This window comes from Collinsella sp. HCP28S3_B9, assembly GCF_052066095.1.
Taxonomy (GTDB): Bacteria; Actinomycetota; Coriobacteriia; order Coriobacteriales; family Coriobacteriaceae; genus Collinsella.
Genome location: NZ_JBQHST010000017.1, coordinates 1 through 46,044, shown reverse-complemented (window position 1 = coordinate 46,044; position 46,044 = coordinate 1). Strand labels below are relative to the sequence as shown.

Annotated in this window: 38 protein-coding genes; 20 read left to right on the top strand and 18 right to left on the bottom strand. The window is 60.2% G+C overall.

Annotation, left to right across the window (positions count from 1 at the left end; translation table 11 throughout):
- Window positions 1–214 precede the first annotated feature (214 nt).
- Complete coding sequence (locus tag ACTNBB_RS05615; protein ID WP_441057178.1) at window positions 215–1,777, bottom strand: cation:proton antiporter domain-containing protein; 1,563 nt, start codon at window positions 1,775–1,777, stop codon at window positions 215–217.
- A 184-nt stretch (window positions 1,778–1,961) separates the two neighbouring features.
- Here ACTNBB_RS05615 and ACTNBB_RS05610 point away from each other — a divergent pair, with 184 nt between their 5' ends.
- From ACTNBB_RS05610 to ACTNBB_RS05595, 4 genes are all read left to right on the top strand, one after another.
- Window positions 1,962–5,708, top strand: a complete 3,747-nt coding sequence (locus ACTNBB_RS05610) for a phosphoribosylformylglycinamidine synthase (RefSeq protein ID WP_441057176.1) — start codon at window positions 1,962–1,964, stop codon at window positions 5,706–5,708.
- A gap of 100 nt (window positions 5,709–5,808) precedes the next feature.
- Window positions 5,809–6,744, top strand: a complete 936-nt coding sequence (locus ACTNBB_RS05605; protein WP_441057174.1) for a DMT family transporter — start codon at window positions 5,809–5,811, stop codon at window positions 6,742–6,744.
- A gap of 135 nt (window positions 6,745–6,879) precedes the next feature.
- Window positions 6,880–7,014, top strand: a complete 135-nt coding sequence (locus ACTNBB_RS05600; RefSeq protein ID WP_441057172.1) for a hypothetical protein — start codon at window positions 6,880–6,882, stop codon at window positions 7,012–7,014.
- Window positions 7,015–7,047: 33 nt separating this feature from the next.
- On the top strand, window positions 7,048–7,725 hold the full coding sequence (locus tag ACTNBB_RS05595) for a hypothetical protein (protein ID WP_441057180.1): 678 nt from the start codon (window positions 7,048–7,050) through the stop codon (window positions 7,723–7,725).
- Here the strand turns inward: ACTNBB_RS05595 and ACTNBB_RS05590 are convergent.
- Window positions 7,722–8,873 carry a diguanylate cyclase domain-containing protein gene (locus ACTNBB_RS05590; RefSeq protein WP_441071042.1) on the bottom strand — a complete coding sequence of 384 codons (1,152 nt, stop codon included), beginning with the start codon at window positions 8,871–8,873 and terminating at the stop codon, window positions 7,722–7,724. The two genes, ACTNBB_RS05595 and ACTNBB_RS05590, sit on opposite strands and share 4 nt — an antisense overlap.
- A 150-nt stretch (window positions 8,874–9,023) precedes the next feature.
- Window positions 9,024–10,046, bottom strand: coding sequence for a 2-keto-3-deoxygluconate permease (locus tag ACTNBB_RS05585; RefSeq protein WP_427794188.1), 1,023 nt, complete (start codon window positions 10,044–10,046; stop codon window positions 9,024–9,026).
- Between the two features lie 514 nt (window positions 10,047–10,560).
- Between ACTNBB_RS05585 and ACTNBB_RS05580 the strand changes: the two genes are divergently transcribed.
- Complete coding sequence (locus tag ACTNBB_RS05580) at window positions 10,561–11,373, top strand: HD domain-containing protein (protein ID WP_441057168.1); 813 nt, start codon at window positions 10,561–10,563, stop codon at window positions 11,371–11,373.
- Here ACTNBB_RS05580 and ACTNBB_RS05575 read toward each other — a convergent pair.
- From ACTNBB_RS05575 to ACTNBB_RS05565, 3 genes are read right to left on the bottom strand one after another with little or no spacing between them, the layout of a single operon-like run.
- Window positions 11,370–12,575: an FAD-binding protein gene (locus ACTNBB_RS05575; protein ID WP_441057166.1), complete on the bottom strand. Its 1,206-nt coding sequence runs from the start codon at window positions 12,573–12,575 to the stop codon at window positions 11,370–11,372. The genes ACTNBB_RS05580 and ACTNBB_RS05575 overlap by 4 nt on opposite strands.
- Window positions 12,576–13,391 (bottom strand): electron transfer flavoprotein subunit beta/FixA family protein, encoded by an 816-nt coding sequence (locus tag ACTNBB_RS05570; RefSeq protein ID WP_154517150.1) that lies wholly within the window; start codon window positions 13,389–13,391, stop codon window positions 12,576–12,578.
- A gap of 2 nt (window positions 13,392–13,393) precedes the next feature.
- Window positions 13,394–14,995 carry an FAD-binding oxidoreductase gene (locus ACTNBB_RS05565; protein WP_441057164.1) on the bottom strand — a complete coding sequence of 534 codons (1,602 nt, stop codon included), beginning with the start codon at window positions 14,993–14,995 and terminating at the stop codon, window positions 13,394–13,396.
- Between the two features lie 344 nt (window positions 14,996–15,339).
- Here ACTNBB_RS05565 and ACTNBB_RS05560 point away from each other — a divergent pair, with 344 nt between their 5' ends.
- The 9 genes from ACTNBB_RS05560 (at window position 15,340) to ACTNBB_RS05520 (ending at window position 25,009) form a co-directional block, all read left to right on the top strand.
- Window positions 15,340–15,636, top strand: a complete 297-nt coding sequence (locus ACTNBB_RS05560; protein ID WP_154517147.1) for a hypothetical protein — start codon at window positions 15,340–15,342, stop codon at window positions 15,634–15,636.
- On the top strand, window positions 15,633–16,142 hold the full coding sequence (locus ACTNBB_RS05555) for a hypothetical protein (protein ID WP_441057162.1): 510 nt from the start codon (window positions 15,633–15,635) through the stop codon (window positions 16,140–16,142). Before ACTNBB_RS05560 ends, ACTNBB_RS05555 begins: the two co-directional genes overlap by 4 nt.
- Window positions 16,143–16,229: 87 nt before the next feature.
- Window positions 16,230–16,832, top strand: coding sequence for a hypothetical protein (locus ACTNBB_RS05550; protein ID WP_441057160.1), 603 nt, complete (start codon window positions 16,230–16,232; stop codon window positions 16,830–16,832).
- Complete coding sequence (locus tag ACTNBB_RS05545) at window positions 16,813–17,073, top strand: hypothetical protein (protein ID WP_195838580.1); 261 nt, start codon at window positions 16,813–16,815, stop codon at window positions 17,071–17,073. The genes ACTNBB_RS05550 and ACTNBB_RS05545 overlap by 20 nt, the downstream gene beginning before the upstream one ends.
- Before the next feature lie 39 nt (window positions 17,074–17,112).
- A complete protein-coding gene (locus ACTNBB_RS05540; RefSeq protein ID WP_441057158.1) occupies window positions 17,113–18,504 on the top strand; it encodes a hypothetical protein in 1,392 nt (463 codons plus the stop codon).
- An 87-nt stretch (window positions 18,505–18,591) separates the two neighbouring features.
- Entirely contained in the window at window positions 18,592–19,308 is a 717-nt protein-coding gene (locus ACTNBB_RS05535) for a DUF554 domain-containing protein (protein ID WP_427747902.1), read from the top strand.
- Window positions 19,309–19,396: 88 nt separating this feature from the next.
- Window positions 19,397–21,157: a TerB N-terminal domain-containing protein gene (locus ACTNBB_RS05530; RefSeq protein WP_441057156.1), complete on the top strand. Its 1,761-nt coding sequence runs from the start codon at window positions 19,397–19,399 to the stop codon at window positions 21,155–21,157.
- Window positions 21,150–22,448 (top strand): ATP-binding protein, encoded by a 1,299-nt coding sequence (locus tag ACTNBB_RS05525; RefSeq protein WP_441042131.1) that lies wholly within the window; start codon window positions 21,150–21,152, stop codon window positions 22,446–22,448. The genes ACTNBB_RS05530 and ACTNBB_RS05525 overlap by 8 nt, the downstream gene beginning before the upstream one ends.
- 116 nt (window positions 22,449–22,564) lie before the next feature.
- Complete coding sequence (locus ACTNBB_RS05520) at window positions 22,565–25,009, top strand: DEAD/DEAH box helicase (RefSeq protein WP_441057154.1); 2,445 nt, start codon at window positions 22,565–22,567, stop codon at window positions 25,007–25,009.
- A gap of 204 nt (window positions 25,010–25,213) precedes the next feature.
- Here the strand turns inward: ACTNBB_RS05520 and ACTNBB_RS05515 are convergent, their stop codons facing one another.
- The 4 genes from ACTNBB_RS05515 to ACTNBB_RS05500 all read right to left on the bottom strand — a co-directional run bounded on the left by ACTNBB_RS05515 (window position 25,214) and on the right by ACTNBB_RS05500 (window position 29,712).
- Entirely contained in the window at window positions 25,214–26,089 is an 876-nt protein-coding gene (locus ACTNBB_RS05515; RefSeq protein ID WP_441057152.1) for a spermidine synthase, read from the bottom strand.
- Window positions 26,090–27,997: an elongator complex protein 3 gene (locus ACTNBB_RS05510; RefSeq protein ID WP_441057150.1), complete on the bottom strand. Its 1,908-nt coding sequence runs from the start codon at window positions 27,995–27,997 to the stop codon at window positions 26,090–26,092.
- 102 nt (window positions 27,998–28,099) lie between these two features.
- Window positions 28,100–28,996, bottom strand: a complete 897-nt coding sequence (locus tag ACTNBB_RS05505; protein ID WP_441057148.1) for a DUF4097 family beta strand repeat-containing protein — start codon at window positions 28,994–28,996, stop codon at window positions 28,100–28,102.
- Window positions 28,996–29,712 carry a helix-turn-helix domain-containing protein gene (locus ACTNBB_RS05500; protein WP_441057146.1) on the bottom strand — a complete coding sequence of 239 codons (717 nt, stop codon included), beginning with the start codon at window positions 29,710–29,712 and terminating at the stop codon, window positions 28,996–28,998. Before ACTNBB_RS05500 ends, ACTNBB_RS05505 begins: the two co-directional genes overlap by 1 nt.
- 267 nt (window positions 29,713–29,979) lie before the next feature.
- Here ACTNBB_RS05500 and ACTNBB_RS05495 point away from each other — a divergent pair, with 267 nt between their 5' ends.
- From ACTNBB_RS05495 to ACTNBB_RS05485, 3 genes are all read left to right on the top strand, one after another.
- Complete coding sequence (locus tag ACTNBB_RS05495) at window positions 29,980–30,852, top strand: class I SAM-dependent methyltransferase (RefSeq protein ID WP_441057144.1); 873 nt, start codon at window positions 29,980–29,982, stop codon at window positions 30,850–30,852.
- A gap of 119 nt (window positions 30,853–30,971) precedes the next feature.
- Window positions 30,972–31,853: a tRNA (guanine(46)-N(7))-methyltransferase TrmB gene (gene trmB / locus ACTNBB_RS05490; RefSeq protein WP_441057142.1), complete on the top strand. Its 882-nt coding sequence runs from the start codon at window positions 30,972–30,974 to the stop codon at window positions 31,851–31,853.
- 267 nt (window positions 31,854–32,120) lie between these two features.
- Window positions 32,121–34,802 (top strand): DEAD/DEAH box helicase, encoded by a 2,682-nt coding sequence (locus ACTNBB_RS05485; protein WP_441057140.1) that lies wholly within the window; start codon window positions 32,121–32,123, stop codon window positions 34,800–34,802.
- Window positions 34,803–34,881: 79 nt separating this feature from the next.
- On the opposite strand, the gene ACTNBB_RS05480 is transcribed toward ACTNBB_RS05485, so the two are convergent.
- The 6 genes from ACTNBB_RS05480 to ACTNBB_RS05455 form a co-directional block, all read right to left on the bottom strand.
- Window positions 34,882–36,639: a DUF2130 domain-containing protein gene (locus tag ACTNBB_RS05480; RefSeq protein WP_441057138.1), complete on the bottom strand. Its 1,758-nt coding sequence runs from the start codon at window positions 36,637–36,639 to the stop codon at window positions 34,882–34,884.
- 150 nt (window positions 36,640–36,789) lie between these two features.
- The gene (locus tag ACTNBB_RS05475) at window positions 36,790–37,335 is read right to left on the bottom strand and encodes a metallophosphoesterase (RefSeq protein WP_441038956.1); all 546 of its coding nucleotides are present in this window, start codon (window positions 37,333–37,335) and stop codon (window positions 36,790–36,792) included.
- Window positions 37,336–37,401: 66 nt separating this feature from the next.
- Window positions 37,402–37,581, bottom strand: coding sequence for a hypothetical protein (locus ACTNBB_RS05470; protein ID WP_441057136.1), 180 nt, complete (start codon window positions 37,579–37,581; stop codon window positions 37,402–37,404).
- Window positions 37,582–37,598: 17 nt separating this feature from the next.
- Window positions 37,599–37,925 (bottom strand): HIRAN domain-containing protein, encoded by a 327-nt coding sequence (locus tag ACTNBB_RS05465; RefSeq protein ID WP_117655201.1) that lies wholly within the window; start codon window positions 37,923–37,925, stop codon window positions 37,599–37,601.
- Between the two features lie 123 nt (window positions 37,926–38,048).
- Entirely contained in the window at window positions 38,049–39,428 is a 1,380-nt protein-coding gene (locus ACTNBB_RS05460; RefSeq protein WP_441044878.1) for an aldehyde dehydrogenase, read from the bottom strand.
- 8 nt (window positions 39,429–39,436) lie between these two features.
- Window positions 39,437–40,006, bottom strand: a complete 570-nt coding sequence (locus ACTNBB_RS05455; protein ID WP_441057134.1) for an iron-containing alcohol dehydrogenase — start codon at window positions 40,004–40,006, stop codon at window positions 39,437–39,439.
- 352 nt (window positions 40,007–40,358) lie between these two features.
- On the opposite strand from ACTNBB_RS05455, the gene ACTNBB_RS05450 reads away from it, so the two are divergent.
- Complete coding sequence (locus ACTNBB_RS05450; RefSeq protein WP_154517090.1) at window positions 40,359–40,919, top strand: ferritin family protein; 561 nt, start codon at window positions 40,359–40,361, stop codon at window positions 40,917–40,919.
- A gap of 249 nt (window positions 40,920–41,168) precedes the next feature.
- Here ACTNBB_RS05450 and ACTNBB_RS05445 read toward each other — a convergent pair whose 3' ends face one another.
- On the bottom strand, window positions 41,169–42,041 hold the full coding sequence (locus tag ACTNBB_RS05445) for a hypothetical protein (protein ID WP_441057132.1): 873 nt from the start codon (window positions 42,039–42,041) through the stop codon (window positions 41,169–41,171).
- A gap of 547 nt (window positions 42,042–42,588) precedes the next feature.
- Window positions 42,589–44,019, bottom strand: coding sequence for a MocR-like pyridoxine biosynthesis transcription factor PdxR (pdxR, locus tag ACTNBB_RS05440; RefSeq protein ID WP_441057130.1), 1,431 nt, complete (start codon window positions 44,017–44,019; stop codon window positions 42,589–42,591).
- A 145-nt stretch (window positions 44,020–44,164) separates the two neighbouring features.
- Between pdxR and pdxS the strand changes: the two genes are divergently transcribed.
- Both pdxS and pdxT read left to right on the top strand, forming a co-directional pair.
- Window positions 44,165–45,055, top strand: a complete 891-nt coding sequence (gene pdxS, locus ACTNBB_RS05435; protein WP_441057128.1) for a pyridoxal 5'-phosphate synthase lyase subunit PdxS — start codon at window positions 44,165–44,167, stop codon at window positions 45,053–45,055.
- A gap of 20 nt (window positions 45,056–45,075) precedes the next feature.
- Window positions 45,076–45,663, top strand: coding sequence for a pyridoxal 5'-phosphate synthase glutaminase subunit PdxT (gene pdxT, locus ACTNBB_RS05430; RefSeq protein WP_441057126.1), 588 nt, complete (start codon window positions 45,076–45,078; stop codon window positions 45,661–45,663).
- The last annotated feature ends 381 nt before the right edge of the window (window positions 45,664–46,044 follow it).

The window sequence follows — 46,044 nt, the reverse complement described above, 5'->3', positions numbered from 1 at the left end:
CCGATACAATACGGAGAGGCGCAGCGATGCGCTCGGCGGCCGCACGCCGGCCGAGTTCCGCGCCGCGCTGGGAAGGGCCGCGTAACGGTCCAAGAAATCGTCCGCAGTCCCCGTCCATTCTGGGATGTGACTTCCCGATGGGGGCCGATGCGGAAACTGCGTCCCGTTTCGGGTCTTTAAAGCGGGACGCGGCTTCCCCTAGGGAAGCATCTCGTTATTTGCCGTCGTCGTCCTGGGCTTCATCGCGCGCGTAGAGCTCCAGCATGCGGCGGCGGTATTCGCGCACGGCGAGCTTGGCGCGCTCCAGGCGGCGGCGCTCACGCGGAGTCAGCTTGGACGGGTCGATCTCGTCGCCATAGGTCTTCTCAGCCAGCAAATGAGCGGCGTCCACGATGCGGGCATCGATGTGGCCGCTTGCCGCCTCGGTCGAGAGGCGGTCAGCAATGGAATCAAGGGTAGGTATGCCGTCGAGCGAACGCCCATGGCCATGCGAGGTCAAAAGCTCATGCTCGCGCGCGAGCAGGCTCGCTAGGTCGTGGTGAGCGCGCAGGATATCGAGTGCGTCGGCAGGGTGCTCGGCGACCTCTGCCACGGCAGTGGCCGGCGCGGCATCGACCACGCGATAGAAGAGCTGCGCGAGCAGCGGCATCAAGAACACCGTGATGGCACCGGCGGCTACCATAACCGAGGCGACGTCTTGCGACAGAGCGCCTGCGTTGACGGCCACACTCGTCACGGCAACGATGATCGGCAGGGCCGTAGTGCAGTACAGAGCCACGGTAATGCGGCCATACGCCGAAACGTCACGTGTCGCGGGACAAATGCTCATAGAGACAAGGATCGGCACGGCGCGAATGATCAGCAACGCCGCGATAAAGCCCACGAGCAGACCCGGGCGCGACGCCACGGCCGTCAGGTCAATCTTTGCGCCCGACACGGTAAAGAACACCGGAATCAAAAAGCCATAGGCCAGGCCATCGAGCTTGGTCTCGAGCGTATGGTTGCCCTCGGGGATGATATAGCGCAGGACAAAGCCAGCGGCAAAAGAGCCCAACACGATGTCTAGGTCAAAGATGGCGGAAAATGCCACGAGTGTGACCAGGATGAGCACCGTCAGGCGCACGAATGTCTGCGACGTCGTGTCGGCCCGTTCCTCGACAAACGCAAAGAAGCGGCTGCCGACGCGCTTGGAGCGGCTCGGAACCACGGCCAACAGCACACAGACCAGTGCAAACAAGCCAAGGATCACGAGCGTCTGGATACCAGTACGAGCGGAGAGCAGCACCGACATGGCAAGCACGGGACCGAGCTCTCCCCACGTGCCATAGGCAAGGATGGAGTCGCCCACGCGCGTGCCGGTCAGCGAACGCTCACGCATGATGGGCACGAGCGTGCCGAGCGCCGTCGAAGTGAGCGCCAGCGTCACGGCGATACCGTCGAAATGGCTGACCGAGAACCACGGGGTAAAGCGCACGGCAAGCCAGGCGATGCCAAACGTGACGACCCACGTCGCCATACCGTAGCGTCCCTCGAAGCCCGTGATGTTCTTGGGGTCGATCTCAAAGCCGGCAAGCAGGAACAAAAAGGCCAGACCGAGCTCGGACACAAGCGATACCTCGGCATCTACATGGATGACGCCGAGCATGTGAGGTCCCAGCACCGCGCCGAACACGAGCAAAAAGACCGTCTCGGGAACGGGCTTTCCGGGAATCGCCGATGCGATAAAGGGGCTTGCGAAGGCCACAAGCGCGATGATGGCGAGCGAAACGAATGCCATGTGATGCCTTTCTCTTGTTTGCGCTTCACTGTAGCACCCTCGCCGTCCTCAATACGCCATGAGCTGTCGTATCATAGTGACGTTTACAAACATGTGGCTCAAGGCGACCGCGAGGCTTGTCCCGCAAACCGACCGCTGCCGCATACCGCACCGTACGCCCAACCGATCAGGAAGGCAGGAACCAATGGTCTCTCGTATTTACGTGGAGAAGAAACCCGGGTTCGACGTCGAGGCTCAGCAGCTCAAGGGCGAGCTGACCGAAATTCTCGGCATCAAGGGCATCGAGGCCCTGAGGATCATCAACCGCTACGACGTCGAGGGCATCGACGAGGAGCTTTTCCGCTCCTGCGTTCCGACCGTCTTTAGCGAGCCCCAGGTCGATGTGACCTACGACGAACTCCCCGCAAGCGATGGCGCCGTCTTTGCCGTCGAATTCCTGCCTGGCCAGTTTGACCAGCGCGCCGACTCCGCCAGCGAGTGCGTGCAGCTCATCAGCCAGGGCGAGCGCCCCGCCGTGCGCTCCGCCAAGGTCTATATGATCTCGGGCGCTCTGGACGAAGCCGCCATCGAGGCCATCAAGCACTACGTGGTGAATCCCGTCGAGGCCCGCATCGCCTCGCTCGACCTACCCGAGACGCTGTACATGGAGACCCCCGAGCCCCAGCCCGTCGAGGTGCTCGACGGCTTCCGCGAACTCGACGAGGCCGGCCTTGCCGCCTTTATCTCCGAGCGCGGCCTTGCCATGGACGAGGCGGACATCGCCTTCTGCCAGCAGTACTTCCGCGATGAGGACCGCGACCCCACCATCACCGAGATCCGCGTGATCGACACCTATTGGTCCGACCACTGCCGCCACACCACCTTCGGTACCGTCCTGGACGATGTGACAATCGATGACGCCGTGGTACAGCAGGCCTTCGACCGCTATATGGAGATGCGCCACGAGCTCGGTCGCGACGCCAAGCCCGTCTGCCTCATGGACATGGGCACCATCGGTGCCAAGTACCTTAAGAAGACCGGCGTCATGACCGATGTCGACGAGTCCGAGGAGATCAACGCCTGCACCGTCAAGGTGAAGGTCGATGTCGACGGCGAGGACCAGGACTGGCTGTTCCTGTTTAAGAACGAGACCCACAACCACCCGACCGAGATCGAGCCCTTCGGCGGTGCCGCCACCTGCGTGGGCGGCGCCATCCGCGACCCGCTCTCTGGCCGCAGCTATGTGTACCAGGCCATGCGCGTCACCGGCGCCGGCGACCCCACCGTCCCGGTCTCCGAGACGCTCGAGGGCAAGCTGCCGCAGCGCAAGCTCGTGACCACCGCTGCCGCCGGCTACTCCAGCTACGGCAACCAGATCGGCCTTGCCACCGGTCAGGTCAACGAACTCTATCACCCCGGCTACGTGGCCAAGCGCATGGAGGTCGGCGCCGTCGTGGGCGCCACCCCGGCAAACCACGTGCGTCGCGAGTGCCCCGCCCCCACCGACAAGATCATCCTGCTGGGCGGCCGCACCGGCCGTGACGGCATCGGCGGTGCCACCGGCTCCTCCAAGACTCAGAATACCGATTCCATCGAAACCTCGGGTGCCGAGGTCCAGAAGGGCAACGCCCCGGTCGAGCGCAAGCTGCAGCGTCTGTTCCGCCGCGGCGACGCCTGCCGCCTGATCAAGCGCTGCAACGACTTTGGCGCCGGCGGCGTCTCGGTCGCCGTGGGCGAGCTTGCCGACGGCCTGTATGTCGACCTGGACACCGTGACCAAGAAGTACGACGGCCCGGACGGAACCGAGCTCGCTATCTCCGAGTCCCAGGAGCGCATGGCCTGCGCCGTCGCCGACGGTGACGTCGAGGAGTTCATGGGTTATGCCGCCGAGGAGAACCTGGAGGCGACCGTCATCGCCGAGGTTACCGCCGAGCCGCGCATGCGTATGGCCTGGAACGGCGTCGCCATCGTCGATCTGTCCCGCGAGTTCCTCAACTCCAACGGCGCACCCAAGCACCAGGTCGCCCACGTGTGTGCCCGCAGCGTGTGGCAACCCAGCTGGGCCGGCACCACGCTTGCCGAGCGCATGACCTCGCTTGTCACCGATCTCAACGTCGCCTCCAACAAGGGCCTTTCCGAGCGCTTCGACTCCACCATCGGTGCCGCTACCGTGCTCATGCCCTTTGGAGGCAAGACGCAGCTCACCCCGAGCTCTGCCATGGTCGCCAAGTTCCCCGTGGACGGCGAGACCACCACGGCGAGCGCTATGGCATGGGGCTTCAACCCCTACCTGATGGAGGCCGACCAGTTTGCAGGCGCCTACCTGTCCGTGGTCGAGTCCATCGCCAAGCTCGTTGCCGCCGGCTTTGAGCACAAGCGCGCCTACCTCTCCTTCCAGGAGTACTTTGAGCGCCTGCGCACCGAGCCCGAACGTTGGGGCAAGCCCATGGCAGCCGTCCTGGGCGCCCTTATGGCCCAGGTCGACCTGGGTGCCGGCGCCATCGGCGGCAAGGATTCCATGAGCGGCTCGTTTGAGGACGAGGCCGGCGAGCTCAACGTTCCGCCGACCCTGATCAGCTTCGCTGTCGCCGTGGGCCGTGCCGCCCGCGCCGTCTCCCCCGAGTTTAAGGGCCTCACGCACCGCGTCGTTCGCATCGCCCCCGCCACCTATGGCGAGGACTACCGCCCCGATGCCCAGCAGCTGCTCGCCGCGTTTGACGCCGTCGAGGCGCTCACCGCTACCGGCGACGCCCTGGCCGTCTCCACGCCCGGCTACGGCTGCGGCGCCGAGAGCCTCTTTAAGATGTGCGTCGGCAACCAGATCGGTATCGAGCTTGCCGAAGATGTGGACGTGGAGAGCCTCTTCACCCCGCTCTACGGCAGCTTTATCGTCGAGCTCGCCGAGGACGCCGAGCTGCCCGAGGTCGCCGACGGCGTTGTCGTCGAGCCCCTGGGTACCACCGTCGAGGGCTATGTCATCGACACCGGCTCCGAAGTCATCGAGCTCGCCGAGCTCCAGGAGGCCTGGGAGAGCGGTATCGAAGGCGTCTTCGCCTACCGCAGCGCCGGCGAGACCCCCGAGGTCGAGGCCATCGACTTCCGCGCCAAGGATATCCACGTGTACGGCGGCGCCAAGATCGCCCGCCCGCGCGTGATCATCCCTGTGTTCCCCGGCAACAACTGCGAGTACGATAGCGCCCGCGCCTTCCGCGCCGCCGGCGCCGAGGCCGACACCTTCGTGATCAACAACCTCACGCCCGAGGCCGTCGCCGAGAGCACCCACGAGCTCGCCCGCCGCATCCGTGCAAGCCAGATCGTCATGATTCCCGGCGGCTTCTCGGGCGGCGACGAGCCCGACGGCTCCGCCAAGTTCATCACGGCGTTCTTCCGCGCTCCCGAGGTCACCGAGGCAGTCCGCGACCTGCTCAAGGCCCGCGACGGCCTGATGCTGGGCATCTGCAACGGCTTCCAGGCCCTGATCAAGCTCGGCCTGGTGCCCTACGGCGATATCGTCGACGCCACGCCCGATGCGCCCACGCTGACGTTCAACACCATCGGTCGCCATCAGAGCCGTCTGGTGCGCACCCGCATCTCGTCCAACCTGTCCCCGTGGCTGTCGCAGTGCAGTCTGGACGACCCCTACACCGTCGCCATCAGCCACGGCGAGGGCCGCTTTGTCGCCAACGATGAAGTGCTCGCCCAGCTGATCGCCAACGGCCAGGTCGCCACGCAGTACGTGGGCGAGGATGGCAAGCCCAGCATGGATCTCTCCGTCAACCCCAACGGCTCCGCGCTCGCCATCGAGGGCATCACGAGCCCCGACGGCCGCGTCCTGGGCAAGATGGGCCATGCCGAGCGTCGCGGCGACAACCTGTACCGCAACGTGCCCGAGCATGTCCCCGGCGATAAGTTCATGCCGATCTTTGAGAGCGGCGTAGCCTACTTCGCTTAAATACGTTCCCATCGGGTACAATCCCCTCGGGTAACAACACCCGCCACCGGCACACCCGGTGGCGGGTTCTTTTTTACTTCGCGCATACAGGAAGGACATCATGGAAAGCCGCAAGCCGTATTTCGCCACCCTGCCCGGACTCATCCTGGGCTGCCTCGTCTGCTGCGCACTCTGGGGGTCGGCTTTCCCCTGTATCAAGATCGGCTATGAGCTCTTTGGCATCCCCGCGCACGATAGCGCCTCGCAGCTGCTCTTTGCGGGCTTGCGCTTCACGCTTGCCGGGACCCTGGTTATCGTTGGGATGAGCGCGGCCCAGCGCTGCCCACTCGTTCCACAGGCTCGCGACATTAAGCCCATCTGCATCCTGTCGCTCTTCCAGACTATCGGGCAGTACTTCTTTTTCTACCTGGGACTCTCGCGCGCCAGCGCCATGTCGAGTTCCATCATCGAGGCCAGCGCCAACTTCCTCGCCATCCTCTTTGCCGCTCTGGCGTTTCGCACCGAAAAGCTCGATGCGACCAAGGTGCTCGGCTGCGTACTGGGCTTTGCCGGCGTCGCATTCGTCAACCTTTCGGGTGCGGACGGCACCTTTGGCTTTACACTCGACGGCGAGGGATTTATCTTGGCTTCCACTATTGCGGGCGCCCTGTCGACCTGCCTCATTGGCATCTTCTCGCGCGAGCATGACGGCGTCTTGCTCGCCGGCTGGCAGTTTTTGGTCGGCGGTTTGGTCCTTACCGCCATCGGGTTTTTGATGGGCGGCGCGCTATTCCCCACCGAAATCGCCCCCGCCATCGCGCTCATCATTTATATGGCGCTCATTTCCGCCGTCGCGTACTCGCTGTGGTCCCGCCTACTCGCCGTCAACCCCGTTAGCCGCGTTTCGGTCTTTGGCTTTATGAACCCGGTCTTTGGCGTGCTGTTGAGCGCGTTGTTGCTCGGAGAGGGCGCTGGCACGAGCCCCGTTACCGTAATTGTGGCCCTGCTCTTGGTCTGCAGTGGCATCATCATTGTCAACAAACCTAAAAAGGCCTAACAAACCACCCCGTTTGGAAAAGGGCAGCTCTCACTTTAGCTTAATGGAGTACACTGTATCTCGTTGATTTCGTACCGAGTCGCGGCGACAGACGCCGTCTTGCCGTAACGCGCCGGCGACATCGAGGGGATACAGATGCATAAGAAACTGGTTATGGGAAACCAGGCCTTTGCGTATGCCGCGCTTGCGGCGGGCGTTCGCGTGGTCGCCGGTTACCCGGGCACGCCGTCGACGGAACTTGTCGAGACAGTTGCCAAACTCAAGGCCTAAGGTAGTGCCGAGGGTGTCCACGTCGAGTGGTCGATCAACGAAAAAGCCGCGCTCGAGGTGCTGGCAGGTGCATCGTATGCAGGAGCGCGCTGCCTTTTTACCTGCAAACAAGTCGGACTAAACGTTGCCTCCGACCCGCTCATGAGCCTCAACTACGTGGGCATCAAGGGCGGTCTGGTGCTGTTTGTTGCCGATGATCCCGGCCCCATCTCCTCTCAAACCGAGCAGGATACGCGCCGCGTTGCCGCATTTGCGAAGATCCCCGTGCTCGATCCGCAAAATCTGGAGCAGGGTTACGCGATGATGCAAGAGGCATTTGAAATCTCGGAGCGCTACCATACGCCCGTTATCGTGCGCCCCACCACCCGCGTATGTCACGCCTCAACCTATTTGGAGGTACCCGAGCATACCGTCGCACATCCCGCTGGCACCTTTGAGAAGGATCCCAAATGGGTTATCTTCCCACGCCGTTCGTTTACCGCCCATGGCGAGGTTAACGAGCGCCTGCCGCAGATTGCAGACGCCTACTCCAGCGGCAAGACTGCAGACGCGTTTAACCCCATCGAAAACCATGGCGATGCCACGCCGCGCCTGGTGAGCTGCCGCGCTCCGAGAAAAAGACGAGGCGCATCTTCGACAGCCGATACTAGTCCCCGAAAGCGCAGAAGGGGCGCACGACCATCGCAACGGTCGTGCGCCCCTTTTTTCTAGCGTATCTGGACGCCGACTTTCTTCTTCTCGCGCTTTACGCGGTAGAGCTCCGCGTCGGCAGCACGGAGCAAGTCTTGCCAGGTATCGACGCCATCACCAACCCGTGCGTAGCCGATGGACATCCGCAACAGATACGGAACCTCGGCGCGCGCGAGCTCGTCGTTGATTGCCGCGCACAGATGCAAGATATCCTGCTCCGCTATCGCCTTTTGAAGCACCACGAACTCATCGCCGCCATAACGCGCGATAAAGCTACCAGACGCCGAGCAGACTTCTTTGAGCGCAGCGGATATGACCTGAAGAGCATGGTCGCCCTCCACATGTCCATAGCGGTCGTTAATCTGCTTAAAGCCGTCGGCGTCCATCACAAGCAGATACACGTCTTTGGCCTGATCCACATTTGAGAAGAGCGACAGTATATAGGTCTCAAAACGGTTGCGATTGTTGAGGCCAGTCAACGGGTCGGTCGAGATGAGCTGCTCCTGGAAGACAATGTAGAGCAGCAATATGCTAATCATTATGCCGACACAAAGGCCGGGCACCGAGTATACGACCTGAAAGGTACCGCCCACCAGGGCCGGAATGGCGAAAAATGCCAAGGTTCGATAGATGGTCTTCGTCTGCAGGCTCTCGACCCTGCGAGATTGCACAAACGCATGTAGGGACGTATGTAGAACGTAACAGTAGCTGACAATGGGCTGGATCATATAAGCAGAGCCGCGACTATACACGCCCTGCGAATCGATATAGAACAGGGCGTGCGTCCAGTAACTGGTAAACGCCAGCACGACCACCAGAACCGTAGGCGACGCTACAAGCACCACCCTATAGCGCGAGGCCAAAAGGCGAGAACCCTGCACCGTCTCGGAATAGATAAACCAAATGAGACACACGATGGCAAAGAGCGAAAACGAAACCGCGTTGGAAATCCAGTTGACAGCAATGCCCAACGTGCCGTCCACACCATCCAATAGCACCCAGATCATATCGAATAATATGTACGCGGCAGAGGTGTAGCCAAGCATGCTAAACAATAGCTGCTGGGTGCTCGAGAACAAGGAGCGACGACTCCGCACGGCAAGCCCGATAAGAACAATCATGCTTAGCAGGAATATCTCAATCTTGAGCGCCTTAACCACCAGGCCCATCTCCCCATCATCAAACCGACAGCGCTTCTCCGAGCCGCACGCATCACCATAACTCCCCCAATACAGAGGGGAATGAGGGAATAATACCAGAGCGCCCGGGCGCTCTCACGGCGCGAGTTGCACGCCAGCATCATTGATGGGCGCCGATGGCTACTCGCCATCGATGTCGGCCGCGACGGCTTCCTCGATCGCCTCGACACCGGCGGGCGACAGGTCTTCCTTGCCCTGGCAGAACTTCTTATCGACCCAACCGGTCAGAATCGGAGCCATGATTGCCGTGATGATGACGGCGGTGGCGATCTGAGCGTATGCGGTGGGCGCAAGATCGGCATAGCGCGGCGCGACCTCGGCAAGAGCAACCGGCGTGGTCATAGCCGTGCCGGCGATGGTGGAACAAGCCACGGCGGCTTTGCCGTTACCGCCGCACAGGCGCTCGAACGCAAAGGTGATGGGACCGACGACAAACAACGTGACAAGGCCCAGCAAGATGCCGGAAATGCCGCCGGTGATAAAGCTCGACAGGCTCATAGACGCACCGAGCTGAAATCCGATGACGGCGATCGCAGGATTGGTGCCGGGAACCAGCAGGTTCTTGATGAACGGGAAGAGGTTGCCCAAAACCATGCCAATCACGAGCGGCAGGATGGAACCGATGATGGTGCCAACGGGAATGTTGGCAAGACCAGAGACACCAAGAATGATCATGGTAACCGCAGGGCCCGCCGTGAAGAACAGGATGCCCACGGCGCCCTGCTCGGACTCGTCGCCAAACTCGCCCATGATGCCCGTGTAGAGCGCCATGTTGCAAAACGTAATGCCGCCGATGATGGAAACCGAGCTCAGGCCCAAAAAGTTGTCATTAAAGAAATACGCAACGCTCAAGCCCAGCACGGCTGCCACCACAAGCTTAGGAATCAGTACGACAATGCCGGTCTTGATGGCACCCGGCGTGGACTTAAAGCTGATGCCGGCACCCACGAACAACAGGATCGCGGCGACGATGGTATTGGAACCGCCGCGGCAGGCGGCGGTAAAGAAGCCGCCGATCTCGAAGACCTGCGGGCAGAAGGTATTGAGCAAAAGGCCGACGATCATCGGGTAGATCATGATGTCACCCGGAATGCGCGGTACTTTGAATTTCTTTTGCTCGTTGGCGATCGCTTCCTGTGCCATGAAACCCCCATTTCCGCCGACGCAGAACAAAAGCCCACGTCATGCTTTGCTACAGTAAAGTTTGACCATGGTACCAGAAGAAGCAGACCGGCTCGGTGAGAAATCCGATTCGTGGGGCCCGGACGGTAAACGCACCCCACTCCTATACGAGGCTCAAAACGATATAGAGCCCGATACCCGAGACGTAGCACCACAACATCGACTTTGTCTTGATTGCCACCGCAACGACGCCGACAGCCGCTGCGAAAAGAGCAGGCAAATAAAGAGCGATGTGCAGACGAAACCCGCAATAGCGGTGGGAACATCGACAACGGCGCACCTATCGCAACATTGGTAAGCATCACCGGCCAGACGGTTTTAACGATTTTGAGCACCATAGCGTTCCTCGTCCCGACAAGCTTTCCGAGCCGCATTCGACGACATGGCAGAATCATCGCCCGGCGGCAACCGAGTTCACCTACAATTGCCACCGGATCGAAAGACACAGAAAGACACAGCTTTTTAGGAAGTCGTTATGACAGCTATCGATCGAACGGGGGCAATCGCGGCCTTCAGGACCTACACCGATGCCTACGATGCCGCCAATCCGCGTATCGCGCTCAAAATCGAGCATACGTACCACGTTGCCGAGGCATGCGATGCCGTGGCACGCAAGCAGGACTGGTCACCGCAGGACATTGACCTGGCGTGGCTTTGTGGGCTGTTGCACGATATGGGCCGCTTTGAGCAGCTGCGACGCTGGGACACGTTTAAGGATGCCGAGAGCATGAGCCATGCGAAGTTGGGCCTCGAGGTCCTCTTTGGCAAAAACCCTGCAGACGCGCCCGCGGCAACAAGTATCCGCGACTTTATCGACAGCCCGGCAGAAGACGAGCTCATCCGCGCGAGCATCGCCTATCACAGTGACTTTCGCCTGCCGGCACAACTCGACGAGCGTACACGGTGCTTCTGCGATATCGTGCGCGATGGCGACAAAATCGACATTATGCGCACCATCGCCGACAGCACCGTCGACACCATCCTCAAGGTGGATGAGGACGCATTTCTCGCCAGCCACTTCTCGGCGCCGACGTTGACCGCCTTTGACGAGCACCGCTGCGTCGCACGTGATGAACGCGACGAGCCCGCGGACTACCTGGTAGGACTCATCTGCTTTATGTTTGAGCTCGTCTATCCGGCGAGCCGCGCGCTGGCGCGCGAGCAGGGCGATATCTACCGCCTGCTCGACGCGCCCTTTGGTATTACGCAGCCCTTTACCGACCCCGCCACACAGGCAACCTGGAGCCGTCTTAGGGAAGAGATGCGCGACTGGCTGGCGCGCGCCTAGCGCTCAAGCTGGGCTAGCAGCTCCTCGACGACCTCGACGGCATCACCGACAACCTTGTACTGGGCAGCACCAAAGATGGGGGCATCCGGGTCCTCGTTGATGGCGATGATGCATTCCGCCCCACCGATGCCGGCAAGATGCTGGATGGCGCCCGAAACACCGATACTCACAAGCATCTTGGGCGAAACCGATACGCCCGTCTGGCCAATCTGATGGCGATACTCCAACCAGCCGGCCTCCACGACGGGTCGCGTGCAGCCAAGCTCGGCTCCCAGAGCCTCGGCGAGCCTTCGCATCAGCGGCAGGTTTTTCTTGGAACCAATGCCGCGACCTACCACGACCAGGCGCTCGGCATCGGCGATTGAAGCCTGCTGTCCCCACTCCTCGGCGGGAATCGAGATCTCGACACGAGCCTTAGCATCATCCGCAAGTGCTATCTGGGTGATCGTGCCGGAGCGGCCGTAGTCAAAGTCGGGCGCCTTAAAGATGCCGGGGCGCACCGTTGCCATCTGGGGACGATGATTGGGGCAGACGATGGTGGCCATCAGGTTGCCGCCAAACGCCGGACGCGTCTGTTGCAGCAGCCCCGTCTCCGTATCCATCGAAAGCACGGTGCAGTCAGCCGTAAGGCCCGTCTGCAAACGCACGGCAACGCCGGGTGCCAGTTCGCGGCCAAAGGCGGTCGCTCCGTACAGAATGGCCTCGGGCTTGCGCTCTGCCACCAAATCGCAGATGAGGCGAGCGTAGACCTCCACATCGTTCTGGCGCAGACGCTCGTCGCGACAGATCAGGACCTCGTCTGCACCGGCGCAAACCAGATGCTCCAGGTCACAGAGAGAACCCTCGGGGCCCATGCCGACCAGCGCCACCAGGCGACAGCCGCGTGTATCCGCAAGCTCGCGGCCCTTGCCCATGAGCTCGAAGGCAACGGGAGCCACCGTATCGTGCTCGTCGGTCTGCGCGAATACCCAAATGTCTCGATATGAATCGAGGTCAACCGCGCCGGCGGCCTCGTCGCGCTCGATCGAAATAGCATTGACGGGGCAAGCGTCGACGCACCCGCCGCATAGGATGCAGCCGTCGGTTACGCGGGCGCAACGGTTGGGCCGCTCGCCTTCCACTACGATGCCGCCCGAGGCACAGGCGCGAACGCAGCGACCACAGCCGATACAGGCTTCGCTATCGATAATCAGTCCGCTCATCTATGCCATCCCCTCGATAATCTTGGCAAGTTTCGCCGCCTGCTCGGACGCCGTTCCGTCAACGGCCTCGCACGTTTGGTCACGGTCGGGCACAAACGATCGCACGACCTGTGTCGGCGAGCCGGCAAGACCGCAGCGCGCGGGGTCGGCGTTCACGTCGGCAGCGTTGACCACGCGCACGTCCGCCTCCTCGGCCGCACGAATGCCGGCGATACTCGGCATACGCAGTTGGCCAATCTCCTTGGCAGTCGTCATCGCGCACGGCATCTCAAGATAGACCGTCTCCTCGCCGGCATCGCAGCCGTGAACAAGCGCCAGTGAACCACAGGTCGTAAAGCCCGCACTCTGCACGCAGCTCACGTCGGTCACGCAGGGAATCTCGAAGGCACCGGCAAGCTCGGGACCAATCTGGGCCGTATCGCCGTCCACCGCCATCTTGCCGCAGATGAGCAGGTCGAAGTCCTCGTCGAGCGCCTCGATACCGCACTTGAGGGCATAGGTGGTTGCCAGGGTATCGGCACCTGCAAAGGCGCGATCGGTTAGCAGCAGTGCGTCATCGGCGCCTCGGGCGATGCAGTCGCGCAATAGCGATTCAGTCGCGGGGATGCCCATCGACACCACCGTTACGCGCACGTCCATGCCAAAGCCGATAAAGTCGTCCTTCAGCGCCAGCGCGCATTCCAAAGCGCTCGCGTCAAAGGGATTAATGACCGCCTGCTTGCCATCGCGCACGATGGTATTGGTCTTGGGGTCCATCTTGACCTCGGTGCTGCCCGGCACCGCCTTGACGCACACCACCATATGGAAATCGCTCATCTTCACGCGCCCCCTTTCTGGACGAGCTCATCCAAGAGCTTCTCCGAAAACAGGTTACCGCGGCCCAGCTGCCCGGCAGGATCGAGCTGGAGCTTGAGCCGCGCCGACTCGACCATGGCCTCGTGACCGTACATCGTCTCCAAGAAGCCCGCCTTGATCTTGCCGACGCCGTGTTCGGCGGAGACAGCGCCGCCCATGGCCGTGACCTCGGAAGCCCACTGGGCAAAGAGCTCTTCGCCGCGGCGGTAATCCTGCGCATCGCGCGGCAGAATGTTCACATGCAGATGGTTGTTACCGATGTGCCCCCAGGCGGCAGATTCAAGCCCACTTTCGGCCAGCGTGCGGCGATAAAGGGCGATGACATCGGCCAAGTGCGCGTTGGGCACCGACATATCCGACCCCAGCTTGGTAATGGTGGGGTCCGTGCGGCGACGCTCGTCGATGAGCATGTTGACGCTCTCGGGCACCGCATGGCGGAAGAATCGCTGACACTCGCGATCGACCTCGGTGCGCGCGACCCATGTCGCATCGTCGCTGCCGCCCGCAAGCTCCAGTACCCACCCCAAGTGATACAGCTCCTCAGTCGCCTGGGCTTCGTCGTCGCAGTCGAGCTCCACGTAGACACAGACCTTGGCGTCTTTGTCGAGCGCCGGCAGCGAGGCGAACGCAGTCGACTGCTCGCGCTGACGACGCAGGATATCCAGGGCGCCCGCATCGAAATATTCGATGGCAGCCGCGTGGGACAGGACGGGACGTACAGAATCGGTGAAGGACACGGCCTTGTCTTCGCTGTCAAAGAAGCAGCTCACGCCCCAAACGACCGTAGGCGCCGCCTGCAGGGCAATCTCGAGCTCGGTGATGACGCCGAGTGTTCCACACGCACCGATAAACAGATCGATGGCATCCATATCGTCAGCAACGAAATAGCCCGAAGCATTTTTGGTCTTGGGCATGGTGTAGTCGGGAAGGTCGAGCTCGAGCGTGCGGCCCTGCACCGTGACGAGCGAAAGGCGACGACCCTGTGCAAAAACCTCGCCACGGTGAAGCTCGAGCAGGTCGCCATCGGTCAGCACGACATGAAGGCCCGTGACGTGAGGGCGCATGGGGCCGTAAGCGTAGCTACGGGCGCCGGAAGCGTTGCATGCCGCCATGCCGCCCAGGCAGGCAGATGCCTCGGTGGGATCGGTAGGAAAGAATTGCTCGGGAGCTTCCTGGAACTCCTCGTAGGCCTCAAGCGATGCCTGGTCCCAGCCGGCAGTCGGCAGCACTTTCTTGCCCAGTTGCTTGCGCAGCTCAGACAGCACGACGCCGGACGCCACGCGCAAAAGAAAGCGGCCCTGCTCGTCGCGGCGAATGCCTAGGTAGCGATTCATGCGGGAAGTATTGAGAATGTGACCGCCATGAGGCACGGCGCCGGCGGCAAGACCGGTCCGGGCGCCCTGAACCGTCACCGGGACACGCTCGGCATGGAGCTTTTCCATAATGGCGCGGACCTCGTCCTCCGTTGTCGGAAACGAGATGCTCGAGGCCTCGCCCGATGTGCGAGACTCATCGCGACCATACTCTTCGAACTCGTCGGTGAAGGGTTTGATGGTTGCAGACACGCGAACTCCCCCTTTAGCTAACTACAGTGTTTGCAGGGAAATGTTACCGCATCGTTTCACCGACATGTTCGAGACCGTCTCCATAATTGACGTTTTTAACGTTCGCGCAATTCGGCGAACGGTGGAATTTTCGAGACAAGCGACGCTTTTGCCACATGTTGCCGCGCAGCCACAACATGTGCATTTATCAGTCAAAAATAGTTGAGATTTTTTTCACATGCTTTTACCTGCGGAGATATCGGCTCGTCAAGCAATTGGTTAGTTATTGGGCAAGTTGCGGCTGATACGGTCGGCATCGACAGCCAAACCAATAGGAGTTTTGGCCCCAGAGCAGGGAGGTTTCCATGGCATATTACTGGCCCCAATACGGTTTCGCCATCGAAGTCGATGACGACCCCTATCTCTTGCCTTTCGACGAAGATGCATTTCCAGGTACGGAGGTCTACCACGTCACCACCGATGTGATCTGCGACCCCGAGTCGTTCTCGGCGCTCGCCCACCACATCGCGCGTATCCACAACATCGAGCTCCCTCACGACTTCGACGAGCTCATCTACTCGCGCCGCCTGATGCTTCACATGCTCTTTGGAGCGGACCCGTCCACGTTCGCACGTGTCTACACCACCAAGGACGCCGCATGAGTGCGAAGAAGCCGCCCCGCCTTGCAGGACTGGGGCGTCGCAAGAAACTCGTCGTTGTCTGCCTGGCTGTCGTCTGCGCCCTCATCGCCGTAGGGCTATACGCCTGGCAGTCGCAGCCCGTGCCCGAAGCGGGCGCCTCAGTCACGACGGCAGAAGGTAAATCGCGCCAAGAAATCCAGGATGAGCTCGACGCCATCGTCCGCGACAACATGATGACGATCTCGGTCGCGCCGGTCGCACAGTTGCAGGAAGGCGGCAAGTTGCGCGTCAACGTGCAAAACGTCCAAGACAACAAGTTTCCCCAGCGCTTCCGCGTGATTCAAAACGACGAGACCATCTATGAGTCCGGTGTGGTCGAAGCCGGCAAGACGGTTGAGACCTGCCCCGCCGGCGATATCCAAGAAGGCGAGGCATATATCGAGATTCAGGCACTCGATGCCAAGACCTACGACACCCACGGCAATCCGACGCGCGTCAAAGTGCGGGTGGCACAGGCAGAAGAATAGTGGCCGACGCGCTCGCAGGGGCAGCACCCTGTCCCCATTCGTCCAACCATCACGGAAACAGTCCGTGACGAGCAGAAAGGATCGATTATGAACACACCCATGAACCTGAACGGAGCCAGGGCACTCGCCGTGGGCGCAGGGCTTACGCTCGCACTTGCGATGGGCGCCGCGCCAACGGCGGCCATGGCAGAGGTGCGCGTTGGAACCACCGATGTGACGGTGAAGGCCGACATTAGCAATGTTTCGTTTAAGGCGCCAACGGTCATCCCCTTTGCCGCCAAAGCCGACGGAACGCTTGTAGGACCCTCCGACGAGACGATTACCATCGACAACCTCTCGGCATATGGCATCCACGTCACCAACATGAAGGTCACGGCCCAGAACGACTGGACAATCGTTGCAGACGCAAAGACGGGCTCGGCCCAGAACTCCATCGATTTTAAGGTTGGCCCCGATAACGCAGAAAAGGATGCCAGCTCGGCGACTCAGACTACGGGCCTCGATCTTTCCAAAGACGCAAGCTTCGACATGAAGTACAAGGACATTGCCGACGGAACGGACAAAATTAGGCTCAATGTGAGTGGCCACGTCGCCCGCGTCACGCGTGACATCTACCACGCCACCGGTACGGGAGATCAAGTGGCAAGCATCACCTGGACGGTCGAGCCCGGTGCGCACGCCACGTCCTAAGGCGATTGCACTGGCCGCCATCGTCGGCATCTTGGCGTCCGCACCCGCAATGGCCTTTGCTCAACAAGAGCAAGCGCAGGCGGCCACAGAAGTGACCGTCGATCTTTCGGGCCTTAATCGCGGCAGCCGTCACGAGCCGCTCGTCCAGACGAGCGACACCCGGCAACTCATTGCGGTAGGCGTCGCCACGGTGGGAGCAGGACTGACGTGCCTTGGCCTGCACATCAAACGCAACCAATAGCCAAGCACGACCGGAGTACGCGGAATAGATAGGAGAACCATGGCACCCAAAAACCTTTTGCCCGTTGCCGCGCTCTGCAGCGCACTGGCGAGCGGCACGCCTCTCGCCGCTTGGGCGACGCCCGCCACGGCAAGCTCCTTACCGCAAGCTCTGAACCCCGCGGCGAATTCGTCGGGTATCGTCGCCTGCCAACGTTTTTCGCTCGCACATGCCACGGTCCGAACCTCGGGATGCCTTCACCGCAATGCGGTCGACTCGATAGTCGTGGATATCAAGCGACCGGACAAGGAGAACGGCCCCCAGACAGGTTGCGCCATCTGCACATGGAAATCGGCTGCAGTCGACGCCGATGGCGACCCATGCGACTTAGAGCTGCGCATCGATATTGCCTCGGTCGATGACTCGGCGAACGGGGCAAAGGTCGTCTTCGACAGCGCGGCCCATGAAGAAGAAGGGGGTGTATGCCTGGGCTGCGTTCCCTCGAATGCCGATGGCGCGCAGCCCATCATCTCCTTTACGGCGTCGCTGCGGCTGACCAAGGCGGACACCGAAGCCATCGCAACGGGAGATGCGCCTTTGCTGTTCTACGCTGGCGACGCGGACGACCAAAAGGCTCAAAGCACCAGGCAGAAGGGCTCGCTTAACCTCACGCGCGGATCAGAACCCGCCCCCATCAATATCGATGCCCAGGAGCCGGGCGTGCAGCGCATTCTCGCCGATCCGGCGCTGCTCCAAATGACGTGGCACGGAGTGGGGTCCGTCGAGATTGCCGCTCCTATATCGAGCGATAATGACAAATCCCCCAAAGACGAGGTCGCAGACGCACCGGCACATGTTGACGATGCATCATCAGAAGGCAACGCTGCGGTTCCTCTCGAGAAGCCAAGCGGCAGCGCCACCGAACTAGGCGATTCCCAACCGAAAGACGGCCTGGACTTTGCCGCTCCCCCAGGTGTCGACGAAGGCAACTGTTGCATGATGGTCGCGCTCGACCACACGGAAACCGTCGATGCTGCAAGCATTGAGCCAGTCGCTGCCAATGCGCCCCGCCGCAAAAATATCCTCATCGCATTCCCCAACACCGTCGAGCTCGTCTTTTTGCCTTCGGGCGAAGTCGTCGCGCCTACGGCACTTACAGCAGTGGGAGCAAAGAGCGCATCGAACGATATCCAAGCTATCTCGGCACTTGATGCCACAACGACCGCCAAGTTACACCTTTATTCCGTTGCAGCAGACGGAACGCGAACCGAAGAATTCGACGGAACCAAGCTTTTGGTTCCTCGTCGCATCGGTATCCAAGAAGACGTCCCCTATCAAATGGAACTTGAAGGGTTCGATCGCGCACGAGATGCCGACATCATTGCAGCAGCCATCGAATCCCCACAGCACCTCATGACGCTGCGCTTCGACTTTAGCCCCATCCTGTCCTAGACCGCTAACTGCCGCTTGGCTCGGATACTGAGCGCCCCTCCCCGTTCTGCTACGATTGCCGCGTTGGCATCAATTACAGGAGGGTTCATGCCGGGTTTAGGAACGATCATCAACGTCGCGCTTTTGATCGCGGGCGGTCTGCTTGGCCTTATGGGCGGGCGCTTCATTACGCCTCGCATCCAAGACACGCTCATGAAGGCGTCGGGGTTGTGTGTTCTGTTTATCGGCTTGGGCGGCACCATGCAAAAGATGCTCGTTATCGATGGAGAGGCGTTGGCGACCACCGGCACCACCATGCTTATCGTCTCATTTGCCCTCGGTTCGCTCATCGGCGAGGCCATCAACCTGGAGGCCGCCATCGAGAACCTCGGCGAATGGCTCAAGCGCAAAACCGGCAGCGAAGGCGACAACGAGTTCACCAACGCCTTTGTCTCGGCATCGCTCACCGTGTGTATCGGTGCCATGGCCATCGTAGGATCGATTCAGGACGGTCTGCTCGGCGACTGGTCCACGCTTGCCCTGAAGGGCGCGCTGGACTGCATCATCGTCTGCACCATGACGGCCTCGCTTGGCCGCGGCTGCATCTTCTCGGCCCTGCCCGTTGCCGTATTCCAGGGCACGATCACGCTTTTTGCCGGCTCACTCTCCCCCATCATGACCACCGCAGCCCTCGACAGCCTTTCGCTTGTGGGCTCTATGCTCATCTTCTGTGTTGGGGTTAACCTTATTCGACCTCAGACCTTCCGCACGGCCAACATGCTCCCCTCCGTCGTCGTGGCGGTCATCTACGCCCTCTTGTTCTAAATCTATCTACGTAGCGGTTTCTCGAACACCTGTTTGATGCTGTGCTATGATATGAGGTCACCGAAGCTGCGTTAGGAGAGGAGAAGCGGTGGCCGACCAGGACGTCAAGATGCTCATCGAGCGCATTATGGCCGAGGCCCGGACCCATCAGTCCGCCCGCTTCTCAAACGAAATCTATGCTGACGAGCCGATTCTCAAGACCGGTCGACAGATGCAGAACTTCCTCCCCGACCAGTACCGCAAGATGCGCGAGATATCACGCTGGCAAGATGATCCCAAAGGCGGCGCGGGACGTTGGCTATCGGAGGCGGAGCTCTTTTACCGCCAAGGCCTGCTGATGGCCGACTTCGAGGACGATTGTCCCTACAACGGCACCTTTAAGTCGTACTTTCCCACCTACAATGCCATGAGCGATCGACAGTTGCGCGGCTACTTTACCTGGCGTGCCCAAGTGCGCCGCGGAACTGTCGAGGAAACGTCTACGTCCTTTGCCTTCCTGTATCTCTATGAGCTGATCTGCGGCATTGGCGTAGATGACCCACTCGATGGCTTTAGCAAGATCAAGGCCTTTTGGAACGCCTATCGTGCCTTCGAGCCCGGCATCGACCGGTTTGCACGCGTGTGGTTGCAAGATTACGCCGTTTTCCACGGGCTCGACCCCAAACTGCTTCGCGACTCTAAAACCGTCATGTTCGATAACGCCCTTATCGAGCTGCGGCGCGCGGCTCGAGACCTTGCACCTGCACCGACGCCGTCGGACCTGGCGCCTGCGCGTCGCAAGACCTCCGAGCCTACGCTCCCCCTCCCGCCCGACGAGGCGGGCGAGGAGCGACTCATGGCCGCTATCAACGCCCTCTCCACGTATAACCTCGATAACTCTAGACTCGATCGCAGCCACCATCGCGACCTACGCCACGTGGCATGTGCCGTGTACGTCCGCATGGCGCGCTACTATGACACGCACCGAAAGACCGGTATCGTGGCGAGCTTGTTTGGGGAGGAGACGGCCATGCCCTATACCATGTTTGCCTCGGCCGTGTTCTTTGCGCCCGAGCGCCACGAGGACTGCGAATACCGTCTTGACCCCATCCATATCTACCGCTGCCAAAACGGTTTTTGGGAATGCATGCGAATTCACGGCAGCAGGCAAAAGAGCAGCAAGCTTGGTGAGATGATGCGCGCCTGCGACCAACGTCTGCGCCTGGCCCTAGCCCCCGCCCACCCCCTGAAGGAGGAGAAGGTCCCCAAATATCTGGCAAAAATCATCGATGACGAGATCGTGGCATGGCTTTCGTGGGATGCCGCACACCAGCCCGTCAAGATCGATATCGATTTGAGCCAGCTGGGGCACATTCGGAGCGCCGCCGCGCAAACGCGTGAAGCGCTTTTGATTGATGAGGAGCGCGAGGACGGCACGCCCGTGGAAGCCGAGGCAACGCTTATCGAGCAGCCGGGCCGCGAGCCTGCGCCCGGCATGACTGCCGAACCTGGCGAGATGACCATTCAGCAAGACGAACCCGACGAGCCGACTGTCTCCGCCGAAGAGTTTGGCGTCATGGCACCGCTCCTCGTGTCTGCGCCCGCACCCGTAACGCCCGCGTCTGCCGAAGCTACGAACAAACTCGCGCCCGCCGAAGATGCCTTTCTTCGCGCGCTCCTCGAGCAAAACACAGCGCAAGCGACATCGGCAGTGGAGAGGTCGGGCCAGAGCGAGGATATGCTCGTCGACAACATCAACGAGACGCTCTTTGACCTGGTGGGAGACACCGTTATCGAGTTCGGCGCGGCAGGACCGCAAATTATCGAGGATTACGAAGCAGACGTGAGAGGATACCTAGACCATGAGTGATACCGCATCCGCAGCACCCCGCGTGCCCAAGCGCGTCGCTGCCGTCATTCTCAACTCACTCAAGGGCGGTGTGGTCCCGCGCATCGGCCTTCCCTATATCACCGTAGGGCGCGAGGTCGAGATCCGCGCCCTGCTCACCGATTTGAGTCTCATTGCCGACGGTGGCGCGAGCTTCCGGTTTCTGGTCGGTCGCTACGGCGCAGGCAAGAGCTTTTTGCTCCAGACCATCCGCACGCACGCCATGGGCGAGGGGTTCGTCGTCGCCGATGCCGACCTGTCGCCCGAGCGCCGCCTGCAGGGCGGTCAGGGGCAGGGCCTTGCCACCTACCGTGAGCTCATCCGCAACATATCGACCAAGACGCGCCCCGAGGGCGGTGCGCTCAACCTTATTCTGGATCGCTGGGTCGCCTCGTGTGCCGACGTCGACGAGTCGGTCGTCAATGCCCAACTGGCCCCGCTCGAGGAGATGGTCCACGGCTTCGACTTCGCCCGCATGCTCCGCCGCTACCGCACGGCCGTATCCGAGGGCGATGAAGAGGCCATGAGCCGCGTAACCAAATGGATCCGCGGCGAATACCGCACCAAGAGCGAGGCTCGCGCCGAACTGGGTTCCTCGACCATCATCAGCGATGACGACTGGTACGACTACGTTAAACTCATTGCGCGCTTTTTGGTCTGCAGCGGCTACAAGGGCATGCTGGTGCTCATCGACGAACTCGTGAATCTGTATAAGATTCCCAACGCGATCACGCGCCAATACAACTACGAGAAGATCCTGACCATGTACAACGACACGCTCCAGGGCAAGGCGCAGTACCTGGGCATGATCATGGGCGGCACGCCAACCTCCATCGAAGACCGCCGCCGCGGCGTGTTCTCCTACGAGGCCCTGCGCAGCCGACTCGCTCAGGGCCGCTTTGCACGCGAGGACCTTAAGGACATGCTCGCGCCCATCATCCGTCTGCAGCCACTCACCTACGAAGAGTTGCTGGTGCTGATCGAAAAACTCATGCAAATTCACGCCGGCTACTTTGGCTGGACGCCCACGCTTACCGAGAGCGACCTGGTGGACTTCCTCAAGATTGAGTTCGGTCGCGTGGGAGCCGACACGCATCTGACGCCGCGCGAAGTCATTCGTGACTTTATCGAGCTGCTCGACATCCTATGCCAAAACCCCGACGCCAACGTGGCCGAGCTGCTGCAAAGCGTCGGCGGTGACGCGCCAGCAGCCGCAACAGACGACACCGGCACCGCAGGCGCCGACCGCAACTTCGCCGAATTCGCCATCTAACCTGCCAAAAAGGGACAGGTTTATTTTGGCAGGTTTTATCTGGGCAAACATTGAAGCAGTCATGCAGTAAGCCACTGCCCGCCGCGTTGAGAGATTCGCTTTTGAAAGGAGGCCCCGTGAACGCTTTTGACCGCTACGCCCCGTTTATCCAAGACTTCATCTACTCCCACGATTGGGAAAGTCTCCGCTCCATTCAGGTTGCGGCGGCAGATGCCATCTTTAACACACAAGACAATGTGCTCCTGACGGCATCCACGGCTTCCGGCAAAACCGAGGCGGCCTTCTTTCCCATCCTGACCGAGTTTTGGGAGAAGCCGCCCGCGAGCGTGGGCGCCCTCTACATCGGCCCCCTCAAGGCGCTCATCAACGATCAGTTCGTCCGCCTTAACGACCTCTGCGAAGAGGCCGATATCCCTGTCTGGCACTGGCATGGCGATGTCTCGCAGTCGCACAAGGCTAAGCTCATCAAAAAGCCGAGCGGCATCTTGCAGATTACGCCCGAGTCACTCGAGGCGCTCCTGATCCATAAGCACATGGCGATCCCGCGCATGTTTTGCGACCTGCGCTATGTGGTCATCGACGAGGTCCACTCGCTCATGCGCGGCGACCGTGGCGGGCAGACGCTCTGCCTTATCGAGCGACTCTCGCGCATGGCCGGCGTGCAGCCTCGACGCATTGGCCTTTCGGCCACCATCGGCGACCCCGAGCGCACGGGCGCTTTTCTCTCACAGGGAACGGGACGTGACTGCGTTATCCCCCGTTTTGAGGAACCGCGCCGCGTGTGGCGCATCTCCATGGAGCACTTCTACAACTCGGGTCCCCAGGCACAGCAGCGGGGATTCGAGAGCATGGGTCCTCAAGAGGCCGAAGTGCTTGTCTCCGAGCGCATTGAGGCAGCGGCACCCACGGCGCTGCCGGCCGACACCCAAGGCATGAGCCACAGCGGACAGCCCACACAGGAGGAGCGCCGTCAACGTCGTGAGCGAGCACGGGGCAAGGCCGCTCCCAAGGACCGCCAAACTTCTTCGGCCCCCGAGGGCGAAGTCGACATCCCCCGGGCCGCCGAGCAAGCGCTCCTCAACCCCACCGACACCGCACCCGACAACGCCGATCCCGGCATGGGCTATATCTTCGAACACACCCGCGGGCGCAAGTGTCTGGTCTTTGCCAACTCGCGCGAGGAGGCAGAGGCCGTATGTTCCATGCTGCGCAGCTACTGCGAGAGCCGACACGAGCCTGACCGTTTCCTCATCCATCACGGCAATCTTTCGGCATCGTTGCGCGAGACGGCAGAAGAGCTCATGCGCGATGAGGAGCAGGCACAGACGACCGTCACCACCTCTACGCTTGAACTTGGCATCGATATCGGCCGTCTGGAGCGTGCGTTTCAGATCGATGCGCCATTTACCGTCAGTTCCTTTTTGCAGCGAATGGGCCGCACGGGACGCCGCGACCTTCCGCCCGAGATGTGGTTTGTCATGCGCGAGGAAGAACCCGAGCCGCGCACGATGATGCCCGAAACCATTCCGTGGAAGCTCCTGCAGGGCATCGCACTCGTACAACTCTATCGCGAGGAAAAGTGGGTCGAGCCGCCCGAGCTCGATCGACTCCCCTACAGTCTGCTCTATCACCAGACTATGTCGACGCTTGCCAGCACCGGAGAGCTCACGCCGGCAGAACTTGCCCAGCGCGTGCTCACGCTCAGTTATTTCCACCGCGTCTCAGCCGATGACTATCGCGTGCTGCTGCGTCACCTCATTAAGATCGACCATATCCAGGTCACCGAGGGCGGCGGACTCATCGTGGGCCTCGCGGGCGAGCGCATCATCAACAATTTTAAGTTCTACGCCGTGTTCCAGGAAAACGAGGAGTTCACCGTCCGCAGCGAGTCGGCCGAGCTGGGCACGATCGTCAATCCCCCACCGCCCGGTGAACGCATCGCCATCGCCGGGCACTGCTGGATTGTCGAGGAAGTGGACTGGAAGCGCCATACCGTCTTTGCCACGCAGGTCAAGGGCCGTGTACCGGCTTACTTTGGCGACTGCCCCGGCGACATCAACACGCATGTACTCGAGCGCATGCGTAAAGCGCTCAACGAACATGCCGCGTATCCGTACCTTATGGGCAACGCGCGAGCCCGTCTGGCGCAGGCTCGCCATACGGCCGAGATTTCGGGTGCGGGCACTAGGCCACTCATTAACCTGGGCGGCGACACCTGGGTGCTCTTCCCCTGGCTGGGCAGCTATGCCTTTTTGGCGCTCGAGCGCATGCTCAAGATTAAATGTGCCGCGGAGCTGGGCCTTCGCGGACTCGACCCGTCGCGCCCGTACTTTATGCAGTTTAAGATGAAGGCCGACGAAGAGACGTTCTTTGAGGTACTCGCCGCCGAGGCCGAGAAGGACTTCGATCCCATCGAGCTCGTCTATCCCGGCGAGGTGCCTTACTTTGATCGTTACGATGAGTTCGTTCCCGAAGAGCTCGTGCGTAAGGGCTTTGCCGAAGGCGTGCTCGACATAGATGGCATGAAGCAACGTGTCCGCAGCTGGCGCGACCACGCCTAAAACGGGGCTGACTATATGAGCAGTCAATTTGGGACGGGGCTATTTTAGCTGCCCTTGCAGGTAAAGCGAAAGGTTTGGCCGATTAGTGGCAGGGATAGCTAAAATAGCCCCGTCCCAAATTGACTGCTCCCGATGTGGAGCGAGCCGGCATCCGAACGCAGCTAAAAAGCCCCGTCCCAGAAAGACTGGTCGCAGAAAGACGCGCTAGTCGTGAAGGACGGCGCCGAGGAAGTCGGCGTCAAAGGGCACGGCTTCGGCAAAGGCATAGTTCCCGTCGCTGGCGATGAGCAGGTAGTTTTCCTCGCCGCCGAACTCTGTATCGCCACAGGGGACCACCCAGGCGTGGGCGAATACCTCGAGTGCCCTGGCAGCGCAGTCGCGCAGGAACGTTACATCGCTCCCCTCGTTTGCGCTCACGATATTGGCAACGTAGATACCCCCGGGGTTCAGGCTGCCCCGCACTAAACGCAACGCCTCAACCGTCGCCAGCTCGCGTACGGGCTCGGCACCGCCAAAGCAATCGCTCACGACCACGTCGTAGCGACGATGGCCCACACTCGTCACACCCAGATACGAGCGAGCCTCAGCGGTTATCACCCGCAGGCGATCGCCCGCCGCGCGCTCTAGCTCGTCTAGGTAGAACCAGCGGCGCGCCAGGCGCGTAATCTCTCCGTCATACTCGATAACGTCCATGCGCAGGCCCTCGTGCGACATCAGCGCAAATTTGGGATAGGCAAACCCGCCGCCACCTAGCATAAGCATACGGCTGATACCGTGACCATAAACGTCACGCATCGCATCCTCGGCCTCAAACACGTCGTCAAACGCGCGATAATACGCAAAGACGGGCTCCGCCCAGCGCTCGCCGACGTAACTCGCGCTTTGGTAGACACCGCCTTGCACCAATACGCGGACTTCATCGCCGCCCTCATCGTGCACGCGTTTCACACGCGCCAATCCATTGCGGGTTCGCGCGACCTGCAGGCAGGCAGCGCGAACAGCGACGGCAGCCGCGCCCAGCGCCGCGGCTCCCAGAGCAACACCGGCAACAACGCCGGCAGAAACACTCGGCTTGTTCATCTAGAGCTCCTTTTGCAGATAAAGGCCATGGTCATAAAATCCAAGATGGCGATAGTACTCACGTGTGCCAATCGAGCTGATCACGTTGATGCGTGCATACCCCGCATCCCGGGCAATCTCGCACGCACGCTCTACGAGCAAACGCCCCAACCCGTGATGCTGCGCCGCCTGGCCCTGGTCGCCCACGCGCGCCGCCATGCCGTACACGTGCACCTCGCGAATCATCGCCTCGTCCGGCGTCGTCGGCAACTCGTCCGCATGCGCGGCAACAAACGAATGGTCGGGCAGCGACAGGCGCAAAAAGCCCGCAATCTTGCCCTGCGGCGTCACCCACTGCAAAAAGCGCTCGTGCGTCACCGGTGTCTCGTACGCCACATCCTCGTCAAGGGTCAGCTCATCCAAGTCGGCACCCGCCGTGCTGATCTCGCGATAGCGAATCTCACGCACCGTCGCACCGTCACCCCGAGCAGCCAGGCGGTTCTCGACGAGCTGACGCAGGTTGGGCTTCTTGTTGCCCACCATAATGTCATCGGAGCTAAAATCGCGGATCATGCGGCTGATACGGCAGAACGGCGGCGTCACCACGATGTCATCGGCCAACACGTCGAGCAGCTCCTCCTCGGTATAGGGGCGCCACTCGCCGCGCTCGTAACAGCCCACCAGACGCGAGCCCTCGATGAGCGCGCACGGGTAGACCTTGACCTCGTCGGGCATAAAGGCCCCCTCGGTCATAAAGCGCTCGTAGTCGCGCTTGTCCCCCTCGGGTGTGGCACCCAGCAAGTTGAGCATAAAATGCGCGTGAATCTTAAAGCCAAACAGGCGCGCAAGCGAAAACGCCCGCTCGATTTGCCCCACCGAAATGCGACGCTCGTTGATATCGAGCAGGTACTGGTCGAGGCTCTGGATGCCCATCTGGATCTTGGTGCAGCCCAGGCGGCGGATGAGCGTAAGCGCCTGCGGCGTTACGGCATCGGGGCGCGTCTCGATAACGAGTCCCACCACGCGATGCTTCGCCGTCTCGTTGATGTGCTGCTGACGCTCGAGCTCCTCCATCGTTGCCGTCTGCCACTCGGTGACCTCGCCCCACGGCGTACCGGGGCCGTACAAACGACGCACCGCACGGTTATAGCCGCCCACGGCAGCATCCACACGCTCCTGCTCGTCGGCAACGTCGGCAGCGAGCTCGGCCTCGTCTGTCGCAATGCCGGCAGCCCGATAGCGCTCGCGGCGCTCCGCTACCACCGGCGGCAGCGCATCGGCGGGTGCATCGTCGAGCAGACGCCCCGCCTCGGCACGGCTGATACCCGGACGCGCCAACATGGGGTTGGCCGCCACGCCGGCGACGGCATCGTCATTGAGCGCACGGAAAAGCTCCGACATAAACCATGTCTGATAGCCTTCCGGATAGTCGCTCCAGGTGCCGCCAAGCACAATGAGCTCAATCTTATCGGTCGCATGCCCCATCTGCGAAAGCGCGGTCAGACGAGCGCTCACCTGCAGATACGGATCGAAGCAATTTTGCTCCGCGCGGGCGCACGCGGGCTCGGCATGCAAATAGCTTTTGGGCATACGCAGGTCGTTGGGGCAAAACAGGCAATCGCCCGAGCACGGCCACGGCTTGGTGATGACGGTAATGGTCGCTACGCCCGAAGCCGTGCGGCGCGGCTTCATGCGTAGCACCTGCAGCAGTTGACGTTCCAGATCGGAATCGACATTCCACGCAGCCCAACGAGCCGGATCCTCACGTTTAACCCGCTGGTAGAACGGCAGCAGACGGCGCTTGGCCAGATCGCGCTTGTCGGCACCCTCACGGCGCGCCTCGGCATGTATCAGTTTGACGAGCGCCTTGTCGTCTACGGTCTCGCCGCAACGCAGGGCTTTAAGTATGTTCAAGATAATCTGTTCCATGCCCCCATTGTAAAGGCAAAGGCGCCGGAGCCCGTCACGGCCCCGGCGCCTCCATCAAACAGCGCGTCTAAGCATCTATGCTTGCGGACCAGCCCGCAGCCATCACTCCGAATCAAACGACATGTCGCCCAAACCGACCTCAAAGCGATATGTGGCGGACTTGTCACCGTTATCGAACTCAAGATTCGAAACCATCTCACCGTCATAGCTATCCGGAAGGAAATCGCTCTCGAAGTCGCCACATCCCACGGTGAGGCTCGCCTTAAAGCCCGTAGAGTTCGGAACCGTCATCTCCACATCGCCCGTGCCCACACTCACGTCCATCGACTTCGCGGGGGCCTGGTAGAGCTCGAACGTCACATCGCCCGAACCGACCTCAGCGCTGAGCGCATCAGTCACGCTGCCCGAAAACTCTACATCTCCCGCACCCAGGAAAAGGTCGAAACCATCACAGATGACACCGGCAATCTGCAGATCACCCGAGCCCACGTGCGCGTTGACTCCCTTCAAATGTTCGGCAACACGGCGTGGCAGCTCAACCGTAACTGAGCGATCGATTGCCTTACCGTCATCACTTCCAAACTGGGAAACCTTGAGCGTCGAGTCCTCGACGGATGCGATGTTTTGCGTCGCGGCCTTGGAGGCATCCATACCCTCGGCAACGCGCCCCCGCTCTATAACGCGAGCCTTGTTGCCATCAACAACCTTGACGTCCACCGAAGCCGCATTGATATCGAAATCGAGGTAGCGGAACTCATCGGCATCAAAAGTCGCACTCGAAAGTTGCTGAGGCCGAGCGGAATAGTTACCGCTATTCAAGGAATCGTCCTCGTCAAACATATCGTCAAAATCAGACAAATGGCCAGATAGAATACCGGTCGTACGCACCATATCGGAATGAGCCAATAGCCGCGAAATGCCAAAGACAAGCCCAATGATAAGCACAAACGCTCCGACGCCAACGCCCAAGCGTACCTTGGATTCATGCGAAAGCTTCATCATTCATCACCCTCTTTGGCAATCGGCTCAGCGGTGGTCGCGGTAGCCACATCAGTATCAACCGCAGCGGAAACATTCTGAGCCCTAGCCGTCACCGATGCCGGACCAACCTGAATATCACCGCGCGCCCAATCGCCATCGAGCGCACGCGCCACCCAGTGATAGATGGGAATCGTAAAGAAGATCAGCGCGGCAAAGGGGCCGGCGCCAAACGGGAACATCAGCAAAAAGAACAGCAGCCAGCACACGGCCCAATACGGGAACGACTGGAACGGGCCCTTCACCGGAGTCGAGCCAACTGCGCCGCCACTCGTCGCCTGCGCCGTAGCAGCATTGGCGGCCTGCGCACTCCAGCTTGCCGCTTGCGCCGCCTTGGCCGCAGCATCACTCGCCTGTGTTGCCGCCTCGGTGGCACGTGCCGCCGCCTCATGGGTGCGGGCGCGCTCCGCGGCCTCGGCCTCGCGCTGACGGGCGCGGTCCTCGTTCTCAAACTCGATATCGTCCTCGATCTCGTCGCTCGGATTGAGCAGCTCGTCCAGGCTCACGCCATAGAGCTTGGCGAGCGAGATCAGGTTCTCGGTATCGGGCGAGCTCTCTGCGCGTTCCCATTTGCTGACCGCTTGGCGCGACAGTCCCAGCTTTCGCGCCAGCCCTTCTTGGCTAAAGCCTTTGCTGCGGCGAAGGTCGGCGAGCCGCTGCGCAGTTTCTACATTCATGGTTCCTCCTATGTGATGCCAGCCGTGCCGCCGGACCGTTTTTGTTCTTAAGGCGCCTTGCACAGTTAAAAATCTATCCGCCACCGCCAAAAGCATGCCACCTATTCTAGTGAGATTTTTGACAACCGGCGGTTGCGGGTGCATATGAGCTGCGGAAATGTGTCCAAACAAAGCAATGGCACCTAGCTTGGTTGTCCCCGTTGCGGCGTTAACGGTAGTATGGTCGTACTGTTAATTTCGCACCGCCAACGGAGGGAGTCCCGCGCCGTGAACCGCGATTTCGCCTCATCGCTCATCCAGCTCAACAACACGTTCTATCGCGAGCACTCCGCCTCCTTTTCCGATACGCGTCAGGCCCCGTGGCCCGGCTGGGTACGCACCATGGATATCGCGCTCGAGCAGCTCGACGTCGCCACAATCGAGCATCCCGTCCGCGTCTTTGACCTTGCCTGCGGCAATATGCGATTCGAGAACTTTGCCGCCGGCGGCGCACTTGCCGCCAAGGGCGTCGACGGCGCAAACTCCTCGGCAGATGCCAGCTGCCCGTTTGAGTTCTATGGCGTCGACTCGTGCCAAGACCTGGCCATCGATGCACGCGGTCACGCCCTGCGCATTCCCAACCTGCACTTCCAGGAACTCGACGTGCTCGATGCCCTCATGAAGCTCAACCCCGCCGAGACACCCGACGTGCTTTTCGACGCCCCGCTCGCCGACATCTCGGTCTGCTTTGGCTTTATGCACCACGTGCCGTCGTGCGAATACCGCGTGCGCGTGCTCGACGCCCTGGTGCGCCAGACGCGCCCGGGCGGCATCATCGCCATTAGCTTTTGGGAGTTCATGAACGACGAGCGCATGGCGCGCAAGGCCGTTCGCGCCGAGGCCCGTGCCGAGCTCACCCCGCCGTTTGAGGGTTACGATTCAGCGCAGTTTGAAGCCGGCGACCACCTCATTGGCTGGCAAAACGACCGCCATGCTTACCGCTATTGCCACCACTTTGACGATCAGCAGATCACCGACTTGGTGCGCGGCGTGCGCACGTTCTACAAGAGCGGCGAGGTCCCCGTACGCGAGCTTGAGCGCTTCCATGCCGACGGTCGCAGTGGCGAGCTCAACCGCTACGTGATTCTCAAGCGCCTGTAGGCACCGACGAGCCGCCGACGAGCCGCACCGCGTCTTTCGGGCAAGCTATGCCTACCCTTTTTTCAACCCATTGACGGAACGCGCAGCTAAGCGTTCCATACTTATGACCAAGGAGCCTCATGGGAGCCGTCCACGTTCGCACGCCTAAGAACTTTGTGCTCGAAGAGCGCCTGGAGCGCTACGCCGATGCGATTGAGACGAACCCTGAAATCTATGCCGGAGATTGGCGCGAGGCCTGTGCGCCCGCAGGCAGCAAGTCTTTCGAACACCTTCACCTGGATCTTGGCTGCGGCAAGGGAACGTACCTTGTAGAGCGCGCGGCCCAGGAGCCAAACACGCTCTTTATCGGCATGGACCAGGAGCCCATCTGCATCGCCTATGCCGCACAGAAAATCTGCGAGCAGGAACTGACCAACGCACTCGTCCTGCCCCGAGGCGCCGCATCGTTGCCGCAGCTGTTTGCCACGGGCGAGCTCGATGCCATCACCATCAACTTTCCCACGCCGCAGCCTAAGGCCAAGTACGCCAAAAAACGACTCGTCCATGTCGACCATCTGATGCTCTACCGCCCGCTTTTTTCAGCCGGCGCCACCGTCACGCTGCGCACCGACAGCAAGCCATTGCGCGACTACGCCCTGGGGCAGTTTGCCGCGGCCGGCTACGACACACTATGGGTAAGTGACGACGTTCGCCGCGACCATCCCGAGCATCCCGAGACCGAATACGAGCGCCGCACGCGCGAGATGGGTGCCGCCGTCTATGGCATTTGCGCCACTCCCGACGCGCTGCCCAGCGACGAACAGCTCACGGCGGGCCGCGCGCAGGAGCAAAGCCTTGCGTGCTACCTGCCCGACAATCTCGATGAGCTCACCTACGTGCCCCTCGGCATGGAAGAGGCCGTCGAGAACTTTAAAAACCGCGCCCGCAAGGGCAAGAAGCGCTTACCGCAGGAGTCCCAGGGGCCTCTGATGGTCGCGGCTTCGGCAAACAAGCGCAAATAGGCGCCAGCAAACGACCCTCAAATCTAAGTGAGTAGACTTTTTTGCAATAGCCAAGCACAACCCGCATAACCAATACTAAAACCGCAGGTAGAGCCTTTGCGCAAAAGCCATGTGCTCGCGATATTGCAAAAAGTCTACTCACTTAGCTGGCAACCGCACCAAACAGCTGGGCAGAACGCCCATTTCCTGCATTTTCTTGCCTGCGAACGCATCGATGCGACGCTACGCCATAATAGTTGGCGGACAATCGCGAGAGAAAGCAAACACATGGCACAGACCACGACAGATACCGCCGCCAGCACCGTCTCCGGTGCCGGCGCCGCCAGCTCGTTCTCGGGCGGCACGGGAACCGAAGCCGAGTTTGGCTCGCTCGGCGCGCTCTCTCCCACCTGGTGGGAGCCCGAGGACGGCAGCGAGCCCGAACCATGGCTCACGCCCGATCAGGCCTTCGAACGCTTCTTTGAATGGACGAGCGACCGTGGCATTGAGCTGTGGGATCACCAAGAAGAGGCCCTCATGGACCTGGCCGCCGGCGATCACGTCATTTTAGGCACACCGACCGGATCGGGTAAATCGCTCGTCGCACTGGGCATGCTCTTTATGGGCATGGCTCAGGGCAAGCGCTGCTATTACACGGCCCCCATCAAAGCCCTGGTCAGCGAAAAGTTCTTCGACCTGGTACAGGTACTCGGCCGCGATAACGTCGGCATGATCACCGGCGATACGCATATCAATACCAAGGCGCCCGTCATCTGCTGCACGGCCGAAATCCTTGCCAACGATGCGCTGCGCGAGGGCGAGGGCGCCGACGTGGGCTGCGTGGCCATGGACGAGTTCCACTACTTTGCCGACCCCGACCGCGGCTGGGCCTGGCAGGTACCGCTGCTCACCCTGCCCCACACGCAGTTTATGCTCATGAGCGCCACGCTCGGCGATGTCACCGCGATCGCCGCCTCGCTCGAGGAGCACACCGGCGCTGCTTGCGACTTGGTTGTCGATGCCCCGCGTCCTGTTCCGCTGAGCTACGACTATGTGACGACCTCCCTCGAGGGCACGGTCGAGCTCGCGATGCGCCGCGGCGAGGCCCCGCTCTATATTGTGCACTTTAGCCAGGATGCCGCCCTTGCGACGGCACAGTCGCTCGCCAATTTTGGCATCGCCAGCAAGGAGCAGCGCGAAGCCATCAAAGAAGCGGCAAAGGGAACGAGCTTCTCCACGGCCTTTGGCAAGATTCTCAAGCGCCTGCTTGGATGCGGCGTCGGCGTGCACCATGCTGGCATGTTGCCGCGCTATCGCCTGCTGGTCGAGCGCTTGGCGCAGCAGGGCCTGCTGCCCGTCATCTGCGGTACCGATACGCTCGGCGTCGGCATCAACGTGCCCATCCACACCGTGGTGCTCACCGCGCTCACCAAGTTCGATGGTTACAAAATGCGTCGTCTGCGCGCCCGCGAGTTCCATCAAATTGCCGGTCGCGCCGGTCGCTCGGGCTTCGATACCGAGGGCATGGTAATCGCCGAGGCACCCGAGCACGAGATCGAGAATGCCAAGCTTATGGCCAAGGCGGGCGACGACCCCAAAAAACTCCGTAAGATTAAAAAGAAAAAGGCCCCCGAGGGCTTTGTCTCATGGAACAAGCAAACTTTTGAGCGCCTGATCGAGACGCAACCCGAAACACTCAAGCCACGCCTGCGCATCACGCACTCTATGGTGATTAGTGTGGTCGAGCAGGGCGGCAATGCCCGAGCCCGCGTACACGACCTCATCGAGACAAGCCTGCAGACCCCCGAAGAGAAGGCCAAGCTTGAGGTTCGCGCCGACGAGATCTTCGCCACGCTCATCGACTCCGGCGTCGTCGTGCGCACCGAGGTGCCGCCCGCACCCGACGCTCCGGCTGACGCCGCGCCGGACATCGACTACGCGCTGACGGTCGACCTGCCCGAGGACTTTGCGCTCGACCAGCCGCTCTCGCCGTTTTTGCTTGCCGCGCTGGAGCTGCTCGACCCCGAAAGTGAGACCTATACCATGGACCTCATTTCGATGGTCGAGGCCACGCTCGAGGACCCCAAGCAGGTATTGCGCGCACAGGAGCGCGCCGCACGCGATCGCGCTATGGCCGAGATGAAGGCCGACGGCATCGAGTATGAGGAACGCTTGGAGCGCATTCAAGACGTCACGTACGAAAAGCCGCTCGAGGATTTGCTCGACGCCGCTTTTGACAAGTACTGCCAGGAAGTGCCCTGGGCAAACGACTACCAGCTCTCTCCCAAGAGTGTCCTGCGCGATATGCTGGAAAGCGCGAGCGATTTTAAGGGTTACATTCAAAAGCTCGGCATCGCCCGCTCCGAGGGCATTTTGCTTCGCTACCTGGCAGAGGCCTACCGTTCGCTCGACCGCACCGTACCCATCGAGAAGCGCGACGAGCGCCTGCGCGACATTATCTCGTGGCTGGGCTTTGTGGTGCGCTCGGTGGACTCGAGCCTGGTGGACGAGTGGGAGAACGCCGGCAACCCGGCAGCCCTCGATGCCGCGCCGCCACAGGGCATCGACGAGGTCGTGGCGGACCGCCGCGGCTGCACGCTGCTGGTGCGCAATGCGCTCTTCCGCCGCGTGACCCTTGCCGCCCGTGAGCACGTTCGCGACCTGGGCGAGCTCGACGACGACTGGGGCATGAGCGAGATCCGCTGGCAAAAGGCCCTCGATGCCTACCATGAACAGCACGAGGAAATCCTCACCGACGGAGATGCCCGCAGCGCCGCGATGTTTTCCATCGATGAGTCCGACGAGAAGACCGCGCACGTATGGCACGTGCACCAGATCTTTGCCGACGAGGACGGCGACCACGACTTTGGCATCATGGGCGATGTCGATCTGGACGCCACGCAAGACGGCGGTGAAGTCATCTTCAAAAACTACCGCGTCGGCTTTATCGAAGACCTGCTCGAGGACTAGTCGAACATACTGGAACGAAACGAAGCGGGGCCGTTGGCAATATCGCCAGCGGCCCCGTTTTTGCACTATACGCTATGCCTTACTCGGTATCCTTGACCTCATACGAATCCGCCTCGGCTGGCTCATCGTTTGTCTCTGGCGCAGCCCCGCGCGCCTCGTCAAACGCCGCCTTCATGGTCTTGTTGCCCCACGTGAGCTTGCGAATGGTAAGATCGTCGGCCTTCTTGTTGGCTAGGCGCAGATTGTTCTCGGAGGACAGCAATGCCTCCTTGGTTTTCTGCAGATGGCTAATCGTCTTGTCGATCTCATCGATTGCCGTTTGGAACTTGCGGCTCGCGATCTCGTAGTTGCGACCGAAATCATTCTTGAACTTCTCCATCTTGGCTTCGAAGTTCGTGACGTCGATATTCTGCTGTTTGTACTCCGCTAGCTCCTGCTTATAGCGCAGTGAGCCCATGGCGGCGTTGCGAAGGAGCGTGATCATGGGAATGAAAAACTGCGGGCGAATCACGTACATCTTCTCGTAGCGATAGCTCACGTCGACTATCCCTACGTTATAGAGCTCGCTCTCGGGCTCGAGCAGCGTGCAGAGCACCGCGTACTCGCAGCCTTTCTGGCGACGATCGTGATCGAGTTTCTTAAAGAAGTCCTCGTTTTTATGCTTGGTCGCGGTCTCGTCGTTCTCGTTTTTCATCTCGAACATAATCGAAATGACCTCGTTGCCGCTCGCGTCGCACTCGCGGAAGATAAAGTCGCCCTTGGTACCCTCGGACGCATCGTTATCCTTCTCGAAGTACGCGTTGGGAAATGCCGTCATGCGCAGACGGTTAAACTCGGTTTCGCAATGCTGCTCGAGCGACTCGCCCACCATCTTGGTGGACAGACGGACCTTCATGTCCTTAAGGCGCTCGATCTCTTCATCCTTGTAGCGAATCAGGTCATCGCTCGCGCGCTTGGCCTGCGCAAGCTCGAGCTCGTGTGCCGCCTTGGCCTGTTCCTCGCGAGAATCGCGCACCGCCAGCTCGCTCGTCAGTTTGGCACGCGCCTCATCGCGCTCTCGCTCCGCCGCGGCGACCGCCTTCGACAGCTCCATTTTTGCAGAAAGTTCTTGCTCACGAAGCTGTGCACGAAGGCCCTCGGCCTCGCGCTCAGACTGAGCCTTTGCGGCGGAAAACCTCTCTTGTACCTTCGCGCGATAGTCAGCAAGCGCGCGCTCGGCCTCGCTGCGAGCGGCATCGAGCTCACGCTGCGACTCTGCCGCGGCAGCGGCAAGCGCCATCTCCTGGGCCTTGTCCGCCGCGGCAAGCCTGGCCTGCAGCTCGGCAATCTGAGCATCACGTGCAGCTAAATCGTTTTGAGCGGCATTGCGCGCCGCCGACTCGACGAGCTTGGCTTCGTCATCTTTGCGCTCCAGCTGCGCACGCAAATTGTCAATCTCGCGCTGGAGTTCGGCATTCTCCTTTTGAGCGTTGGCTCGTGCCTCTACCGCCGCGCGCTGGCTTGCACTCTCGCGCTCTGCGGCAGCGCCCTCGAGCTTGGCACGCAGCTCGGCGAGCTCAGCATCGCGCTTGGCAACCTCTTGTGCCAGCTGTTGAGCTGCAGCGTTCTTCTGCTCGGTAAGCTGAGCGTTGCGCTGGGACTCTGCCTCTTGCAAGGCAGCCATCGAACGCGAGCGCTCAAGCTCCAGCGCTTGCTCGCCCTCGCGCTGGACCGCCTTCACACGCTCATCCAGGTCGCGCGAAAACTCGGCATCGCGCACTTGCTTGACGATATCCGCATAGCCGGACGCGTCGACCTTAAAAACTTCGCCACAATGCGGGCACTTGATCTCGTTCATAGCAGCTCCTCGATAGACGCAAATTTCAACCGCCTACACTCTACCGCGCCGCACGGACAAAAAAGGCGCCGCCGCCATAATGGCAACGGCGCCAGAACCACCACAAAGGTGTCTGTCCCCTTTGTGGCGGTTTGTGTGACGGTTCGAGAATTACAATCCAAAGAAGCCTAGGATTTGGTCACGGCTTACGGGCTTGTACTCGTTGGCATCGAGGCCGACATCGTAGCGAAAGATAGGACGTTCGCGATCGCGGTTGCGCGTATTGGTGCGGTCTCCCCTGCTGTGGATATGCCCGTGCAGCATGATGGCGCCACGTGCCTTGCCATTCCAGCTGAGCATGGGGTAGTGGCTCATAACCAGACGATGACCCTTGGCATAGCCGGGGGCAATCTCCAGGTAATCACGCACGTCTTCCCAAATCTGCGGCACGTCGGGATCTTCCCAGTCGCCGTCATGGTTACCACGGATGAGCGTCACGTTCTGGCATTCGATGCGCTCGCGCAGGCGCACGGCATCCGCTAGGGGCAGACGATAGGTAAAGTCACCCAGAATATAGAGGCGGTCATCCGCAGCCACGCACTCATTGATGACATCGATGACCTTGCGGTTCATCTCCTCAACCGAGCCAAACGGTCGGTCCATGTCGTGCAAGATATTCGTATCGCCCAGGTGCAGGTCGGCGGTAAACCACATCATCGTCTCAGTCCTCATTTCGCAACGCGTCCAACTCGTGCTAAGTATACAGACGCAGCGATGCGGCAGTTACCCAAAGAGCCCACCAAACAGTCCGCGACGGCGCTTGTCTTTCTTTTTCGACGCATCACCCTGAGTTTTCTTGTCCTGTCGCATCTTACGGTCCTGCTCCAGCTCATCGTCGTCGAGTAGCGTATCCCACTCAAACGGATCGTCCGTCAGATCGAACAGGTCGTCGTCATCAAACATGGCCGCCCCATTGCCGACTAGCGGGCATCCACCACATAGAGGCCAACGCGCACCTGGTGCCACGGGCTACGCTCGGGGGCAACCTGCTGCACGCGGGCCTCAAATACGTCCTCATGGCCGTAATACATCATCAAGGACAGCGGACCGACCTCGTTTCCCGGAACATAGCCAAGCTTGGTGTTGCCGTAGTAGATCGCAACCGCCTCGGGATCATGGGGATTATCGCGCTCGGCGCACAGCGTCAGTTTATCGCCCGCTTTAAGATCGCCCAGGACCAAAGCGCCGTCGGCATACTGAAATCCCGCAATGTGAAACGACAGAAGAACACGTGAAGGCTCGTACATAGCAACTCCCCTAACGGCCGGATAAAACGGCGTTTAACCTTACCGAGAAGTCTACGGGTCCGTGCGGACACAAATTCATCCTGTCTGCGTCTTTTCGACCGTTTGTCCCTACGCCATCTGATTTTAATGCACAAACATGCGCACGAATTTGTGCTTCCAGTTTGCGTAAGGGGCATAGCGGAATGGCACGTCCAGCCACGTTGCCTTGTTCACGATGCTCTTCTTGTGGCTAAACGTATCGAAGCTCTCGCGTCCATGGTACTGCCCCATACCGCTCGCTCCCATGCCGCCAAAGCCCATATGGCTCGTAGCCAGATGCATGATCGTGTCGTTGACGCAACCGCCACCAAAGGGCACGTAACGCACAAAGCGCTGCTGAACCTCACGGTCCTGGCTAAAGATATACAGGGCCAGCGGCGTCGGACGATCCGTAATAAACGTCTCGGCCTCGTCTAGGCTCTCAAACGTCAGCACCGGCAAGATGGGACCGAAAATCTCCTCCTGCATCACGGCGTCATCGGGGGCCACGCCGTCCAAAATTGTCGGCTCAATCTTGAGCGAAGCCTCGCGCGCAGCACCTCCAAGCACGACCTTATCGGAATCGATTAGCCCGTGCACGCGCGCAAAATGCTTGGCATTGACGATATGCCCGTAATCCTCGTTGTCGAGCGGATGCTCGCCAAACATACGGCGCACCTCTTCCTTGATGAGGCCCAGCAACTCGTCGTGCACGCGCGTATCGACCAGCAGGTAGTCGGGCGCCACACAGGTCTGCCCCACGTTGAGCCATTTACCAAAGGCGATACGCCGTGCCGCGACCTTCAAGTTTGCCGTCGCATCCACGATGCAGGGACTCTTTCCACCCAGCTCAAGCGTCACGGGCGTAAGGTTTTTACTTGCGCGCTCCATGACGAGCTTGCCGACCGGAACGCTACCGGTAAAGAAGATCTTGTCCCAGCACTCATCGAGCAGCGCTTCGTTCTCGGCGCGCCCGCCCTCGACAACTGTCACCAGGCACGGATCAAATGCCTCTTCGCAGATCTGCTTGAGCACCGCACTCGATGCCGGAGCATAGGCGCTCGGCTTGATGACCACGGTATTGCCCGCGGCAAGGGCGCCGGCGAGCGGCTCGAGCGTTAGCAAAAACGGGTAGTTCCACGGGGCCATGATGAGCGTGACGCCATAGGGCACGGCTTGCGTCTTGCACACACTCACGGCGTTGGCAAGGTCGCACGGACGCAGGCGCGGACGACTCCATCGAGCCACATGTGCGATCTGATGACGAATCTCGGAAAGCGACGTGCCGATCTCGCACATATACGCCTCGTCATGCGACTTTCCCAAATCGGTCTTGAGCGCATGGGCAATATCGGCCTCGTGGGCCCGCACCGCATCGCGTAAACTCACGAGCGCACGACGTCGAGCATCGACATCAAACGTGGCGTGCGTCTTAAAGTAGACGCGCTGGTCTCCGACGATGCGCGCAATTTCCTCGGTATTCATGGACCCTCCTAGTTCTCGCCCTCAAACATACCACCCGCGTCAACCTCGTACATGCGCATCAGCTCCAAACGGTCCATCAAAAGTGGAACGGGGTACAGCGGATTGGCCTCGGCATCGGCATGCGCCGCCATCTCGGGAATGTCGGAGCGGCGAATGCCCGTCACATATTTGGGAATGTCCAAGGCGGCGTTCATTCGATCGACCCAATCGATAAAGGCCTCGACGGCATGCGTCAGGGCGCCCATGCCCGTCTGCCCCGTAATGGAGGCGGGCAGACCTCGCGTGAACTCGGGGTCGTACACCACAAAGCGCGGGATAAGCACAAAGTCGTTAATGGGGTACTTGTAGTGCGTCTCGTCATCGGTGATAACCGCCGCGAGCGTAACTTCGCTTCCCGTGCCGGCGGTAGTGGGAACCGCAATAAGCAGCGGCAGGAGACGGTGGACGCGCAGCAGGCCGCGCATCTTGTTGATGGGCTTGTTTGGCTGTGCGATGCGTGCTCCCACGCCCTTGGCACAGTCCATGGCCGAGCCACCGCCAAAGCCGATAATGGCCTGGCAGGCGCTCTCTCTCAGCATGCTCCAGAATGCGTGGCTCGGTATAGGGCAGTACCGGCAATGCGATGCGAAAACCGTTTGATACGTTCGGCACCAGGCGCAGCGGGCTAGATGCATAAAGGAAACTCCCTCATTTGTTGATTGGTCAACATTTGTTCGACCGATTGTACTCATCAGAGGTCGCAGGCGGCCTGCCAATCGTTAATCAATCAACATCTTCATCTCTTAAAATTGTTTTATCAAAAATCATTCCTAATAGGCTTCACATTTTGTTGCATTTATGGATAATAGAACTCGTCAAGACGCACGTCCGGAGAGGGCCCTTACGGGATCGGACAAGCGCCCCATCGCCATCCATCGAAAGGATCGAATCATGAAATTTGTTTGCCCCGTTTGCGGTTATGTGGAAGAGTTCGACGGCGACCAGCTGCCCGAGGATTTTAAGTGCCCCCAGTGCGGCGTTCCCGGTTCTCGTTTCCTGAAGCAGGAGGAGGGCAAGCTCGAGTGGGCTGCCGAGCACGTCGTGGGCGTCGCCAAGATGGAGGGCGTCTCCGAGGACATCGTTGCCGACCTGCGCGCCAACTTTGAGGGCGAGTGCTCTGAGGTCGGTATGTACCTGGCCATGGCTCGCGTCGCCCATCGCGAGGGCTATCCCGAGATCGGCCTATACTGGGAGAAGGCTGCCCACGAGGAGGCCGAGCACGCCGCCAAGTTCGCCGAGCTCCTGGGCGAGGTCGTGACCGACTCCACCAAGAAGAACCTCGAGATGCGCGTTGAGGCCGAGAACGGCGCCACCGCCGGCAAGACCGATCTTGCCAAGCGTGCCAAGGCCGCTGGCCTCGATGCCATCCACGATACCGTGCACGAGATGGCTCGCGACGAGGCCCGCCACGGCAAGGCTTTCGCCGGCCTGCTCAAGCGCTACTTTGGCTAAGCCAACCGCCTGAGAGATAATCTCTAACTTTAAAGGGCCCGAACCGCATGGTTCGGGCTTTTTTCGTGTCTCATGAACTCGTTAACGCCCTGAAATAGGGCCACTTTCGGCATCGACTTCTCGTCAAAAACTAAGTGAGTAGACTTTTTGGAACTTGCCGAGCAGACCATCCATATTGCTCTATAAAGCCGCAGGTAAATGACTTGTTGCAAAACGGCCTGGTCGCCATCACGCCAAAAGTCTACTCACTTAGATCCGCGCCGTCCACGATCGAGCTGTTTTGTGTCCAATGGACATCTTTCCGTCGATTACTCCCAATTTTGTCCAGTCAACGAATAGTTCAGACCGGAGTAATGCCTCAGCCCTTTGCTCATCCGAGCTTTTATAGCGATATTCAACATCGAGCATCCTGCATACGGCCTTAACGATCGCACGGAATCTGTCCTCATCGGATATCTGTCCGTGTGTCAGGAGAAGCACGTCGTAGCCCATGGCTTGAAGCGCCGTCATGCGGTCAGCGTCACGCAAGCCATCCCCCGCGCGCCCGTGCGAGGCCTTTCCCTGGCATTCAATAGCCACCTGTCGCCTCCCGTCCGGCGAAGAAAGGAGTAGGTCGATATATACGCTGGTCTTTCCTACAATCGCTCGAGCACTTGTGCTTAGCACCACTTTGACATTGAGCTCTATGCCGCAAAACCCTTCGCCTCCCAGGGCTCGCGGCAGTCCAAGCAACAAATACGCCTCGACCTCAAAAGGCGAAGCGGCACCCATTGGAACGAGTTGCGACACCGCCATAAATCGATTGCCGTAACGCATCCCGCAAACATCTGAACAAAAACGGTCAAGGTCCCCATCCAAAACCAAAGCGTCGCGACGCCATAAATTTGAGGCGGCGCCGCCCTCGGACGGGCAGCGCACCCAACCCAACGTTGTCGAAATCGCACCCGAATCAATTGCATGCGAAAGCTCCGCCTCAAGTGCCGCCGGCAGGGCACATACCGCAAACAAGCCGCACATCTCCGACAATACCAGAAGAAGTTGGAGATCCGTCAGATGTCGAGACATGATAAATGCCGTCAGTAGAGGAGACGTGACCAAAAATCCATGTTCCGTTTCCAGCACGGATTCCCTGGGGAGTTCACCAAGAAACAGCCGCTGCCTAATGTTGGCAGGGCAAGTCCGTTTGTTTCTCGTCCGAACCAATGTATACAACGGAAAACCGAGCGCGACCGCAGCCGTCGGGTTGCGGACGAGGTCATATCGCTGCCGGTCTTCATCCGGCCGCGGAAGCGGAGGACACAAAGCGCGGACTTGAGGGGGCAAACGCCAGTACCTAAAAGCCGATATGTCACAAAGTAGATCCTTCATAGGCACAGGAAAGCACGAATTTCAACCCAGTCGGTCTCTCATTGGCGCGAACGCACCAAAAATGGCTCCGAACGAACTGCAAGGTTTTCAACAGCCCTCCCCAACTGGCCAAAAGCTTACCGAGAACTGGACGAAGCCCTGTTGAAAACCCCATTTTTTTTCTCATGCGGAAGCTTTGCGCGGCAAGTGAGTAGTCTTTTTGGGACATCCCGAGCAGACCGATGATCCCACTTCTCAAAACCACAGGTAGATAGCTTGTTACAAAACTGTCTGGTCGCCAAAGTGCCAAAAGTCTACTCACTTAGGTTACAGAGTGCCCCATTAGCTGCGATTCCAGGGTATTAAGCACCTCCGGACTCAGGTCGTCATACTGGACAAGAATTTGAGTTGAGTTTTCAGGGACAGATGCGCCATCGGCACACCAATAACAGTTACTGATATCGATAAAAGGGATGCTCGAGCGCGTGAGGGCCTGCGCAAAAGAGCTTCCGCCCGTTCCCCGCTCCGCAACCACGGTGCAGTAAAGACCTGCGTCTGCATGCTCGATCGAAACCTCTTCTGCTGGAAACGCATTCCGTACAAGCGCCGCCAGGCCATCACGCGCCTCACGAGCACGAACGCGCACGCGGTTCACATGTCGCTCGTAATCACCCGATTCCAGCAAACGAGCCAAAGCGACCTGGTCGACAGAGCTCACCGACGAGGCGTAGAAACCAAGGTTGCACCTAAACCGCTCCATCAGCTCATCGGGCAACACCATGTACGCTAGACGCAACGCCGATGAAAGGCTCTTTGAAAACGTGTTGGTGTAGATAACCGATTGAGCGGCATCGATCGAAGCAAGCGCGGGAATCGGCTTGCCGGCCAGACGAAACTCGCAATCAAAGTCATCTTCGATGAGATATCGACCTGGTCGCTCGGCGGCCCAGCTCAGCAGCGCATAGCGACGCGCAATGCTCGTCACAAGGCCGGTCGGATACTGATGGGACGGCATCAGGTGAAGGACATCGGTCCCCGTTTTCTGCAGAGCGCTCAAGTCTACGCCCTCATCATCCAACGGGATATGTCGAACTTTGCAACCCATAGCCTGATAGATGCGCGTCAGGCGCAAATAGCCCGGGTCCTCAACGGCATACACCTTGTCGGCGCCAAGCAACTGAACCAACATGGTATCGAGCAGCTGGGCGCCTGCGCCGATAACAACGTTGTTGGGGTCGACATTCATACCCCTTGTCCCGCGCAGATGGTGGGCAATTGCGCGTCGTAGCCGAGTGGTGCCCTGTGCCGGCGCGGTCGAAAAGATTTCGCGCTCGTCTTCGGATGCCAGCGTCGCCCGCAGCGCGCTTTGCCAAAGCCGCGCCGCCTCCAAAGCAGAAGGAGAAAGTGCATCGAATCGCTCGACCTGTCCGTTGACATCATGCGCGCCGGAACCCGCAGAGACGGCATCCCGGTCGATGCCCTCTGCAGCCGAAGCCAAAACCGGTGCATCCGGAAGCTCGCAAGCGTAGTAGCCACGACGCGGCATTGAGCAAATATAGCCCTCGGCAAGTAACTGGCTATATGCATTCTCGATGGTAATGACACTGATTCCCAGATGATTGGCAAAGGCGCGCTTAGACGGAAGATGCTCCCCCGCCGCAATGCGTCCAGCAACGATATCATCTCGAATTTGCTGGTAAATATACTCATAGAGCGATGCGTCGCCGCGTTTTTCCAAATTGTAGTCAAGCATGAGTTTATCACCTGACCTTATTGAGTCATTCAATCTGGTATTAGTCTGACCTTATTATTATCTCTAAAACTGAGTATTTCGCCATACCCAGCTCCCCGATAGGATGTTCCGTCAAGCAATGCACATGCCAACCAAGGGAGCAACCATGGCAGAACAGACCAGCAAGGCAGATCGCGTCAAACTCAATCGCGAGCTCGCGCATATGCTCAAGGGCGGCGTCATCATGGACGTCACCACGCCCGAGCAGGCACGCATCGCCGAAGAGGCGGGCGCCTGCGCCGTCATGGCACTCGAGCGCATCCCGGCCGACATCCGTGCCGCAGGCGGCGTCTCACGCATAAGCGACCCCAAGATGATCAAGGGTATCCAAGAGGCCGTCTCCATCCCCGTTATGGCCAAGTGCCGCATCGGCCACATTGTCGAGGCGCAGGTCCTGCAGGCCATCGAGATCGATTACATCGACGAGTCCGAGGTTCTCTCCCCTGCCGACGACGTCTATCACATCGACAAGACCCAGTTTGACGTGCCGTTTGTCTGCGGCACCCGCGATCTGGGCGAGGCGCTGCGCCGTGTTGCCGAGGGCGCCACGATGATTCGCACCAAGGGTGAGCCGGGTACGGGCGATGTCGTCCAGGCCGTGCGTCACATGCGCAAGATCCAAAAGCAGATCCGCGACGTTGTTGCCCTGCGCGATGACGAGCTCTTTGAGGCAGCCAAGCAACTGCAGGTTCCGGTCGAGCTGGTGCGCGAGGTCCACGCCACGGGCAAGCTTCCCGTCGTGAACTTTGCCGCCGGCGGCGTAGCGACCCCCGCCGACGCCGCGCTGATGATGCAGCTGGGCGCCGAGGGCGTCTTTGTGGGATCGGGCATCTTTAAGAGCGGCAACCCGGCCAAGCGCGCCGCCGCCATCGTCAAGGCCGTGGCAAACTTCACCGATGCCAAACTCATCGCCGAGCTTTCGGAGGACCTGGGCGAGGCCATGGTGGGCATCAACGCCGACGAGATCGAGATTATCATGGAGGAGCGCGGGCGCTAGTCCGGCAGAAAGGATCGCCCATGAGCGATTACTCAGACCAAACGGTCGCCGTGCTGGCGGTCCAAGGCGCTTTTGCCGAGCACGAAGCAAGACTATCCGAGCTGGGCGCACACTGTATTGAGCTGAGGCAGGCGGCCGATTTGCAGCAGAACTTTGACCGTCTGGTACTTCCCGGCGGCGAGTCCACCGTTCAGGGCAAGCTACTTGCCGAACTCGATATGCTCGAGGATCTACGTACCCGCATTGTTGAAGGCATGCCTGTACTGGGAACTTGTGCCGGTCTGATTCTGTTGGCGCGCGACCTTGCCGCCCACGATGACAAGGGAACACCGCGCTTGGCAACCATGGATATACTCGTTGAGCGCAATGCCTATGGCAGGCAGCTCGGCAGTTTTCGCACCAAGGGGCAGGTAGACGGTATCGACGGTGAAGTGCCGTTAACGTTTATCCGCGCACCCCGCATCGTCGAGGTGCACGGCAATGCCGAGGCCCTAGCCGAAGTCGATGGCCGCATCGTCGCCGCCCGTCAAGACAATCAGCTCGGCGTTACCTTCCACCCCGAGCTCGACGACGACACCCGCCTCCACGAGCTCTTCCTCCAAATGTAGGCAGAAAACAAACGAATGTGGATTTTCGGACGCATAGCAAATGAGAGTGGAAATCTCCCACTTTGAGCTTGGATGCAAGCTCAAACCGGGAGATTATCCACTCTCATACTATGTAGTCGTTGGGGACGGTGTTAAACCAAATTTTAAACAAAAACTTACCCAACCACTAAAATTCCCTTTTACGCCCCCGTTGGCCCCGATAATACCGCCCAAAAAAAACATTTCCCTTTTTGGCAGGTTTGGATCAAGGCAACGCCGATGTTTTGGCAACGACAGACACTATGACCCAATCCGAGGGCACTAAAAAGATAGGAGCCCCCGCTCGTGACCGCGGGTCGGGGCTGCGACAATGATGTTGAAGTGCCATAGGCGCAGCCGCGC

Coding starts and splice junctions, on each gene's coding strand:
- ACTNBB_RS05465 (WP_117655201.1), bottom strand. CDS start 37,925: ATGTACGAGCCTTCACGTGTTCTTCTGTCGTTTCACATTGCGGGATTT.
- ACTNBB_RS05585 (WP_427794188.1), bottom strand. CDS start 10,046: ATGGCACAGGAAGCGATCGCCAACGAGCAAAAGAAATTCAAAGTACCG.
- ACTNBB_RS05590 (WP_441071042.1), bottom strand. CDS start 8,873: ATGGGCCTGGTGGTTAAGGCGCTCAAGATTGAGATATTCCTGCTAAGC.
- ACTNBB_RS05450 (WP_154517090.1), top strand. CDS start 40,359: ATGAAATTTGTTTGCCCCGTTTGCGGTTATGTGGAAGAGTTCGACGGC.
- ACTNBB_RS05615 (WP_441057178.1), bottom strand. CDS start 1,777: ATGGCATTCGTTTCGCTCGCCATCATCGCGCTTGTGGCCTTCGCAAGC.
- ACTNBB_RS05550 (WP_441057160.1), top strand. CDS start 16,230: ATGAACACACCCATGAACCTGAACGGAGCCAGGGCACTCGCCGTGGGC.
- ACTNBB_RS05485 (WP_441057140.1), top strand. CDS start 32,121: ATGGCACAGACCACGACAGATACCGCCGCCAGCACCGTCTCCGGTGCC.
- ACTNBB_RS05505 (WP_441057148.1), bottom strand. CDS start 28,996: ATGAAGCTTTCGCATGAATCCAAGGTACGCTTGGGCGTTGGCGTCGGA.
- ACTNBB_RS05610 (WP_441057176.1), top strand. CDS start 1,962: ATGGTCTCTCGTATTTACGTGGAGAAGAAACCCGGGTTCGACGTCGAG.
- pdxS (WP_441057128.1), top strand. CDS start 44,165: ATGGCAGAACAGACCAGCAAGGCAGATCGCGTCAAACTCAATCGCGAG.
- ACTNBB_RS05525 (WP_441042131.1), top strand. CDS start 21,150: ATGAGTGATACCGCATCCGCAGCACCCCGCGTGCCCAAGCGCGTCGCT.
- ACTNBB_RS05575 (WP_441057166.1), bottom strand. CDS start 12,575: ATGAGCGGACTGATTATCGATAGCGAAGCCTGTATCGGCTGTGGTCGC.
- ACTNBB_RS05475 (WP_441038956.1), bottom strand. CDS start 37,335: ATGATGTGGTTTACCGCCGACCTGCACCTGGGCGATACGAATATCTTG.
- ACTNBB_RS05460 (WP_441044878.1), bottom strand. CDS start 39,428: ATGAATACCGAGGAAATTGCGCGCATCGTCGGAGACCAGCGCGTCTAC.
- trmB (WP_441057142.1), top strand. CDS start 30,972: ATGGGAGCCGTCCACGTTCGCACGCCTAAGAACTTTGTGCTCGAAGAG.
- ACTNBB_RS05570 (WP_154517150.1), bottom strand. CDS start 13,391: ATGAGCGATTTCCATATGGTGGTGTGCGTCAAGGCGGTGCCGGGCAGC.
- ACTNBB_RS05500 (WP_441057146.1), bottom strand. CDS start 29,712: ATGAATGTAGAAACTGCGCAGCGGCTCGCCGACCTTCGCCGCAGCAAA.
- ACTNBB_RS05510 (WP_441057150.1), bottom strand. CDS start 27,997: ATGGAACAGATTATCTTGAACATACTTAAAGCCCTGCGTTGCGGCGAG.
- ACTNBB_RS05480 (WP_441057138.1), bottom strand. CDS start 36,639: ATGAACGAGATCAAGTGCCCGCATTGTGGCGAAGTTTTTAAGGTCGAC.
- ACTNBB_RS05600 (WP_441057172.1), top strand. CDS start 6,880: ATGCATAAGAAACTGGTTATGGGAAACCAGGCCTTTGCGTATGCCGCG.
- pdxT (WP_441057126.1), top strand. CDS start 45,076: ATGAGCGATTACTCAGACCAAACGGTCGCCGTGCTGGCGGTCCAAGGC.
- ACTNBB_RS05580 (WP_441057168.1), top strand. CDS start 10,561: ATGACAGCTATCGATCGAACGGGGGCAATCGCGGCCTTCAGGACCTAC.
- ACTNBB_RS05535 (WP_427747902.1), top strand. CDS start 18,592: ATGCCGGGTTTAGGAACGATCATCAACGTCGCGCTTTTGATCGCGGGC.
- ACTNBB_RS05560 (WP_154517147.1), top strand. CDS start 15,340: ATGGCATATTACTGGCCCCAATACGGTTTCGCCATCGAAGTCGATGAC.
- pdxR (WP_441057130.1), bottom strand. CDS start 44,019: ATGCTTGACTACAATTTGGAAAAACGCGGCGACGCATCGCTCTATGAG.
- ACTNBB_RS05605 (WP_441057174.1), top strand. CDS start 5,809: ATGGAAAGCCGCAAGCCGTATTTCGCCACCCTGCCCGGACTCATCCTG.
- ACTNBB_RS05470 (WP_441057136.1), bottom strand. CDS start 37,581: ATGTTTGATGACGACGACCTGTTCGATCTGACGGACGATCCGTTTGAG.
- ACTNBB_RS05540 (WP_441057158.1), top strand. CDS start 17,113: ATGGCACCCAAAAACCTTTTGCCCGTTGCCGCGCTCTGCAGCGCACTG.
- ACTNBB_RS05555 (WP_441057162.1), top strand. CDS start 15,633: ATGAGTGCGAAGAAGCCGCCCCGCCTTGCAGGACTGGGGCGTCGCAAG.
- ACTNBB_RS05515 (WP_441057152.1), bottom strand. CDS start 26,089: ATGAACAAGCCGAGTGTTTCTGCCGGCGTTGTTGCCGGTGTTGCTCTG.
- ACTNBB_RS05455 (WP_441057134.1), bottom strand. CDS start 40,006: ATGCTGAGAGAGAGCGCCTGCCAGGCCATTATCGGCTTTGGCGGTGGC.